37 protein-coding genes and 1 tRNA gene are annotated in these 41955 nt (G+C 59.6%); 30 read left to right on the forward strand and 8 right to left on the reverse strand.

The features are described from left to right. Positions 1 to 344 precede the first annotated feature (344 nt). From xerD to ACNA0J_RS26475, 4 genes are all read left to right on the forward strand, one after another. The gene (xerD, locus tag ACNA0J_RS26460; RefSeq protein ID WP_415821906.1) at positions 345 to 1277 is read left to right on the forward strand and encodes a site-specific tyrosine recombinase XerD; all 933 of its coding nucleotides are present in this window, start codon (positions 345 to 347) and stop codon (positions 1275 to 1277) included. Between the two features lie 76 nt (positions 1278 to 1353). Then, a complete protein-coding gene (ybaK, locus tag ACNA0J_RS26465) occupies positions 1354 to 1842 on the forward strand; it encodes a Cys-tRNA(Pro) deacylase (RefSeq protein ID WP_415821876.1) in 489 nt (162 codons plus the stop codon). Positions 1843 to 2072: 230 nt separating this feature from the next. Continuing rightward, complete coding sequence (locus ACNA0J_RS26470) at positions 2073 to 2651, forward strand: DJ-1/PfpI family protein (RefSeq protein ID WP_415821877.1); 579 nt, start codon at positions 2073 to 2075, stop codon at positions 2649 to 2651. A 280-nt stretch (positions 2652 to 2931) separates the two neighbouring features. Continuing rightward, complete coding sequence (locus ACNA0J_RS26475; protein WP_415821878.1) at positions 2932 to 3312, forward strand: ribbon-helix-helix domain-containing protein; 381 nt, start codon at positions 2932 to 2934, stop codon at positions 3310 to 3312. Positions 3313 to 3430: 118 nt separating this feature from the next. Here the strand turns inward: ACNA0J_RS26475 and pbpG are convergent, their stop codons facing one another. Then, positions 3431 to 4600 carry a D-alanyl-D-alanine endopeptidase gene (pbpG, locus tag ACNA0J_RS26480; RefSeq protein WP_415821879.1) on the reverse strand — a complete coding sequence of 390 codons (1170 nt, stop codon included), beginning with the start codon at positions 4598 to 4600 and terminating at the stop codon, positions 3431 to 3433. A gap of 194 nt (positions 4601 to 4794) precedes the next feature. Next, positions 4795 to 4869: transfer RNA gene (locus ACNA0J_RS26485), tRNA-Arg, on the reverse strand. 293 nt (positions 4870 to 5162) lie between these two features. Between ACNA0J_RS26485 and ACNA0J_RS26490 the strand changes: the two genes are divergently transcribed. The 3 genes from ACNA0J_RS26490 (at position 5163) to katG (ending at position 8781) form a co-directional block, all read left to right on the forward strand. Continuing rightward, positions 5163 to 6368, forward strand: coding sequence for an MFS transporter (locus ACNA0J_RS26490; RefSeq protein WP_415821880.1), 1206 nt, complete (start codon positions 5163 to 5165; stop codon positions 6366 to 6368). Between the two features lies 1 nt (position 6369). Further along, positions 6370 to 6504 (forward strand): hypothetical protein, encoded by a 135-nt coding sequence (locus ACNA0J_RS26495; RefSeq protein ID WP_415821881.1) that lies wholly within the window; start codon positions 6370 to 6372, stop codon positions 6502 to 6504. 138 nt (positions 6505 to 6642) lie between these two features. Further along, a complete protein-coding gene (katG, locus tag ACNA0J_RS26500) occupies positions 6643 to 8781 on the forward strand; it encodes a catalase/peroxidase HPI (protein ID WP_415821882.1) in 2139 nt (712 codons plus the stop codon). Between the two features lie 80 nt (positions 8782 to 8861). On the opposite strand, the gene ACNA0J_RS26505 is transcribed toward katG, so the two are convergent. Together ACNA0J_RS26505 and ACNA0J_RS26510 are read right to left on the reverse strand one after the other, a co-directional pair. Then, positions 8862 to 9425 carry an anti-virulence regulator CigR family protein gene (locus ACNA0J_RS26505; protein ID WP_415821883.1) on the reverse strand — a complete coding sequence of 188 codons (564 nt, stop codon included), beginning with the start codon at positions 9423 to 9425 and terminating at the stop codon, positions 8862 to 8864. A gap of 178 nt (positions 9426 to 9603) precedes the next feature. Continuing rightward, a complete protein-coding gene (locus ACNA0J_RS26510) occupies positions 9604 to 10998 on the reverse strand; it encodes an APC family permease (protein WP_415821884.1) in 1395 nt (464 codons plus the stop codon). 356 nt (positions 10999 to 11354) lie between these two features. Here ACNA0J_RS26510 and ACNA0J_RS26515 point away from each other — a divergent pair, with 356 nt between their 5' ends. Further along, complete coding sequence (locus ACNA0J_RS26515; RefSeq protein ID WP_415821885.1) at positions 11355 to 11696, forward strand: hypothetical protein; 342 nt, start codon at positions 11355 to 11357, stop codon at positions 11694 to 11696. 81 nt (positions 11697 to 11777) lie between these two features. On the opposite strand, the gene ACNA0J_RS26520 is transcribed toward ACNA0J_RS26515, so the two are convergent. Continuing rightward, on the reverse strand, positions 11778 to 12980 hold the full coding sequence (locus tag ACNA0J_RS26520; protein WP_415821886.1) for an MFS transporter: 1203 nt from the start codon (positions 12978 to 12980) through the stop codon (positions 11778 to 11780). A gap of 83 nt (positions 12981 to 13063) precedes the next feature. Between ACNA0J_RS26520 and ACNA0J_RS26525 the strand changes: the two genes are divergently transcribed. From ACNA0J_RS26525 to ACNA0J_RS26535, 3 genes are all read left to right on the forward strand, one after another. Further along, the gene (locus ACNA0J_RS26525) at positions 13064 to 14017 is read left to right on the forward strand and encodes a diacylglycerol/lipid kinase family protein (protein WP_415821887.1); all 954 of its coding nucleotides are present in this window, start codon (positions 13064 to 13066) and stop codon (positions 14015 to 14017) included. 17 nt (positions 14018 to 14034) lie between these two features. Continuing rightward, positions 14035 to 14991 (forward strand): metallophosphoesterase family protein, encoded by a 957-nt coding sequence (locus ACNA0J_RS26530; protein WP_415821907.1) that lies wholly within the window; start codon positions 14035 to 14037, stop codon positions 14989 to 14991. A 70-nt stretch (positions 14992 to 15061) separates the two neighbouring features. Next, positions 15062 to 15832, forward strand: coding sequence for a phosphatase PAP2 family protein (locus ACNA0J_RS26535; protein ID WP_415821888.1), 771 nt, complete (start codon positions 15062 to 15064; stop codon positions 15830 to 15832). On the opposite strand, the gene ACNA0J_RS26540 is transcribed toward ACNA0J_RS26535, so the two are convergent. Further along, positions 15764 to 16225, reverse strand: a complete 462-nt coding sequence (locus tag ACNA0J_RS26540) for a PaaI family thioesterase (protein WP_415821889.1) — start codon at positions 16223 to 16225, stop codon at positions 15764 to 15766. The two genes, ACNA0J_RS26535 and ACNA0J_RS26540, sit on opposite strands and share 69 nt — an antisense overlap. Before the next feature lie 358 nt (positions 16226 to 16583). Here ACNA0J_RS26540 and ACNA0J_RS26545 point away from each other — a divergent pair, with 358 nt between their 5' ends. From ACNA0J_RS26545 to ACNA0J_RS26625, 17 genes are all read left to right on the forward strand, one after another. Further along, on the forward strand, positions 16584 to 17687 hold the full coding sequence (locus ACNA0J_RS26545) for a porin (protein WP_415821890.1): 1104 nt from the start codon (positions 16584 to 16586) through the stop codon (positions 17685 to 17687). Between the two features lie 283 nt (positions 17688 to 17970). Beyond that, entirely contained in the window at positions 17971 to 18330 is a 360-nt protein-coding gene (locus tag ACNA0J_RS26550; protein WP_094821469.1) for an NADH-quinone oxidoreductase subunit A, read from the forward strand. A gap of 34 nt (positions 18331 to 18364) precedes the next feature. Next, entirely contained in the window at positions 18365 to 18841 is a 477-nt protein-coding gene (locus ACNA0J_RS26555; protein WP_006217960.1) for a NuoB/complex I 20 kDa subunit family protein, read from the forward strand. A gap of 65 nt (positions 18842 to 18906) precedes the next feature. Continuing rightward, on the forward strand, positions 18907 to 19539 hold the full coding sequence (locus tag ACNA0J_RS26560; RefSeq protein WP_415821891.1) for an NADH-quinone oxidoreductase subunit C: 633 nt from the start codon (positions 18907 to 18909) through the stop codon (positions 19537 to 19539). Between the two features lie 3 nt (positions 19540 to 19542). Continuing rightward, the gene (locus ACNA0J_RS26565) at positions 19543 to 20799 is read left to right on the forward strand and encodes an NADH-quinone oxidoreductase subunit D (protein WP_415821892.1); all 1257 of its coding nucleotides are present in this window, start codon (positions 19543 to 19545) and stop codon (positions 20797 to 20799) included. A 40-nt stretch (positions 20800 to 20839) separates the two neighbouring features. Beyond that, positions 20840 to 21334: an NADH-quinone oxidoreductase subunit NuoE gene (nuoE, locus tag ACNA0J_RS26570; protein WP_094821466.1), complete on the forward strand. Its 495-nt coding sequence runs from the start codon at positions 20840 to 20842 to the stop codon at positions 21332 to 21334. Next, on the forward strand, positions 21331 to 22698 hold the full coding sequence (gene nuoF, locus ACNA0J_RS26575; RefSeq protein ID WP_415821893.1) for an NADH-quinone oxidoreductase subunit NuoF: 1368 nt from the start codon (positions 21331 to 21333) through the stop codon (positions 22696 to 22698). The genes nuoE and nuoF overlap by 4 nt, the downstream gene beginning before the upstream one ends. 15 nt (positions 22699 to 22713) lie before the next feature. After that, on the forward strand, positions 22714 to 25041 hold the full coding sequence (gene nuoG, locus ACNA0J_RS26580; protein WP_415821894.1) for an NADH-quinone oxidoreductase subunit NuoG: 2328 nt from the start codon (positions 22714 to 22716) through the stop codon (positions 25039 to 25041). Position 25042: 1 nt separating this feature from the next. Next, positions 25043 to 26116 carry an NADH-quinone oxidoreductase subunit NuoH gene (gene nuoH, locus ACNA0J_RS26585; RefSeq protein WP_415821895.1) on the forward strand — a complete coding sequence of 358 codons (1074 nt, stop codon included), beginning with the start codon at positions 25043 to 25045 and terminating at the stop codon, positions 26114 to 26116. Positions 26117 to 26137: 21 nt separating this feature from the next. Further along, entirely contained in the window at positions 26138 to 26626 is a 489-nt protein-coding gene (nuoI, locus tag ACNA0J_RS26590) for an NADH-quinone oxidoreductase subunit NuoI (protein WP_094821462.1), read from the forward strand. A gap of 17 nt (positions 26627 to 26643) precedes the next feature. Next, positions 26644 to 27291 carry an NADH-quinone oxidoreductase subunit J gene (locus ACNA0J_RS26595; protein WP_415821896.1) on the forward strand — a complete coding sequence of 216 codons (648 nt, stop codon included), beginning with the start codon at positions 26644 to 26646 and terminating at the stop codon, positions 27289 to 27291. Next, on the forward strand, positions 27288 to 27596 hold the full coding sequence (nuoK, locus tag ACNA0J_RS26600) for an NADH-quinone oxidoreductase subunit NuoK (protein ID WP_094821460.1): 309 nt from the start codon (positions 27288 to 27290) through the stop codon (positions 27594 to 27596). Before ACNA0J_RS26595 ends, nuoK begins: the two co-directional genes overlap by 4 nt. A 17-nt stretch (positions 27597 to 27613) precedes the next feature. Further along, entirely contained in the window at positions 27614 to 29659 is a 2046-nt protein-coding gene (gene nuoL / locus ACNA0J_RS26605; protein WP_415821897.1) for an NADH-quinone oxidoreductase subunit L, read from the forward strand. Next, on the forward strand, positions 29656 to 31158 hold the full coding sequence (locus ACNA0J_RS26610; protein WP_415821898.1) for an NADH-quinone oxidoreductase subunit M: 1503 nt from the start codon (positions 29656 to 29658) through the stop codon (positions 31156 to 31158). The genes nuoL and ACNA0J_RS26610 overlap by 4 nt, the downstream gene beginning before the upstream one ends. Positions 31159 to 31167: 9 nt before the next feature. Further along, positions 31168 to 32652, forward strand: coding sequence for an NADH-quinone oxidoreductase subunit NuoN (nuoN, locus tag ACNA0J_RS26615; protein ID WP_415821899.1), 1485 nt, complete (start codon positions 31168 to 31170; stop codon positions 32650 to 32652). Between the two features lie 61 nt (positions 32653 to 32713). Beyond that, on the forward strand, positions 32714 to 33040 hold the full coding sequence (locus ACNA0J_RS26620) for a DUF2818 family protein (RefSeq protein WP_415821900.1): 327 nt from the start codon (positions 32714 to 32716) through the stop codon (positions 33038 to 33040). A gap of 154 nt (positions 33041 to 33194) precedes the next feature. Continuing rightward, on the forward strand, positions 33195 to 35645 hold the full coding sequence (locus ACNA0J_RS26625) for an ankyrin repeat domain-containing protein (RefSeq protein WP_415821901.1): 2451 nt from the start codon (positions 33195 to 33197) through the stop codon (positions 35643 to 35645). A gap of 117 nt (positions 35646 to 35762) precedes the next feature. Here ACNA0J_RS26625 and serB read toward each other — a convergent pair whose 3' ends face one another. Both serB and mfd read right to left on the reverse strand, forming a co-directional pair. Then, positions 35763 to 36632 carry a phosphoserine phosphatase SerB gene (gene serB / locus ACNA0J_RS26630; protein WP_415821902.1) on the reverse strand — a complete coding sequence of 290 codons (870 nt, stop codon included), beginning with the start codon at positions 36630 to 36632 and terminating at the stop codon, positions 35763 to 35765. Between the two features lie 139 nt (positions 36633 to 36771). Further along, entirely contained in the window at positions 36772 to 40233 is a 3462-nt protein-coding gene (mfd, locus tag ACNA0J_RS26635) for a transcription-repair coupling factor (RefSeq protein ID WP_415821903.1), read from the reverse strand. A gap of 29 nt (positions 40234 to 40262) precedes the next feature. On the opposite strand from mfd, the gene ACNA0J_RS26640 reads away from it, so the two are divergent. Beyond that, a complete protein-coding gene (locus tag ACNA0J_RS26640; protein WP_415821904.1) occupies positions 40263 to 41057 on the forward strand; it encodes an IspD/TarI family cytidylyltransferase in 795 nt (264 codons plus the stop codon). A gap of 229 nt (positions 41058 to 41286) precedes the next feature. Next, complete coding sequence (ispF, locus tag ACNA0J_RS26645; protein WP_415821905.1) at positions 41287 to 41775, forward strand: 2-C-methyl-D-erythritol 2,4-cyclodiphosphate synthase; 489 nt, start codon at positions 41287 to 41289, stop codon at positions 41773 to 41775. The last annotated feature ends 180 nt before the right edge of the window (positions 41776 to 41955 follow it).

Consider the following 41955-nt stretch of genomic DNA (forward strand, 5'->3'; position numbering starts at 1 on the left):
CTGCGCTCCACTCAGACATGCCCAGCCGACTTCCCCCCGCCTGACAAGGCAGGTTCGGCAGGCTCTACGGGCCAGCGCGCCCTTTACACGACGATCCCCGGCTCAGAGCGTCTCGTATTCATCGATGTGGGAAAGCGCGTGGGTATAGGGTGCAGGCATCGATGGCATGTCACCATTGTGAGTCCCTGTTGTGTGCCTGAGNGTGGCGCNGGGCCGTTGAGCACGGATTTAGNCTCGCGCAGCGAGNCCGAGNCCCCTGNTNATGGGNCGAGTCCGTGCGATAGGCCCGGCGCCACNCTCAGGCACACAACAGGGACGCCTTAATAGAGATGATCTCTCAGATACTGATGACTTCCACACCATTAACCTCACAGCCTGACATAGACGCCTTCATTGACGCGGTATGGCTGGAAGACGGTCTGGCCGCGAACACGCTGGCGGCCTATCGACGCGATCTGACTGCCTTTGCACAGTGGCTGGAGAATCCCGCTGAGCATGGCGGGGCTGCAATGTCGAGCCAGTTGCGAGAGGTCGTGGCCGGTGATATCGAGGCGTGGTTTGCCGCGCGCCACGCGGAGAGCCGCGCGACGACTGCGAATCGCCGGTTGGCAGCGTTGCGGCGGTTTTATGCGTGGGCGTTGCGGGAACACCGTGCGGAAAAAGATCCCTGTCTGACGCTCAGCGCCGCAAAGCAGCCGCCCCGTATGCCCAAGACGCTGTCCGAGGCGCAGGTCGAGGCATTGTTGGCAGCGCCCGATTTGAATACCGCGCGCGGTTTAAGGGATCGCGCTATGTTGGAAACGCTGTATGCCACCGGACTGCGCGTGTCTGAGCTGGTCAACGTCAAGGTGCTCGAAGTCAGTTTGAACGAAGGCGTGGTGCGCGTCGTGATGGGCAAGGGGGGCAAAGATCGCCTGGTGCCGTTGGGCGCTGAGGCCGCGCATTGGATCGAGCGTTATATGCAGGCTGCACGCCCCGAGCTTGCCGGCGCGCGCGTGAGCGACGCCTTGTTTTTGACGGGACGTGCGCAGCCGATGTCGCGTCAGGCGTTTTGGCAATTGATCAAGAAGTACGCCATCATTGCAGGGGTGCGGGCCCCGTTATCGCCGCACGTGTTGCGTCATGCTTTTGCCACCCATTTGCTGAATCACGGGGCTGACTTGCGTGTTGTGCAGATGCTGTTGGGACACGCAGATATTTCAACGACGCAGATTTACACGCATGTGGCACGCGAGCGGCTCAAGGCGCTGCATGCAGCGCATCATCCCCGCGCTTGAATGCAAGCACGCTCTGACTTGCCGTCCAGGTCTACACTAACGAGCTTCTGGATTATGCCTAACCCCTGCTTGCATCATGAGTAAAGCCCGTCACGTTTCCGAAACGCCCGCCACCCAGTTGTTGAAGAAAAACAAGGTGGATTACACCGAACATACTTACGACTATGTCGACCATGGCGGCGCAGGCGAGGCGGCCCGGCAGTTGGGGTTGGACCCTCATGCCGTGGTCAAGACCTTGATCATGGAAGACGAGGCGGCGCGGCCTTTGGTTGTGGTCATGCACGGCGATCGCGAGGTCTCGACGAAAAATCTGGCTCGCCAGGCAGGGCTGAAAAAGGTCGCGCCTTGTCATCCCGAGGTCGCGCAGCGGCATTCCGGGTATCAGGTGGGAGGGACCTCGCCATTCGGTACGCGCAAGCGCATGCCGGTGTGGGTCGAGGCGCAGGTGCTGGAATATCCGGTGGTCTATATCAATGGTGGACGTCGAGGGTATTTGATCGGCATCGATCCCAAGGTGCTGGTCAGCTTGTTGGGGGCCAAGTCCGTGTCGGTCGCGCTGGAATAGTTGTTGCCGCGTGTGGCCGCGACGGTTTGCCGTGTGGCTGCCATGCATGTTGCCATGCGGCTGTAGTGCGGGAATTTCGGTCCGGCCGGATTCCTGTCAAAGCGGTATTCGGTTACTACCTCTTGTGCCGGCTCATGCCGCACAATGACTGTTCTCAATCAGGCTGGATCCGAGGCGTCGAGCGCCATCAGCCTGATTGTCGCGTCGCAACCAGGAACAGGGAGACAACGATGGCCAAGAAACTATTGATGCTGGTCGGCGATTACGCCGAAGACTACGAAACCATGGTGCCGTTTCAGACGCTGCTGGCAGTGGGACATACGGTGCACGCCGTTTGCCCGGGCAAGAAGGCCGGTGACAGCGTGGCGACGGCGATTCACGATTTTGAGGGCGCGCAGACTTATAGTGAAAAGCGCGGGCACAATTTCGCGCTGAATCATGATTTTGAGCAGGTCGATGTGGCGTCGTATGACGGCCTGGTGATTCCCGGTGGGCGTGCACCGGAATATCTGCGCTTGAACGAGCGCGTGCTGGAGATCGTGCAGCAGTTCGATCAGGCGGGTAAGCCTATCGCGGCCGTCTGCCATGGCGCCCAGTTGTTGGCCGCAGCGGGTATTTTGCAGGGGCGTACGTGCTCGGCCTATCCGGCCTGTGCGCCGGAGGTCCGTCTGGCGGGCGGCACCTACGCCGAGATCGCGATCGATCAGGCGCACACAGACGGCAATTTGGTGACGGCGCCTGCCTGGCCGGCGCACCCGGCCTGGTTGGCGCAATTCTTGCAGGTCCTGGGCACCAAGATCACACATTGATTCATCTCCAGGCCGGCCCCTGCCTGCTCATCGAGCAGCTACGGGTATCGCCATCACGGCCTGTGTGATCGTTGTCAGTGCCTGCCCGCGCGAGGGCAATGGAGCTTGGCGGGAAATCGCCAGATTTCCCTTGCGCGCATGACGTGAATGACGCATATGACGCATATGACGTGTGTCGCGTGTCGTGTATGACGTGTATCGTGTCTGACGTCGTGCCGCCTGGCTTGCCGTGGGAGCGTCACAATCGTACAGTGACGTTGAGCTACCAGGAACTTGCGCCATGTGTGAAATCTTTATTCGTGCCCATCCCGATTCTTATGCGCCCGAAAGCCGCTCGCTGCGGCTGCACGGCGTGGCCACCAGTGTCCGGCTCGAACGTCTGTTCTGGTCGGTGCTCGAGGAAATCGCCGCTCGTGACGGCATGCGGGTGACGCAACTCATCGAACGGCTTTATGACGAGCTGATCGAGTATCGGGGCGAGGCGGCGAATTTCACCTCGTTCTTGCGCGTGTGTTGCCTGCGATATGAGGTGCTGCAGGTTGACGGCCGTATTCCGGCCGATATGGACGTCCCGCTTCGTTCGTTGGATGCCAGGGCCGTGCTGGCCGGCTTGCCCGGAACGCTGCACGATGGGGCGGTGTTGCAGCGCGCTGCGGCTTGATCATTGACGGTTCGAGCTGGTCCAGCGATATCACGCTATCAAGTGAACGGCGTCAGGCGTGGCGCGTATTCGTTATTCGCAGCGCTTTCGCGCCAGGTCGATGGCAGGCGCCCTCGGCCTAGCGCATCGACATGACTTTCGAGCCGGTTGCGGGGTCCAGTGAGGCGACGTCGCTTTGCAGGATGCGGCGCATGCGCACGGCATCACCGATGCGCGAGTACTTGCCTTGGGAGTCCAGCAGCACGATGGCAATATCGCGGCCGTTGATGCGGGTCATCATGACCAGGCACTCGCCGGCCTCGTTGATATAACCCGTTTTTGAAACCTTGATGTCCCAGTCCGCCTTGCGCACCAGCAGATTGGTGTTGCGGAATGTCTGGGTACGGTTGGCGACGTCGACTTCGTATTCGTCGTCGGTGGAATAGCGGTGGATGAGGGGACGCTGGGCCGCTGCGCGCAGCAGGCGCGCCAAATCATGGGGCGACGATACGTTTTGGCTGGACAGGCCGGTCGGCTCGATGAAGTAAGTGCTGGACATGCCTAGCGCGCGCGCCTTGTCGTTCATGGCTCGCACAAAGGCAGGGATACCGCCCGGATAGTTGCGTCCCAGCGCGTGGGCCGCCCGGTTTTCGGAAGACATCAATGCCAAATGCAGCATGTCGCCGCGGCTCAAACGCGTTCCGACCTGCAGGCGCGAAGTCGTGTGCTTGAGGACATCCACGTCTTCGGCAGTGATTTCCAGGGTCTGGTCCATGGGCTGGTTGGCGTCCACGACGACCAGCGCAGTCATCAGCTTGGAAATCGAGGCGATCGGCCGCACGACGTTTTCGTTTTTGGCGAACAGAACTGTCGAGGTTTCCAGGTCCTGGGCGTAGGCCGTGGTGGAACGCAAGGCCCGGATTTCCTCACGGATGGAGGCTTCGGCGGCGGGCAGGGCGGCGGCGCTGGCATGTGCGGCCGCGGTGCGCTGGCGTGCGATGATCGTGCTCTTGCGCGCGGCGGTTTTCTTGCTCGTGGCGCGGCTCGCGGACTTTTTAGCGCTGGTCTTGGCCGAGGTCTTTTTTGCCTGGGTACTGGACTTTGCCGTGGCCCTGGTGGATTTCTTGGCGGTGGACTTGCTGCTCGTCGCGGTCGTCTTGGATTTCGCCGCCTTGCAGGCTGCGGATTTTGCATTGGTCTTGCAGGGATCGGCCTTGGCCGCATATGCCGCGTCCGGCAGCACACTCGCCAGTGCCATGGTCAAAGGCACCAGAATGGTTACAACGGCGCGTTTCCAGAAAAACACCATAAGACTACCGAGACAAAAAAGGGTACGCGACCGGACTGGTCAGAGGGCGGCTTGAGCGGAGCCGGGAAAAAGTCAGATGAATTATAGACTTACGTGCAGAATTTAAACAGTTTTTTTAACTGTGGCGCAAGCGCGGGATTGCAACAGAGCCTAAGCGTGGCTTTTTTGCCCTGAGATAGAGGCCTCTGAACGGATGGCCTCGCCGGGTGGAATCGAACCACCAACTGACCCTTAGGAGGGGTCTGTTATATCCATTTAACTACGGCGAGGCGGGCTCGGAACGCGCAAGTTCCTGATAACAAAGCATATCGTTGGCATGGCCATTCGCTTTGCGAGAGCCGAATTCTAGCATCTGGCCGAAGGTGTTTTGATGCATTGCAAGAACCGTCCGTCTGGCTGCGTGCAAAGCCGGATTGATACCCCACTCCTGGACAGGGGCTAAACCGTTTTATTACGGCAGGTTGTATATGATGGGCAAAATTTCGTTATGTGCACAATATTGGTGCTCGAGCCTGCGCTTTGCACCATCTCGGCGCCCGCGCTAATCATCTAGGCAGATCAGATGTCTTCCTCGCAATCGGTTTCACTGCGTACCCTGTGGTTGGGCACGTTGATCGTGCTGCTCGCCATGGGCGTGCGCGCCACGTTTGGCCTGTTTATGCAGCCGATGGGCTTGGCGCACGGGTGGGGGCGCGATGTGTTCTCGATGGCGTTCGCCCTGCAAAACCTGGTGTGGGGCGTGTCCTGTATTTTCATGGGCATGCTGGCCGACCGATATGGTTCGGGACGCACGATTGCGCTGGGGGCGTTGCTCTACGTAGTGGGCATGATCGGGACGCGCCTGGCGACCGACGAATTCAGCCTGTACATGACTGCGGGTGTATTGGTGGGGTTGGGGCAGGCAGGTACGACTTTTCCTGTGATTCTGCCTGTGGTGGCGCGCTCGGTACCGCCTGAATTTCGCAGTACGGCCATGGGTATTGCCAGCGCGGGCGGCTCGATGGGGCAGTTTTTGGTGGTGCCCGCAGGGCAAATGCTGATTAGTGGGCTGGACTGGACCGGGGCACTGTGGGCGCTTTCCTTGCTGGCTGCGGCCGGTATTCCATTGGCCTACTACTTGCGAGGCAAGCCTGCGGCTCACGCCAGCGGCCAGTCGCTGTCTGCCGCCATCCGTCAGGCCTTGCAGCACCCGTCATTTCATTTTTTGGCGAGCAGTTATTTCGTTTGCGGATTCCACACGGCATTTATTACTTTGCATCTGCCCGCCTATGTGGCCGACGGCGGATTGAATGCCAGTCAGGGGGCCACGGCGATTGCGCTGATTGGCTTGTTCAATGTCTTGGGATCGTTTTACGCCGGCAAACTGGGAGGGCGCTATAGCAAGAAGAAGCTATTGGCAGGCGTCTACGGTTTGCGCGCCTTTGGCATGTTGTTACTGCTGGTGATGCCGCTTTCGCCTTGGGTACTGTATGCGTTTGCAGCCTGGATGGGATTGTTCTGGTTGGGTACGGTGCCGTTGACCCAGGGACTGATCGGTCAGATTTATGGGTTGCGATATGCCGCTACCCTGTCTGGCATTGCTTTTTTGGGCCATCAGGTAGGCAGTTTCATCGGCGTATGGCTGGGAGGCTATGTCTACTCCACAACCGGCAACTACGATCTGATGTGGTGGATCGGTATTGCGCTGGCCATCATTGCGGCGCTGTTGTGCCTGCCGGTGCGCGAGCAATCGCTGGAACCGCAGCCGCTACCGCAGGCGGCGGCCTGACATGAGGCGCCGCTCTTTCTGGCGGGCCTTGGGCGGGATCGCGCTGGTGGCCGTGCTCGCGCTGGGGTTCCTCGGGTACATGCGGCCGGATTTGCAATTGAACTGGGAAACGCTGGCGGCGATGTGCGGATTTTGAGCGCCTGACCATTGATTTTGTGAATTATTTATTTCTATAAATAGTTAAAAACTATTTATCCTTTTATTTAGTTCAATTTCATCTCCTAACAAAGCCTGAGTAAGATGTGGACACCAGTCACACCAGGGAGTCCTCATCGTGTCATCTGAAGCCAAGTGTCCTTTTCATCTCGTCGCAGGCAGCGGTACTACCAGTCAGGACTGGTGGCCGAATCAATTGCGTGTTGATCTCCTCAATCAACATTCCAACCGTTCCAATCCGTTGGGCGAGACGTTCAATTACGCAGAGGAATTCAAAAAGCTCGACTACCACGCACTGAAAAAAGACTTGCGTGCGTTGTTGACCGATTCACAGGACTGGTGGCCGGCAGATTGGGGCAGCTATGCCGGTTTGTTTATCCGCATGGCCTGGCACAGTGCCGGTACCTACCGCATGGTCGATGGCCGTGGCGGCGGTGGCCGTGGTCAGCAACGCTTTGCGCCCTTGAACTCCTGGCCGGACAACGTCAGCCTGGATAAGGCGCGCCGCCTGCTGTGGCCAATCAAACGCAAATACGGGCAGGCGATTTCCTGGGCCGATTTGATGCAATTAGCGGGCAACGTGGCGTTGGAAAACAGTGGTTTTCGCACCTTTGGTTTCGGTGCCGGCCGTGAGGATGTGTGGGAACCCGACCTGGATGTGAACTGGGGCAATGAAAAAGCCTGGCTGGCGCATCGCAAATCCGAGGCGTTGACGGGCAGTCCGCTCTCGGCCACGGAGATGGGCCTGATCTACGTCAATCCCGAGGGGCCAGAGGCCAGTGGCGACCCGGTCTCAGCGGCGCCGTTCATCCGTGCGACTTTTGGCAATATGGCGATGAACGACGAGGAAATCGTCGCGCTGATCGCGGGCGGTCACACGCTGGGCAAGACCCATGGCGCTTTCCCGGCCGACAAGATTGGCGAGGCGCCAGAGGTCGCTTCGATCGAGTCTCAGGGTTTGGGCTGGTCCTCCGGCTATGGCAGCGGAGTAGGCGCAGATACCGTGACGTCGGGACTCGAAGTCGTGTGGACCCAAACGCCGACCCAGTGGAGCAACCACTTTTTCGAGAATCTGTTCAAGTACGAATGGGTGCAGACACGCAGCCCGGCAGGCGCCATTCAGTGGGAAGCCAGCGACGCCGAGGCCATCATCCCTGACCCGTTTGATCCGTCGAAAAAGCGCAAACCGACGATGTTGACGACGGACCTGACGTTGCGCTTTGACCCCGAGTTCGAAAAAATCTCGCGTAAATTCCTCGAGGACCCGCAGGCATTCAACGAAGCCTTTGCCCGAGCCTGGTTCAAACTGACCCATCGCGACATGGGACCGAAGGCGCGTTACCTCGGACCTGAGATTCCGAAAGAAGATTTGATTTGGCAGGATCCGTTGCCCGCGCCGGTGCATGCGCCGACCCTTGCTGATATCGCCGATCTGAAAGCCCGCATCGCTGAATCCGGGTTGACCGTGGGTCAATTGGTCTCGGTGGCCTGGGCTTCGGCGGCAACGTTCCGCGGCGGCGATAAGCGAGGCGGGGCTAATGGCGCACGCCTGGCCTTGGCGCCGCAAAAGGATTGGGCGGTCAACCAGACGGCGGTCTGTGCATTGGACACTCTCAAGGCCATCCAGCAGGCCAGCGGCAAGGCTTCATTGGCCGACGTGATCGTGCTGGCGGGTGTGGCCGGCGTCGAGCAAGCCGCCAAGGCGGCCGGCGTGGCAATCGAGGTCCCATTCGTGCCGGGCCGTGTCGATGCGACGCAGGAACAGACCGATGTACCTACGTTCGACTTGATGGAACCAGTCGCTGACGGTTTTCGCAACTACGGCAAGGGCGGCAATGGCGTACGCACGGAGGAATGGCTGATTGATCGTGCACAGTTATTGACACTCTCCGCGCCTGAGTTGACCGCGCTGATCGGCGGCCTGCGTGTGTTGGGCGCCAATTACGATGGCGGTACGCATGGCGTGTTCACCGATCGTGTCGGGGTCCTGAGCAATGATTTCTTTATCAATCTGCTCGACATGAATACGGCATGGACGGCGACCGACGACAGCGCCGAAGTCTTTGCCGGGCGCGATCGCAAGACGGGTGAGGTGAAATACACCGCCACGCGCAATGATCTGGTGTTCGGCTCGAATTCGATCCTGCGTGCCTATGCAGAGGTCTACGCTGCCGAGGATGCGCGAGAACGGTTCGTACGCGACTTTGTCGCCGCCTGGGGCCGGGTGATGAATCTGGACCGTTTCGACGTGCAGTGATTCCCGTGTCGTAGGGAATAGCATGATGCACCGGTCGCCTGTTGGCGACCGGTTTTGCGTTGTGTTGAGCGTTTTTCCCGCTATTCGAATACGTCAAACAGCACATCGGCGATGATCGCGGTACCAATGGCCACCAGGATCAGATCCGTGCCGGCCACTTGCCATTCATAGCCTGGATGGACCGGTAAATGAGCCAGCATGGGGCCTGGTATCGTTTTTTTGGCTATCCCCGGAGGCAAGGGTTTGCCGCGCGCCAGATTTTTGCGGATCCCGGGAGGCAGTGCTGTGTATCGAGTGGCGCCATAGTCGACAGCATAACCGCGGGCAGTCGACAGCGTGATGCCTGCAGAGGTGAGCGAAATGTTGACGTCGCTGTCTCCGCCATGACCGCCTTTGCCGTTGTTGCCGCCTTTTGAGCCGGATGACTTATTGGAGTGGTTGTCGTTGCTTTGGCCTTTGCTTTTACCGCTGCTGTTGCCATTGCCCTGGTTCTTGCTCTTACCGTTTCCATTTCCATTTCCGCCGCCTTGGCTGGACTGCGACGGCTTGCCCTTGCCCTCGGGGGGCGCCGCCAGAGGCTGGCTGATGAGTGCGACCTGGCAGATCGCGGCCAGAATGACAGTAGCTAGTGAAGATGCGCGCATGGTAATGGACTCCTGCTTGTTTTGAGTATTCGACCAGCGAACCAAGTGTATGCCGCAGCCGTTCTGTCGGGGTGCCAAAACAAGCAGCCGAGGGTTGCTGGCATGACGAAATGCAACAAAAACGCCCCGCTCTCTGGGGGAGCGGGGCGTTTTTGGCGTATGGCGGCAGGTTAGTCTATCAATCCTCGGTCAAGTGTTCCGGATCCAGGTGACGGTGTTCTTTGCGATGCACCAGCACGGTGATGCCCCACATCACGACCCCCAGCGCGAGCAACCATCCCGCGACTTGATACTGAATCGGATCGCGGCCCGTCAGCGGGGTGACCAGAAATACGCAGGCGGCGGCGCCCACGCATGACAGCACCGTATTGGCGCGGAAATGCTCATGTTCGACTCGATCCTTGCGCAGCACCAGTACCGCGACGTTGACAAAGGCAAATACCGCCAGCAACAGCAGTGCCGTGGTCCCGCCCAGGGCGCTGATTGCCTTGGAGTTGCTGGACGACACCAGCACGATCAGTCCCAGACCCAGCGCAGTGGTAAAGAGAATCGCCGACCACGGGGTGTGGTTGCGGGCATGCACATACGACAGGAACTTCGGCAGCACGCCTTGGCGCGACATCCCATACAGCAGCCGGCTGGCCATCATCATGTTGATCAGGGCCGAGTTCGCCACCGCAAACATCGAAATGATCGGCATGATGGTTTCCATTGGCAGGCCGGGAGCGGCTCGTTGGACGACCAGCACGAGCGGGGTGGAGCTCGCGGCCAGTTCACCGACCGGAATCAAGGCGACGGCACAAATGGATACCAATACATAAATGACGGCGGTGATGCCCAAACCGGTCAACATGACTTTGGGAAAAATGCGATGCGGGGCATGGACCTCTTCGGCCATGTTGACCGAGTCCTCAAACCCGACCATGGCGAAAAATGCCAGCGCGGTCGCAGAAGTCACTGCCAGGAAGACGCTCTTGTTTTCCGGGGTTTCGAATGCCACGACGCGCGAGAAATCGGCTTGGCCGTTACTGATGGCATAAAAGCCCAGCAGGATCACCAGCAGGAGACCGCTCAACTCGACCAGCGTCAGGACGACGTTGGCTTTCACACTTTCTGACGCGCCACGGAAATTGACGATCATGATCAGCAGCATGAATCCCAGAGCACCCATCGTCACGGCCGTGGGGTCATTCTCGAGTCCCAGTGCGACAAACAGATTGGCAGAAAATGCCCTTGAGGCCGTAGCCGCAGAGGTCAGCCCGGAGCACATCACCGTAAAGCAGACGATGAACGTCAGAAAATGGATGCCGAAGGCTTTATGCACATAAAGTGCGGCGCCAGCGGCGCGCGGATATTTGGTGACCAGTTCCAGATAGGAAAATGCAGTCAGCAACGCCACAAAAAACGCTACTAAAAAGGGCGCCCATGCCGCCCCGCCGACTTCTGCCGCGACTTGTCCTGTCAGGGCATAGATTCCCGTGCCAAGAATGTCGCCAATAATGAACAACAGCAGCAGCTTTGGCCCCATTACCCGTTTCAATTGGGGGTGTTCTGCGCTATCTTGCGTAGACATACTTCTCTCCTCTCGTTATTTCCGCCGGGTGCCAGTATGTCTCTGGAGACTTCGGTGTCGTGATTGACTGTGTCACCGTTAATTACGAGAGGTTTCCATCGTGAGCCGATTTAAATGGGACTTTGAGGGGGAAATGGTGTGCGTCAATTGGTCGCATTGCCATTTATTGTGTTTTCTGTGCAAATTATCATTGCGGTCCGCGCCGGATAGGAGTATTTCTATACCTAACAGCAGTTCGTGACTAACACGCTGGTGTTTTGGTGGACCGGGGCAGCAGAAGTCCGGCCACGCTGAAGTGCCAGGCCAGTAGCTGTGCAGGCAATGTGTCTGCATAGGCGTAGAGCGAGGAGGCGCATATGGCAGTGGTATACGCGGATTTTGTACGTGAGCGCGGCAAAGGTGGCCGTACTGTCAAGACTTACCGTGCTAAATCACAGCGCGCAAAAGCATATCAGCGCGCAACCGCGGCAGCAGCACAACGGGTAGCAGCACCAGTTCATGCTCGCCAAGGTGGCGCGATTTTCTGGATGATCATGCTACTGGCGCCTTTGGCGGGTTTGGCAGCACCCTTGTTGGCAGTGCCTCTCATCGGTGAGCCACAAGGCTGGATCCTGGCTGGTGCTGGATTGTTGGCCTGTGTCTTGATGCTATTGCGCTTGGCGATGCACGAGGCAGACCACGCTCAGCATAGCAAGTAGTTTTAATCGAAACAGGGTTTAGATGCCGGTGCGGTCCGATAGGGGACCGCACCGGCATCTTCGTTTTGGGCGACGGTCGCTTTACCCGTTCTTCACCGAAGGGTTGCCCCGCGGCAGCCAGCGCCAGAACACCGCCGCCGCCCCCAGGCCGAATATCCCCATGGTGCCGACGGCCAGGGCCAGCGACGCAACGCCTGTCATGACCGACAGTACCACGGGCCCCAGGCTGCTGCCCATGTCGGCGACCAGGCGCCAGATTCCGAGAAATTCGGTACGCCCCTTCATGGGGGCCGCGTCTGCGCCCAGTGTCATGACGATGCCGGAGCTGATGCCATTGCCCAGGCCCAGCATCATCGACACCACGATAAAGCCGATGGCGCCCGTGCTGAACGAGGTGCCAATCAGGGCAAGGCCCATCAGCAACGTAGACGGCACCGCGACCCACAAACGTCCACGCCGGTCCATCAGCGTGCCGGCAGGGTAGAACACCGACATATCGATCGCCGCGACCAAGCCATAAATCAGAGACGTCGTGCTGGCACTCATGCCCAGATGGTCAGCCCAGAGCGGAATGACGACTTGCCGCGAGGCGCGCACGGCGCTGACCAGCAGGATGCCCAATCCCAGGGTCAAGAGCACCCGGCTGTGCGAGTGTGCAATATCCAGCAGGCGTGGCTTGGCGTGGGCTGCGCTGCCCCGTTGACGCTCAGGCGGCGCCATATCGGGTGCGTGATAGGCGATCAGGCCGGCGCCGATCATGGCGGCGATCGCCACCCAATAGGCCCCGTCCAGGCCGATGAAATGGATCAAGGCGGCGCCCGCAAACGGCCCGGCAAAGGCGCCGATCCGCATCGTGCCGGCCAGCGTCGACAGCGCCCGGGCCCGCATATAGGCCGGCACCGCATCGATCATGTAAGTCTGCCGGGCCAGCATGAAGATCGACGACGCCATGCCGATGAAGAACACGCCGACCGCAAGCATCCAGGCATGGCTGGCGAAGATGCACAGGAGCAGGGCCAGCACACTGAGCACCGCCGCGCCGACCATGGAGTGCCGCTCGCCATAGCGCGAGGTCACCAGCGCAGCGGGGATATTGCTGACGAGCGACCCGATGCCGATCAGCGCCACGATGAGCCCCGATGTGGCGACAGAGGCGTCCAATTCGCGGGCGCTCAGGGCCACCACAGGCAGGATGGCGCCGTTACTGACACCGTAGAGAACCGATGGGCCGAACGCCGGAACGGCTATTTTTTTTAAACTGAAAGGCGCGTCGGGGCTCTGCACGATGGGGCCAAAAAATGAGATCAGGCGCTATTCTAGTCCCTTGCTGCTTGCTTGCCGGGGGCGTGGCGCGCTATCTTTGCCGCATGAAGCCCCTTCATTTGACTGGCGACGAGCCATTTTTCATTGTGCTGAACACAGGCTCGGGCCGGGATGACGCCAGTGATGTCCAGGCGACCATTCAGCGCGTGTTGGACGAGGCGGGACGCCGCTATACCTTGATGCCGGTTCACGATGGCCGGCAGTTGCCCGCCATGGCGCAAGAGGCGGTCGCGCGTGCGCGCGAGCAGGGCGGTATCGTTGTGGCGGCGGGTGGTGATGGCACGTTGAGCGCAGTGGCTCAGACGGTATTGAGCAGCGGCTTGCCGTTCGGCATTTTGCCTCAGGGCACCTTCAACTATTTTGGGCGTACCTACGGCATTGCCCAAGACACCGAACTGGCGACCCGATGCTTGCTGGCAGCACAACCGCAGCCGGTGCAGGTGGGATTGGTCAACGACAGACTGTTTTTGATCAATGCCAGCCTGGGGTTGTATCCGCAATTGCTCGAGGACCGCGAGGCGTACAAGCAGCGGTATGGCCGCAGCCGGCTGGTCGCGGTCTGGTCTGCCTTAGTGACCTTGGCCCGGGCTCACCGGCAATTGACCGTGCAACTCGAACATGCAGGACAGGTGCGGACCTTGCGTACGCCAACCATCGTCGTGGGTAACAACGAGTTGCAGTTGGAGCAGATCGGGATTGCCGAATCGGCCGCGCTGCAGCAAGGGCAGCTCGTCGCGATGGGCGTTCGGCCGGTGGGTACATGGGCTCTATATGGATTGGTGCTGCGTGGCTGGCTCAGTCGTTTGGGCGACGCGGATCACGTGTTCAGTTTTGGGTTTGAACACCTGACAGTGCGTGTATCGCGGACAAAGCGGCGCATCAAGGTCGCCCTGGATGGAGAAATCCATTGGCTGGATGCGCCACTGGAATTTCGGGTGTCGGATCAACCGTTGCAATTATTGGTGCCTCCGCCATCTCTGCGTGCAGAGCGCGTTTGAGGATGGCAAAGACATCGATGACACGGATTCTGCATCTTTCAGACACGCATTTCGGTACCGAGCGCGAGCCTGTGCTGCAGGCGCTGTTGAGGCTGGCGGGTGAGTGGCAACCCGATCTGGTTCTGCTGAGCGGGGACATCACTCAGCGAGCGCGGCATGGTCAGTTCGCAGCGGCGCGGCGATTCGTGCAGGCATTACAGCGGCCGGTATTGGCCGTGCCAGGCAATCACGACATTCCATTATTCAATGTGCTGGCGCGTTGGTTGAATCCGTACGGGGGGTATCGCCGGGCAATGGGCCCTGTGCTGGAGCCGGCGGTCGAGATGCCGGGGCTTCTGGCGATCGGGGTGAATTCGACCCGGCCAGGCCGGCATAAAAACGGCCAAGTGGATCGCAGGCAGGTAGATAGAGTCGTGCAGCGGCTCAAGAAATCGAGTGCTGATTGTCTGAGGATTGTGGTGCTGCATCATCCTGTGCGGGCCGCAGTAGAAAGCGATCAGCGCAATTTACTGATCGGCCGCGAGTGGGCGGTGCCCGCCTGGATCGAGGCCGGTGTGGATCTCATATTGGGTGGGCATATTCATTTGCCGTATGTGCTGCCCGCGTCAGAACTCTCTGTCGCAGCACCTGGCCTGGCCGCGGATTCGATACCTGCGAATGCCTTGGACGCAATGAACACGCCTGCACAATGGGAAGCCGCGGAGGCTGCCAGTGCCGCGCGCGCAAATGCATCGAGTAGCGCAGAGGTTTCAGGCGCTGCCGACGCCGGACGCCGGGCCTGGGTGGTGCAGGCGGGGACAGCAGTGTCACGGCGCGTGCGGGGCGGCATTTCAAACTCGATCAATCTGATCGAACACGAGGTCAGGCAAGGGCAGCACCAGTGCGTCATCCAGCGCTGGGACTATATGGCTGATCTCCAGGCGTTCGCGTGCGCCACTAGCCAGACGTTGGGTTGGCGCCGTGGCACGCAATAGCATCTGGCTGCGGGTTAGCGACGGCCCTGGATCGCCGTCGTTCTTATTTTTTGTTTTTCGTTGACCTTGTATGGACACCGCCGCGCACTGGGCCGCTGCCTATCCCTTGTTAATCTTATTGGCGGTGCCGGCGCTGGCAGGGGGAGTGGTCGGCTGGTTGAGCCGACGCTGGGACGCCCGGTCGCCATTGGCCGGAGAGGCGCCATATTGGCTGGTGGCCGTGGGGGCGGGCGGCGTTTTTCTCATGGTCGCGGTGGCGATGAGTCTGGGCAGCCCCTTGGTGCGGTTCGACAATCTGCTGGCTGCGGCGCTCGGGCAATCCATGTCATCGTCGTTGTTGTGGGTGCTGTCTTGGTTCACCTATCTGGGGAATCGCAATCTACTGGCATTGATCGCCATCACGTTGACGCTATGGCTGTTGTGGCGGCGAGAATACGCGATGGCACTGCTCTGTGCGGTGGTGACGGGCGGTGGCGGCCTCCTGAATACGGCAATGAAATTCACGTTTCAGCGTATTCGCCCGGAACATGTGCATGGCTACGTCCAGGAAGTCGGCTGGAGCTTTCCCAGTGGGCACGCGTCGGCGTCGATGGCGGTGTACGGATTCGCCTGTTATCTTGCCGTGCGCATGATGCCCGCACGTTGGCATCGTGTTTGCCTGGTGAGCGGTGCGATGCTGATCGCTGCGATCGGCGCCAGCCGCGTACTGCTGCAAGTGCACTATTTGAGCGATGTGATGGCCGGTTTTGCCTTGAGCCTGGCCTGGCTGTCGCTATGTCTTGGGGTGATGAGACGCAGGCACCGACCAGGTGCTGACGATGTGGGCCACAGGCTCGGATGAGCGCTCCCCGTGCAGCAATACTTCGCCTGCCGTCATTCTGCCGACCTTGAGTAATCGGGCGTCCGCAATAATGGCGCCGGCGGGGCTTTTGCGCAAAAAGTTGATGGTCAGGCTGGCCGTTACGGCGTTCGCCTGGCCGGTGGCACCGACCACGGCCGCGTAGAGCACCAGATCGGCGAGCCCCATCAGCATAGGTCCCGCGACAATGCCGCCCAGACGTTGATGGCTGTCCCGCGCGGGTAGTACTGCGCGGGCGGTGCCATAGCCAATGTCGGTAATTTCTATGCCCAACACCTCGGCGAATGGATGCTGTTCCGCCAGCAGGCGTTGAAAGTCAGTCACGCTGATGCGTGCGGGCTGGGGAGCGGACGTCGGGTCCGTGCAAGAGCTCATGGTGTTCCCTGGCGAGTTGTTTCCAGTCTGTGCAGACCTGTATCCAGTATTGTTTCGAGTTACTAAAGAAAGAGCGTAGCAGACCGGCAGGCAAATCATCAGCTGGACGTCAGGTCGCGCCAATGCTGGTTCTCACAGGGGTTTAGGGTAAACACTTAGAGGAATTAGGCCGATATCGTTGAGTGTTGCAGTATCCCAACATCTCGGGCATCGATCACCCCCTTTTATGGGGGGAACCGTAGCCAGTACGAGGGTTTTTTGATGCAATAGCGTCAACTTCCCTTCGCGGAGTTAGGGGGGCGCAGGTTCTTCGCAAAACCAGGCGCCCTTGTCACTCAAATCAACGGAGATTTCTTAAATGAAAAAGACTCTGCTCGCTGCCGCCCTGCTCGCTGGCTTTGCCGGCGTGGCCCAGGCAGAAACCTCGGTGACGCTGTACGGCATCATCGATACCGGTATCGGCTACAACAAGGTGAAGGGCGACGGCTGGGACAGCGGTAGCCGTGTCGGCATGATCAATGGCGTGCAGAACGGTTCGCGTTGGGGCCTGCGTGGCACCGAAGATCTGGGTGATGGCCTGCAAGCCGTCTTCCAACTGGAAAGCGGTTTCAACTCCAGCAACGGTAATTCCGCCCAAGGCGGCCGTCTGTTCGGTCGTCAAGCCACCATCGGTCTGCAAAGCGACAGCTGGGGCCGTCTGGATCTGGGCCGTCAAACCAACATCTCGTCCAAGTACTTCGGTTCGATCGATCCGTTCGGCGCTGGTTTCAACCAAGCCAACATCGGTGTCGGCCTGAGCGCTGCCAACACGGTTCGCTACGACAACCTGGTTCTGTACCAAACCCCGTCGTTCAGCGGCTTCCAATTGGGCGTCGGCTACTCGTTCAACGCTGACGACAACAGCGACAGCTCGTTCAAGACCAACGACAACACCCGTGCTATCACGGCTGGTCTGCGTTACCAGAACGGTCCTTTGAACGTTGCGTTCTCGTTTGACCAACTGAGCGCTCCGCACAACCTGGACGAAGATGCCACGCCGCGCATGTACGCCATCGGCGGTTCGTACGACTTCGAAGTCGTGAAACTGGCGCTGGCCTACGGCCGTACCACCGACGGCTGGTTCGCTGGCCAAGGCATCAACGGCACGTCGTTCCTGCCGGGCCAAAACGGTCTGGGCAGCAACATGTTTGCTGACGGCTTCAAGTCGAACACCTACATGGTCGGTTTGACCGCCCCCATCGGTGGCGCTTCGAAGATCTTCGGTTCGTGGCAAATGGTTGACCCCAGCAACGACAAGTTGACTGGCGGCGACGAAACCATGAACGTCTGGAGCCTGGGCTACACCTACGACCTGTCCAAGCGTACCAACCTGTACGCCTACGGTTCGTACATCCAGGACTACGCGTTCATCGACGGTGTGAAGAGCACCGCTGTTGGTCTGGGTATCCGTCACCGCTTCTAATCGACTGCGAGGCGCAAGCCTCGCTTCGATGGATTGCGCATAAGCAGGCCTTTGGTCTGCTTGTGAAAAAAGCCGCCTCTCGGGGCGGCTTTTTTCATGGGCTTTTCTTGTCGTTGCGGTGTCTTAAAATGAGGGGACGTCCTCTCTGCGAGGGCTGTAAACCGCAGGGGTGGCGCGAAGGCATTTTTGTTCGCGCTTCCTTGTTTTTGGGCGGCTGGGTTCAGCGCATCGTCACTTTGCAAATGCTACAATCTGAAGGTTTGCGCATTTGACGGACGCCAAAATGAACTTGCAACAGTATTTTCCCGTCCTGCTGTTTATCGCAGTGGCTACCCTGATCGGGTTTGCGCTGCTGACGGCAGGTTCGCTCTTGGGGCCTCGCCGCCCCTACGCTGAAAAGCTTTCAGCGTATGAGTGCGGTTTTGAGGCCTTCGAAGACGCTCGTATGAAGTTCGATGTGCGCTACTACCTGGTAGCCATCCTCTTCATCCTGTTCGATCTCGAAATCGCCTTTTTGTTCCCGTGGGCGATTGCTCATGGCACGGTTGGTCTCGTCGGTTTCTGGACTGTCATGGTCTTTCTGGCGATTCTGACGGTCGGCTTCATCTACGAATGGAAAAAGGGCGCGCTGGATTGGGAATAACCCAAGGCTCTCCTGCACGCTATCAGAGACAACTATGGCTATAGACGGCATCCTTAAGCAAGGCTTTATCACCACCAGTGCCGACAAGTTCCTCAACTGGGCAAAAACGGGCTCCATGTGGCCCATGACCTTCGGTCTGGCCTGTTGTGCGGTGGAAATGATGCACGCCGGTGCGGCGCGCTACGACCTGGATCAATTCGGCATCATTTTCCGCCCCAGCCCCCGTCAGTCCGATCTGATGATCGTGGCCGGCACGCTGTGTAACAAAATGGCGCCCGCGCTGCGCAAGGTCTACGACCAAATGCCCGAGCCGCGCTGGGTGGTTTCTATGGGATCGTGTGCGAACGGCGGTGGTTATTACCACTATTCGTACTCGGTGGTGCGTGGTTGTGATCGTATTGTGCCGGTCGATGTTTACGTGCCGGGCTGTCCGCCTACGGCCGAAGCATTGGTCTATGGTTTGCTGCAAATGCAGAACAAGATCCGACTGACCAACACTATTGCCCGCTGACCGCATTCCGCCGCGCGATGTAGTGCGCCGGCGGTGCCGTCAGCATATCGGTTTACCTAAGCGACATGACGATGACCAGGCTCGAAACCCTGAAACATAACCTGCAGGCTGCGTTGGGGGCGGATATCGCCCTGACCGAGGCATACGGCGAGCTCACGCTCGAGGTGCCGGCCGATCAATGGATCACGGTCTGCAACAAGCTGCGTACGGATGCCAGCCTGCACTTCGAAACCTGTATCGATCTGTGCGGCGTTGATTACCTGACCTGGGGTAACGGCAGCCGTCAGCTCGAGGCGGATAGTGCGGTTGGCGGCGCGCCGAGCCTGCGCTATGCGGTGGTGGTGCATTTGCTGTCCGTCACGCACAACTGGCGCCTGCGTGTGCGTACGTTTGCGCCCGATGACGAATTCCCCATCGTGGCCTCGCTGCTAGGGTGCTGGCCCGGGGTCAACTGGTTCGAACGAGAGGCTTTTGATTTGTATGGCATCGTTTTCGAAGGCCATCCCGATCTGCGCCGCATCCTGACCGACTATGGCTTCATCGGTCATCCTTTCCGCAAAGACTTCCCCCTGTCGGGCAATGTCGAAATGCGCTACGACCCGGAACAGCGCCGCGTGGTGTACCAGCCGGTCACCATCGATCCGCGCGAAATTACCCCGCGTGTCGTACGCGAAGACTCCTACGGCCTGGGGCGTTAAATCATGGCAGAAATCAAGAACTACACTCTGAACTTCGGTCCTCAACACCCGGCCGCGCACGGTGTGCTGCGTCTGGTGTTGGAGCTCGATGGCGAGGTGATTCAGCGCGCCGATCCTCATATTGGCCTGTTGCATCGCGCCACGGAAAAGCTCGCTGAACACAAGACTTTCATCCAGGCGTTGCCCTATATGGATCGCCTGGACTACGTGTCCATGATGTGCAACGAGCACGCCTATGTCATGGCCATCGAAAAGCTCCTCGGTGTCGAAGCACCCCTGCGCGCGCAGTACATCCGCGTCATGTTCGATGAGATCACGCGTCTGCTCAATCACCTGATGTCCCTGGGCTCGCACGCCCTGGACGTGGGCGCCATGGCGGTGTTCCTGTATGCCTTCCGCGAGCGCGAAGACCTGATGGACTGCTACGAAGCGGTCTCGGGTGCACGCATGCACGCGGCCTATTACCGGCCGGGTGGCGTGTATCGCGATTTGCCTGACACCATGCCGCAATACGGTGACAGCAGCAAATACCGCGGTGACAAGGAAATGCGCATCATGAACGATGCGCGCTCGGGTTCGCTGCTGGATTTCATCGAGGACTTTACCAACCGGTTTCCGGCTTGCGTCGATGAATACGAAACGCTGTTGACCGACAACCGTATCTGGAAACAGCGTCTGGTAGGCATTGGCGTGGTCGATCCCGATCGTGCCAAAGCCCTGGGCTTTACCGGCCCGATGTTGCGGGGTTCGGGCATAGCCTGGGACTTGCGCAAGATGCAGCCGTACGAGGTTTACGATCTGCTCGAGTTCGACATCCCGGTGGGGGTGAATGGCGACTGCTATGACCGTTATCTGGTTCGCGTGGCGGAAATGCGTGAAAGCAACCGCATCATCCGCCAGTGCGTGGAGTGGCTGCGCAACAACCCCGGTCCGGTCATGATCGAGAACCACAAGGTCGCGCCGCCCAGCCGTACCAACATGAAAACCAACATGGAAGAGCTGATTCACCACTTCAAGCTCTTCACCGAAGGTTTCCACGTTCCTCCTGGCGAAGCTTACGCCTCGGTGGAGCACCCCAAAGGCGAATTCGGCATTTATCTCGTGTCCGACGGCGCCAACAAGCCTTACCGCCTGAAAATTCGGGCGCCAGGATTTGCCCATTTGCAATCGCTCGATGAGATGGCCCGCGGTCACATGATCGCCGACGCCGTCACCATCATCGGCACGCAGGATATCGTTTTCGGCGAAATCGACCGCTGAACCCTCAGCCCGACCGCCCCGCATAACCCGGATTCAAACTATGCTGCTTTCCGCACAGGCCTATCAGAAAATCGATCGGGAACTTGCCAAGTTCCCGGGCGACCAGCGCCAGTCGGCCATCATGGCTTCGCTTGCCATCGCGCAAGAAGAAAAAGGCTGGCTCCCTCCCGAGGTGCTCGAAGATGTGGCCAATTACATTGGCGTGCCTCCTATCGCAGTGCAGGAAGTCGCCACGTTCTACAACATGTTCGACACCCGGCCCGTAGGCAAGCACAAGATCTCCGTGTGCACGAATTTGCCCTGTGCCTTGCGCGATGGCGAAAAGGCGGGCGATTTCCTCAAGCGCAAGCTGGGTATCGAGTTCCGTGAGACCACCCCCGACGGCCTGTTCACGCTGGTCGAAGGCGAATGCATGGGGGCTTGCGGTGATTCGCCCGTGCTGCTGGTCAACAACAAACATATGTGTGTGCGTATGACCGAAGAAAAACTCGACGCGCTGGTCCAAGGCCTGAAAGCGCAAGGAGAATCGGCATGAACGCGCCCGATCTGTACACAAAACTGGCTCAGGGGCTGGATCCCAACCCGCTGAACGATCTGTCGAGCTCCATGTGTTTGCATGGCCGTCACCTCTCGCCGCAAATCATGGCGGACGTCGACGGCAGCAACTGGCACTTGCAAGACTACGTCAAGCGCGGCGGCTACGAGGCATTGCGCAAGATCCTGACCACGGGCATGAAGCCCGAGGACGTGATCGCCGAGGTCAAGGCCTCTGGCCTGCGCGGCCGTGGCGGTGCGGGCTTTCCGACGGGTCTGAAATGGAGCTTCATGCCGCGTGCATTCCCAGGCCAAAAATACCTGGTGTGCAACTCCGACGAAGGCGAGCCTGGTACGTTCAAGGATCGCGACATTCTGCGCTTTAACCCGCATATCGTGATCGAAGGCATGGCGATTGCCGCGTATGCCATGGGCATCAGCGTGGGTTACAACTACATCCACGGTGAAATTTTCGAGGTGTATCAGCGCTTCGAAGAGGCCCTCGAAGAAGCCCGCGCGGGCGGCTTTCTGGGTGACAAGATTTTCGGCTCCGACTTCAGCTTCCAGCTGCACGCTTTCCACGGCTACGGCGCCTACATCTGCGGCGAAGAAACCGCGTTGCTCGAGTCCCTCGAAGGCAAAAAGGGCCAGCCGCGTTTCAAGCCGCCGTTCCCAGCCAGCTTTGGTTTGTACGGCAAGCCCACCACCATCAACAACACCGAGACTTTCGCGGCGGTGCCCTGGATCATCCGCAATAGTGGCCAGGCCTACCTCGAGGTTGGCAAGCCCAACAACGGCGGCACCAAATTGTTCTCGATCTCGGGCGACGTCGAGCGTCCGGGCAACTACGAGATCCCGATGGGCACCCCGTTCCCCAAGCTCTTGGAACTGGCCGGCGGCATGCGCGGTGGCAAAAAACTCAAGGCAGTGATCCCCGGTGGTTCGAGCGCGCCCGTGTTGCCCGCCGACATCATGATGGACACGACCATGGACTACGACTCGATCTCCAAGGCCGGGTCCATGCTGGGTTCGGGGGCGGTCATCGTCATGGACGAAACCCGCTGCATGGTGAAATCGCTGCTGCGGCTGTCGTATTTCTACTTTGAAGAAAGCTGCGGTCAATGCACGCCCTGCCGCGAAGGCACGGGTTGGCTCTACCGCATGGTGCATCGCATCGAGCACGGCCAAGGTCGCAAAGAAGACCTCGATCTGCTCGATAACGTGGCCGGCAACATCATGGGTCGCACCATCTGCGCACTGGGTGACGCTGCCGCTATGCCGGTACGCGGTTTTCTCAAGCATTATCGCGACGAATTCGCGCACCACATCGAGCACAAATCGTGTGTGGTTCCGCATTATCTGTAGGTCTCAGGAACAGCAATGGTTGAATTAACCGTCGACGGCAATCAGGTCGAAGTCCCCGAGGGCAGCATGGTGATGCATGCGGCCCAGAAGATCGGCTTGTATGTGCCCCATTTCTGCTACCACAAGAAACTGTCCATCGCGGCCAACTGCCGCATGTGCCTGGTTGAAGTGGAAAAAGCGCCCAAGGCGCTGCCCGCCTGCGCTACGCCGGCCACGAATGGCATGGTGGTGCACACCTGCTCAGAAAAAGCCAAGGCCGCGCAGAAATCGGTCATGGAATTTCTGCTGATCAATCACCCGCTCGATTGCCCGATCTGCGATCAGGGCGGCGAGTGCCAGTTGCAGGATCTGGCTGTGGGCTACGGCGGCTCTGCTTCGCGTTATCGCGAAGAAAAGCGCGTGGTCTTTCACAAGGATCTCGGCCCGCTGGTGTCGGCCGAGGAAATGTCACGTTGTATCCACTGCACCCGTTGCGTGCGCTTTGGCCAGGAAATCGCCGGCGTCATGGAACTGGGCATGCTGGGCCGTGGCGAGCATTCCGAGATCACGACGTTCGTGGGCCGTTCGGTCGAGTCGGAGCTCTCCGGCAACATGATCGACCTCTGTCCCGTCGGTGCGTTGACCTCCAAACCGTTCCGCTACACCGCCCGGACCTGGGAATTGGCGCGCCGCCGTACGGTCAGCCCGCACGACAGCCTGGGCGCCAATCTGGTGGTACAGGTCAAAGGCGAGCGCGCCATGCGCGTCGTGCCTTTCGAGGATGAGGCCATCAACGAATGCTGGATCAGCGACCGCGATCGTTTTTCCTACGAGGGTCTGAACAGCGGTGATCGTCTGACCGTACCCATGATCAAAGGCACCGACGGCAAATGGCAAGAGGCCTCCTGGGCCGATGCGCTGCAAGCCGTCGCCCAAGGCCTGTCGCGCGTGCGGGATAGCCATGGCGCGGGCCAGATCGGCGCCTTGGCTGCCGAGTACGCCACGACCGAAGAATTCGCCTTGCTGGGCCGCCTCGTGCGCGCCCTGGGTTCGGAAAACATCGATTTCCGTCTGCGTCAGACGGACGCGAGCTTCGACGCTGCCTTGTCGGGTGCGCCGTGGCTGGGCATGCCGATTGCCGATCTGGACTCGCTGGATCGTGTGCTGGTGGTCGGTTCGTTCCTGCGCAAAGATCACCCGCTGATGGCGCAGCGTCTGCGCCAGGCCGCCAAACGCGGCACGCAAGTATTGCTGGTCGACAGCGCTGCGGACGATCCGTTGCTGCCGGTGGCTGGTCGTATCACGGTTGCGCCGTCCGGCCTGCCGTTGGCTTTGGCCCAAGTCGCGGTGGCGCTGGCCCAGGCTAAAGAGCAAGCCGTGCCTGCCGAGTTCGCCTCGGTGACGCCGGACGAAAACGCCAAGCGTATCGCCGCCAGCCTGGCTTCGGGCAGCAATGTCGGCGTATTGATGGGCAACATGGCCGTCGCATCGCCGCAGGCTTCGCTCTTGGCCGCCAATGCGCGCAGCATCGCCGATATCGCCGGTGCGCGTTTCGGTTTCCTGACCGCCGGTGGCAACACGGTGGGCGGTTATCTGGCCGGTGCGGTGCCGGGGCAGGGCGGCAAGACCGCCGCTGCCATGCTGGCCGAGCCGCTCAAGGCCTACATCGTGCTGCATGCCGAGCCTTCCCTGGATACCGACAACGGTCCTCAGTCCGTGGCTGCGTTGCGTGCTGCTGAGTTCGCCGTGGCGCTCACACCGTATGCGTCGTCTGCCGAGGATTGGGCCGACGTCATGCTGCCCGTGTCGCCGTTTACCGAGACCTCGGGTACGTTTGTCAACGCCCAAGGCTTGCCGCAGAGTTTCAAGGGCACCGTTACCCCATTGGGTCAGACGCGTCCGGGCTGGAAAGTCCTGCGCGTGCTGGGCAATGTGCTGCAATTGCCGGGCTTTGACGACGAGACCTCCGAATCCGTGCGAGACACCGCGCTGGCTGGTGGCATCGAGGGCCGTCTGTCCAACGAGATCAAGGCCCAGCGTGGCCTGGGTCAGGTGGCCACATCGCTCGAGCGTGTGACCGATGTGCCGATCTATCGTACCGATGCCATCGTGCGTCGTTCGTGGCCTCTGCAAGACGCACCCGCGTCGCAGGCGCCCACGGCACGCATGAACGGCGCCACGTTGGCTGGGCTGGGCCTGGCTGCCGGCGTCAAGGTTCGCGTAGCCGGTGCGGCCGGTTCGGTCGAGCTTGAAACCGTCCAGGATGATGCCGTGGCCGATCGTTCGGTGCGTATTGCGGCGGCCTTCGAACAAACCGCCGCCCTGGGTGGCGCATTCGGTGAAATCAGCGTGGAGCGTGCCTGACATGGAATGGCTCAATACTCTTGAAAGCCACGGTCAGGCCTTGCTGGGCCCGACGGCCTGGCTGGTGATCTGGACGATCGTCAAGATCGTCGTCATCGCGGTTCCCATTATTTTGTGCGTGGCTTACCTCACGTACTGGGAACGCAAGATGATTGGCTGGATGCACGTGCGTCTGGGGCCGACCCGTGTCGGTTTCCGGGGCTTGCTGCAGCCGTTTGCCGACGTGTTCAAACTGCTCACTAAAGAAGTCGTTGTTCCCACGCAGGCCAACAAGATCCTGTTCATCGTGGCGCCGGTCGTGACGCTGATGCCGGCCTTGGCCGCCTGGGCGGTGGTGCCGTTTGGCCCCGAGATCGTGTTGGCCAACGTCAACGCGGGTCTGCTCTACGTGATGGCGATTACCTCCATCGGTGTGTATGGCGTGATCGTGGCAGGCTGGGCATCGAACTCCAAGTACGCCTTCCTGGGCGCGCTGCGGGCTTCGGCACAGATGGTGTCCTATGAATTGGCCATCGGTTTCGTGCTGGTGACGGTGTTGCTGGTTTCCGGCAGCCTGAACATGTCCGAGATCGTGATGGGGCAGGGCCGCGGCTGGTTTGCCGAACGTGGCCTGACGTTCCTGTCATGGAACTGGCTGCCGCTGTTGCCGCTGTTCGTGATCTATGTGATTTCGGCCGTGGCCGAAACCAACCGTCACCCGTTTGACGTGGTCGAAGGCGAATCCGAAATCGTGGCCGGCCACATGGTCGAGTACTCGGGTATGGCATTTGCACTGTTCTTCCTGGGCGAATACGCCAACATGATTCTCTTGTCAGCCATGGCAGCGATCATGTTCCTGGGAGGTTGGATGCCGCCGATCGATATCGCGCCGTTGACCTGGATTCCGGGCTGGTTGTGGCTGGGTCTGAAAACATTCTGCGTGGTGTCGTTGTTCGTGTGGTTCCGCGCGTCGTTCCCGCGTTACCGCTATGACCAGATCATGCGGTTGGGTTGGAAAATTTTCATCCCGCTGACCGGCGTGTGGCTGGTCGTGGTGGCGATCTGGATGCAGACGCCCTGGAACATTTGGCGTTAACGCGTCAAGCTGAGGCAGGATATGGAAGCGATCAAAGATTTCTTCGGCAGCCTGATGCTGGCCGAGTTGCTCAAGGGCATGCGCCTGACGGGCAAGTACTTTTTCAAGCGCAAGGTCACCTTGCGTTATCCGATGGAAAAAACGCCGACGTCGGCGCGTTTTCGTGGGCTGCACGCGTTGCGCCGCTATCCCAACGGGGAAGAGCGCTGCATTGCGTGCAAGCTATGCGAAGCCGTATGTCCGGCCCTGGCCATCACGATCGAATCGGACGTGCGTGACGACGGTACCCGCCGCACCACGCGTTACGACATCGATCTGACCAAGTGCATTTTCTGCGGTTTCTGTGAGGAAAGCTGCCCCGTGGATTCGATTGTGGAGACCCACATTCACGAATACCACGGTGAAAAGCGCGGCGACCTTTATTTCACCAAAGACATGCTGCTCGCCGTCGGCGACCGCTACGAAGCCGAAATCGCCCGCCGCCGGGCCGAAGACGCGCCATACCGTTGACGCCCAAGGTCTGACTCATGACTTTTACCACTGTCCTGTTCTACATACTGTCTGCGGTCCTGGTGATCGCCGCGTTCCGCGTCATCACGGCGCGCAGCCCGGTGACTGCCGTACTGCATTTGATCCTGGCGTTCGCCAACGCGGCCATGCTGTGGATGCTGCTGGGGGCCGAGTTCCTGGCGCTGCTGCTGGTGCTGGTGTACGTCGGCGCCGTGATGGTCCTGTTCTTGTTTGTGGTCATGATGCTCGATATCCGTATCGACACCTTGCGCGGCGGACTCAAGACCTATCTGCCGCTGGGGCTGATCATCGGTGTCGTGCTGGTGCTTGAAATGTCGTTCGTGCTGGCCAGCACCTGGTACGGCGCGGGCCCGCAGGCGGTGACTGCCGGCGACTACAACAACAGCCGTGCCCTGGGCGAGGCGATGTACACGCAGTACGTGTACGCCGTCGAAGTCGGCGCCGCGTTGCTGCTGGTCGGTATGGTTGCCGCCATCTCGCTGACCCTGCGCCGCCGTCGCGACGCCAAGTACAACGACCCCGCCGCCGCCGTGCGCGTGCGTGCCAAAGACCGTTTCCGTCTGGTCAGCATGCCTGCACAGAGCGATCGTGCCCAGGGCCGCGCTGCCAAGCCGGCCGACGGTGCCCAAGGAGAAAAACAATGACGTTGACGCTGGCTCATTATTTGGTGCTGGGGGCGATCATGTTCGCCATCGGCATCTTCGGCATCTTCCTGAACCGCCGCAATCTGATCATCCTGCTGATGTCCATCGAGCTGGTGCTTTTGGCCGTCAACATGAACTTCGTGGCGTTTTCCAGCTGGTTTGGCGATACCGCCGGCCAGGTGTTCGTGTTCTTCATCCTGACGGTGGCCGCTGCTGAAGCCGCCATCGGTCTGGCGATCTTGGTGCTGCTGTTCCGTAACCTGAACACGATCAACGTTGACGAACTCGATCGCCTGAAGGGCTGACGGGGTATTGGAAGAAAATGTCTAGTTCACCCAATCTGTACTTGCTGATCGCGCTGGCCCCTTTGGCCGGTGCGATCCTCGCCGGGCTGTTCGGCACCGGGTTCCTGGGCCGGCCCATTGGCCGCCGCGGGTCGCACGTCATCACCATCCTGGGGGTGTTGATCTCCGCGATCGGCTCGGTGATCGTGTTGCGCGATGTGCTCAACGGCCACACCTTTGACGGCGCCGTCTACACCTGGAGCCTGATCGGCCAGACCAAGCTCGAGATCGGTTTCCTGATCGATCCGCTGTCGGCCATGATGATGGTGGTGGTCACCTCGGTGTCGTTGATGGTGCACATCTACACCATCGGCTACATGGCGGATGACCCCGGCTATCAACGCTTTTTCGCCTACATCTCGCTGTTCACGTTCTCGATGCTGATGCTGGTCATGTCCAACAACATGGTTCAGCTGTTCTTCGGTTGGGAAGCCGTGGGCCTGGTGTCGTATCTGCTGATCGGTTTCTGGTACACCCGTCCGACGGCGATTTTCGCCAACATGAAGGCGTTCCTGATCAACCGCGTCGGTGACTTCGGTTTCGTACTGGGGATTGGCCTGCTGTTCGCCTACACCGGTACCATGCATTACGGTGAGGTGTTCGCCCAAGCCGATACGCTGGCCGCTCAAACGCTGCCCGGTTCGGATTGGATGCTGTTGACCGTGGCATGTATCTGCCTGTTCATCGGCGCGATGGGTAAATCGGCCCAGGTGCCGTTGCATGCCTGGCTGCCCGACTCGATGGAAGGCCCGACCCCGATCTCGGCGCTGATCCACGCGGCCACCATGGTGACCGCCGGTATCTTCATGGTGGCGCGTTTCTCGCCCCTGTTCGAACTGTCGGATACGGCACTGTCGTTCATCATCGTGATCGGCGCGATCGGCGCGCTGTTCCTGGGTATCCTGGGCATCATCCAGAACGACATCAAGCGCGTGGTGGCGTATTCGACACTGTCGCAGCTCGGTTACATGACGGTGGCGCTGGGCGCCTCGGCCTACTCGGTCGCGATCTTCCACTTGATGACGCACGCGTTCTTCAAGGCGCTGTTGTTCCTGGGGGCAGGCTCGGTCATCATCGGCATGCACCACGATCAGGACATCCGCAACATGGGTGGCTTGCGCAAGTACATGCCGATTACCTGGATCACGTTCCTCTTGGGCACGTTGGCCTTGGTGGGCACGCCGTTCTTCTCGGGTTTCTATTCCAAGGAACACATCATCGAGGCAGCGGGTGCCGCCAACGTGTGGGGCGCGACTTTTGCTTATTACTCGACCCTGATTGGCGTGTTCGTGACCTCGCTGTACTCGTTCCGCGTGTATTTCCTGGTTTTCCATGGCAAAGAACGCTTTGATACCAGCGGCGGCCACGCTCACGGTCATGGTCATGACGACCATGGTCACGACGATCACAGCCACGGTCATGACGATCATGGCCATCATGGCGGTACGCCGCACGAGTCCCCGTGGGTCGTGACGCTGCCTCTGGTGTTGCTGGCGATCCCGTCGGTGCTGATCGGCGCCTGGGTGGTCGACCCGATGCTGTTCGGCGGTTTCTTCGACGGCGTGATCAAGGTGCTGCCGCAGCATCCCGCCATGCACGAACTGCACGAAGAATGGCACGGCTGGGTGGCCTTCGGCATGCATGCGTTCCAGACCTTGCCGTTCTGGCTGGTGGTCGCAGGCGCAGTGGTCTCCTGGTACTGCTACCTGATCAACCCCAAGGTCCCGGCTGCGATCAAGTCCAGCTTGTCGGGCGTGAACAAAGTGCTTGAGAACAAGTACTTCGTCGACTGGGTCAACGAACAGATCATCGCGCGCGGCGCGCGCTGCCTGGGCTACAGCCTGTGGCAACGCGGTGACCGTGGCTTGATCGATGGCTTGCTGGTCAATGGCAGCGCTCGTGTGGTGGGCTGGGTGGCCGCGATCAGCCGTCATCTGCAGTCCGGTTATATCTATCACTACGCGTTCGCGATGATCATCGGCATCATGGCTCTGATTACTTTCTTTGTGCTGATTCCCCAATGACGGCAAGCGACATGGCATCCAACACTTTTCCCTGGCTAACGCTTGCGATCTTCGTTCCGATCGCATTCGGCCTGCTGGTGCTGGCCCTGGGCCGCGACGACCGGCCTGGGCTGACACGTGGCTTGTCTTTGATTGGCGCGATTGCGGGCTTTCTGGTCACGATTCCGCTGTACACCGGTTTTGATTCCTCGACGGCTGCCATGCAGTTCGTCGAAAAGACTTCCTGGATCGAAGCCTTCAACGTCAACTATCACCTCGGTATCGACGGTATCTCGTTGTGGTTCGTGCTGCTGACCGCCTTCATCACCATCATCGTGGTGCTGGCTGGCTGGGAGGTCATCACCAGCCGCGTGTCGCAGTACATGGCCGCCTTCCTGATCCTTTCGGGTCTGATGGTGGGCGTGTTCGTGGCGCTGGACGGCATGCTGTTCTACGTGTTCTTCGAGGCGACGCTGATCCCGATGTACATCATCGTCGGGGTGTGGGGCGGTCCCAACCGTGTCTATGCCGCGTTCAAGTTCTTCTTGTACACGCTGATGGGCTCGTTGCTGACACTGGTTGCATTCGTCTACCTGTGGAACGTCTCGGGCGGCTCGTTCGATATCCTGACCTGGCACCAAGTCAAACTGGGCCATACGCCGCAGATCCTGATCTTTGTGGCCTTGCTCGCGGCTTTCGCGGTCAAGGTGCCGATGTGGCCGGTGCACACCTGGTTGCCGGATGCTCACGTCGAGGCGCCCACCGGCGGCTCGATCGTGCTGGCAGCCATCATGCTCAAGCTCGGCGCCTACGGCTTCCTGCGTTTTTCGTTACCGATCGCTCCGGACGCCTCGCATAGCCTGGCTGGCCTGATGATCACGCTGTCGCTGATCGCCGTGATCTACATCGGCCTCGTCGCCATCGTGCAAGACGACATGAAAAAGCTGGTCGCATATTCGTCCGTGGCGCACATGGGCTTTGTGACCCTGGGCTTTTTCATCTTCAACACCGCTGGTGTCGAGGGTGCGATCGTGCAGATGATCTCGCACGGTTTCGTGTCGGGTGCGATGTTTATGTGTATCGGGGTGCTGTATGACCGCATGCACTCGCGGCGCATTGCTGATTACGGAGGCGTGATCAACGTCATGCCGCGTTTTGTGACGTTCTTTGTGCTGTTCTCCATGGCCAATAGCGGCTTGCCCGCCACGAGCGGTTTCGTGGGCGAGTTCATGGTCATCATGGGTGCGGTCGAGCACAATTTCTGGATCGGTCTGCTGGCTGCGACGGCGCTGATTTTGGGTGCGTCGTACTCGCTGTGGATGGTCAAGCGCGTGGCCTTTGGCGATATCGCCAACGACCATGTGCGTGAACTCACCGATATCAACAGCCGCGAATTCCTGATTCTTGGCGTGATGGCTATCGCTGTGTTGTACATGGGTATCTATCCCAAGCCCTTTACCGACGTCATGCATGCTTCGGTCGAGGCCCTGCTGCAACACGTTGCCATCTCGAAACTGTAAGACTGACTCATGATGCAATCTCACATTGATTTCGCCCTGGCTACGCCCGAGATTCTGTTACTGATTTTCGGTCTGGCGATTCTGCTGATCGATGCGATCAGTACTCATCCCGAGCGCAAGCCGACTTTTGTGCTGACGCTGCTGGCCTTGGGCGTGGTGACCGTCGTCTCGTTGTTGCAATGGAAAAACGGCACGGTGGGTCGTACGTTTAATGGCCTGTATGTGGCCGACAATCTGTCGCACCTGCTCAAGGTCGCGTCGTACATTGCCGTTGCGGTGACGCTGATTTATGGCCGTGCCTACGCGCAAGTCCGCGACATGCTGCGCGGCGGTGAGCTGTATGTGTTGTCGCTGATGGCTCTGTTGGGTCAGATGGTGATGATCTCGGCGGGCAACCTGATCAGCGTGTATCTGGGCCTGGAGCTGATGTCTCTGGCGCTGTATGCCCTGATCGCACTGCGTCGCGACGATGTGGTCGCCACCGAAGCCGCCATGAAATACTTCGTGCTGGGCGCGTTGGCCTCGGGTTTCCTGCTGTACGGCATGTCCATGGTGTACGGGGCGACCGGCCATCTGGATATCGTCGAGATTTCCAATGTCATCGCGGCGGGCAAACAGGAAAATATGGCGCTGGTGTTCGGCGTGGTGTTCCTGGTCGCAGGTCTGGCGTTCAAGCTGGGTGCAGTGCCGTTCCATATGTGGGTGCCTGACGTTTACCAAGGTTCCCCGACTGCTGTGACGCTGATCCTGGGTGCTGCACCGAAGCTGGCTGCGTTTGCGATTACGCTGCGTTTGCTGGTCGAAGGCCTGCATGGTCTGGCTGCCGATTGGCAACCGATGCTGATGATCCTGGCGATTCTGTCGTTGGCCATTGGTAACCTGACTGCGATCGCGCAGACGAACTTCAAGCGCATGCTGGCGTATTCCACGATTTCGCATGTTGGCTTCGTTCTGTTGGGGTTGATGTCGGGTGTCGTGGCAGGCAAGCCCGATGCATCGGCGAATGCCTACGGTGCGTCGTTGTTTTACATGCTGATCTATGTGCTGACCACGCTGGGCACTTTTGGCATGGTTCTGCTGTTGTCGCGTCAGGGTTTTGAGTGCGAGCAGATCGATGACCTCAAAGGCCTGAACCGTCGCAGCCCGTGGCATGCCGCGTTGCTGCTGCTGTTGATGTTTTCGCTGACGGGTATTCCCCCGATGGTGGGCTTCTACGCGAAGCTGGCTGTTCTGCAAGTGCTGGTGGACGCCGGCTACGTGTGGTTGGCTGTGGTGGCGGTGGTGTTCTCGCTGATCGGCGCGTTCTACTACCTGCGCGTGGTCAAGGTGGTGTACTTTGACGAGCCAGCGGCTGATGCGGGCAAGATCGCGGCACCTTGCAGCCATTGCGGTATCTTGTCGGTCAATAGCGCATTGATCCTGGTGCTGGGCATTCTGCCGGGCGGCTTGATGGCGCTGTGTGTGCACGCGATTCAGACCTCTCTGGGTCTGTGAGGTAGGCGATACCTGTGCGTAATAGGGCGATGATGCGGTCGAACACGATAGGGGGATGGTCATGAACCAGACCCTGGCTGTTTGGCTGCTCATCGCTCTTGCTTTAGTCAGCGCGAATTTGCCGTTTTTGACTGAGCGAGTGTTGACGGTGCTGCCGTGGAAACGGGGCGCCGTGGTCAAGCCGTTCTGGCTGCGTATGGTTGAGCTTTTGCTGTATTACGCAATTGTGATGGGCCTGGGGTTTGCTTTTGAAGCGGCCTTGGGGAATCCGTTTGCGCAGGGGTGGGAGTTTTACGCGATTACCTTGAGTTTATATCTGGTGCTGGGATATCCGGGCTTTGTGTTTCGGTATCTGTTCAAGCGACATCCTGTGGCGCGCGCGGATTAATTAATAAATATAGGTCGTCCGCTAATCAACCTACCGGTATGTCCACCGGAATCAGGCCACCACAAGTCCGTACAGCAGTTCGATGGAACCGTTGCTGTGCTGCGGTCACTTAAGCGGGAAATGGGCCGAGTAGTTGTCGCACGTGCCAACGGATATGTTGGAGAAGCGCAACGGCCTCCTTTTTCATCCCCTGCTCGAAGGCCGCTCGACAATGAATATCAATCCGGACTCAGTCGCTAACATTCCCTCCTACACGCCTTCTGACGGTTTAATCGCCACGCAGCACCTCGCGAGTTTATTTGCAGCTATTAAAGGCGCTGACGTGCGTACCGCCGTTGAGATTCTCAATCAGTATGAGCCAGACTTGTCGTCCATCGATGATGAGGGGCAGACTCCAATTCACCTGGCTATTTCATTGCGCAGACACGAGATTGCTGCGCAGATGCTTGCCAAGTTGCCAGCGGGTCATCAGGCGTTGAATGCACGGAATCGAGAGGGTTACACGCCGCTAATGCTTGCTGTGGAGAGAGGCAATATCTCGCTGAGCAAATCCTTGATTGAGAACGGATCGACCGTCCACGTCGGCGACGACGTGAATTGCTCGGAAAGCCGGCTAAAGGACAAATCACACACAATCGCCGCCGCGCAGCTCTTGCTGGAAACCGCAGGGGATATGTCCGCGGCCTTTACGTTGGCGATCCAGCGTGACATTCGAAGTTTGGACTTCCGATTCCGTGACGCAAGGCAACAGCTGCGCGAGGCTTGTGAGCAAGGCGACATAGATAGTGCAAAAACCTTCATTGCTGCAGGCATGGACCCGTCATATACCTTGATGAGAGTGGTATCGACGATGTGGAACCAGGTCGGCGTTGCCTCTGCGATGGCGGTACGGACTTTGATAGCGGCCGGAGCAGATCCGACCGAAGCGCTGAAGCAGGCGCTCGCGGAAAGGATCATCAACAAAGACGCTGTCCAAAAGTTATTGATGCTGGGAGCATCGGGTGAGCAGGCGCTGATCCACCATGCCAAGAACGCCAACGTCGACGCGGTGAGATTCCTGCTTGGTAACGCGCCGAATAACGCACTGGATAAAACCCGGGTATTGGTGGAGTTGGCGGAGAGCGGCTATCAGCATGCTGTCGAACTATTGCTCGCTGAGGGGCTAGACTTTGCTGCGGCGTTGGCGCACGTGTTAGAGGCCGGTAATAAGAGAGCGGTCAAGGTATTGGTCGACGCAGACGCGGACTCCTCGGAGAAATTGACCGCGTTGGCCCTGGGCGGCCACGAATATCCGGCAGGCGTGATTGAGCGACTGGCAGTTTTGATCAGTGCCGGGGTGGACCCGTCACGAACCTTGTATGAGATCGCCAAGGATGCGAAGGATCCGACGGCGATTAAAGTTCTGATTGCTGCCGGTGCGAAGGTTCCTGCCGCACTGCATCACGCCTCGTCTGCCGAACGGTCTACGATTGAGCAGACGCTACAGAATGCGGCCCGCGACGTGGCGGAGGTACGGGCGGCAATGCAGCAGACCGGCGACGACGACATTACGCTGCTAGCAAACATCCTTTACGCGCGCGACGATATTGCTGATCCTGCGAGGACCGACACTCGGGCGCAGTTAATGGTGTTGGCCGACGCATATGAGGCCTCGGCCAATCAGAAATGTGCTGATCTGCTGCGTGCCGTTGTGCTGGGCGACTGGGCGGCAATCAAGGAGCTCTTTGAGGGTGAGATTGAGGATGGGAAGGAGGATGCTGCCGCTCGAGTAATGTTGGACCTCTCTCGCGGCGGCAACGTACCGTTGGGCCGTGTACTGGCCGCTGCGGGCGCGAGTCCGCTCGTGGTCTTGGCGTTCGCCTCACGGTATGAGTGGCAACGGCAACGGGATGCTGGCACGGAGCTGTTGTCTTTTATGCTTGATGTGGGCTATGAGCCGTATGAGATGGTGGCCGAGCTACTCGAGGTAGGGCAAGAGGAGCTAGCAAAGGCCTTCATTGAGAAGAAGGATATCGACGTGTTCGACATGCTCGATGTGGCAGCACAGAGGAATGACGTATCGGCGCTAAAGCAGTTTATCCCTCGACTGATTAAGGGGACGCATGCATTGGAGCGCGCGATTACCGAAGGCAATACAAATCTGGCACGGACGTTGGTGGCCGCGGGCGTAGAGTTTAATCAACGCAGTGAACGGGCGTTAAGCCACGCCGTTGAGCAGGGCAATACAGAATTATTGAAAGTGGGCATCGCCGCTGGCATTGACGTCGGCCCAGAGGCTAGCATCGCCCTGGTTCGCGCAACTGGGCAGGGCAATATCGAGTTGGTAAACGCACTGAGAGACTTAGGTGCGGTAGCGCCAAAGACCGATCTCCATAACGACTTGTACTATGCGGTTAATGACGGCGACATTGACCTTGCAAAAGGGCTCATCGCTTTTGGGGCGGATGTCTCGCAGGCGTTGGTGGCCGCATTTACGGACCATGAGCGTGACTCCGCACAAACGTTACTTAACTTGGGTGGTGATATCTCTCGGGTACGCGAGTATGTGCGGAACAATCCAGACGATGAGTCAACTCGGTCTCTATTAAGGGATGCAGAGGGGTAATAGGCGCCACGGCAGCCGCATGCAGATCTCGATCGCTGTAACTGGCGCGCCCCTAGGCGCCCAGTTATGGCAATCCTGCAACATCCTTCTCGCGGCAAACGTCACTGCCTACGAAGGCTAAGCACCCAGACCGCCTTCGAACCAATTCAGCACGCCATCCAACCCCGCTACATTCAACGCATAAGGCGTCTGCTGTCTCACAATCGGCTTGGCCCGATAAGCCACCGCATAGCGGGCAAACCCCAACATCTTGAGATCATTAGCCCCATCACCCAGAGCAATGATCTGGTCTGGACGTGCGTCATATGTTTGCGCGAACGCGCGCAGATGCATCAGTTTGGCGTCTGCATCCAAAATATCGCCGAGCACTTTGCCAGTCAGCACGCCATCTTTGATTTCCAAGGTGTTGGCATACGCGCTATCGAGATTCAGGCGTTGGCGCAGGCGTTCTGTAAAGAACGTGAATCCCCCTGACACTAATAGCACCTTGATCCCGGCCGCCTGTGCCGTTGATATCAATTGCTCCGCACCCGGATTCAGGCGCAGTTTGTCTGCATATACCTGTTCCAGTGCCGATGCCGGGGTGCCCTCCAGCAAGGCCACCCGACGGCGCAGGCTTTCCGAGAAGTCCTTGATCTCGCCTCGCATCGCCGCCTCGGTGATCTCGGCGACTTTGGGTTTGACCCCGGCGACGCCGGCGATTTCGTCGATGCACTCGATGTTGATCAGCGTGGAATCCATGTCCATCGCCAATACTTTACATTGCGACAGACGAACGCCGGCAGGTACGAATGCCGTGTCGATGCCGTGCTGTTCTCCCCAGGCCGTGACCTGTGTGCGCACGTCGGCGTCTTGCGATACGTCCAATAGACGAGAGGCTGTGGCGCTGAGATGGACGACGCCTTGAGCTTGCGCCAGGGCCGCTAATTGTTCGACCTGCGCAGCGCCGAGTGCTGGGGATTGAATGACGAGATGAGTGGTAGACATGGCAGAAAGTGTGTCGGTGAAGGGCCGGTGCGTGCGAATGCAGCTCAAAGCATAACGCGGACCTGAAAGAGACTATTTTGCAGGCGCATTTTCAGCGCCATGCAAAGGGTGTTTGATCGAGTTCGTCGGCACGCATGGGCTATTTCAATGAGCGCAGTACCGCGCGTACGGCATCGGCACGCGTGGAGACTTTGACGACGGTGAACTCGATGCGTAACTTGTCCGGGCCGGCCAATTTGATATGGCGCTGTTTTTGTATCAGCTCGATGATCCGAGCGGGATCGACCGTGGTTTTGGGGCCGAACTGGATCAGTGCCTGGTTTTCGCTGGCATCGATCTTGATGATGCCCAGCGGTTGCGCCGCCAGTCTCAGGCGGTGCGTCGTCAGCAGTACTTGTGCGGCCTCGGGCAGTTTGCCAAAGCGATCGATGAGTTCTTCCTGGATGCGGATCAGATCGTCTTCGTCTTCGGCGTGCGATAGGCGTTTGTAGATAGCCAGACGTGCATGCACATCCGCACAATAGTCGGAGGGGAGCAGCGCCGGAGCATGCAGATTGACCTCGCATGCCAGGTTGAACGGCGCATCCAGATCGGGTTCTTCGCCTGCCTTGAGCGCGCGCACGGCCTCGTTGAGCATCTCGTTGTACATCGAGAAGCCGATTTCGTGGATGTTGCCGGATTGCGATTCGCCCAGGACTTCGCCCGTGCCGCGGATTTCCAGATCGTGCATGGCGAGATAAAAACCAGAGCCCAGCTCTTCCATCGCCTGAATCGCTTCCAAACGTTTTTTGGCGTTGGAGGTAATCGCGTCTTCGCCAGGCGTCATCAGGTAAGCATAAGCCTGGTGGTGAGAGCGCCCGACCCGGCCGCGCAGCTGGTGCAATTGCGCCAGGCCGAAGCGATCGGCGCGATGGATGACGATGGTGTTGGCGCTGGGCACGTCGATGCCCGTTTCGATGATGGTGGTACATAGCAACACGTTAAAGCGCTGCTGATAAAAGCCCTTCATCACTTGTTCCAGCTCGCGCTCGGGCATTTGGCCGTGCGCGACGGCGATGCGGGCTTCGGGTACGAGTTCTTCGAGGCGCGCGCGACGGTTGTGGATGGTCTCGACTTCGTTGTGCAGGAAATAGGCCTGGCCGCCACGCTTGAGTTCGCGCAGCAGGGCCTCACGTATGGTGCTGCCGTCTTCGCGACGGACAAAGGTCTTGATCGCCAAACGCTTTTGCGGTGCGGTGGCAATGACGGAGAAATCGCGTATGCCTTCGAGCGACATGCCCAGGGTGCGCGGGATGGGCGTGGCGGTCAGCGTCAAGACATCGACTTCGGCGCGCAGGGCCTTCAGCGCCTCTTTCTGGCGTACGCCAAAACGGTGTTCCTCGTCGATGATGACCAGGCCCAGGCGCTTGAAACGTACGTCTTTAGACAGGATCTTGTGCGTGCCGATCACGATGTCGACACGGCCATCGTTGATGCCTGTGATGGCATCGGCGACTTCTTTTGAGGAACGGAAACGCGAGAGCTCGACCACGCGCACAGGCCAATCGGCAAAGCGGTCGGCAAAGGTCTGGGCATGCTGTTCGGCCAACAGTGTCGTGGGGCAGAGCAAAGCCACCTGTTTGCCATTGGCGACGGCCAGAAAGGCGGCGCGCAGCGCGACTTCGGTTTTGCCAAAGCCGACGTCGCCGCACACCAGGCGATCCATCGGGCGGCCCGAGGTCATGTCGCTAATGACGGCTTGAATCGCGGCAGCCTGGTCGGGCGTTTCTTCGAAGCCAAAGCCTTCGGCAAAGGCTTCATAGTCGTTGATGGGCAGGTTAAAGGTATAGCCTTCGCGTGCCGCGCGTTGTGCGTACAGCGCCAACAGTTCGGCGGCCGTGTCGCGCACCTGGCGGGCGGCTTTGCGGCGAGCCTTGTCCCATTGGCCCGATCCCAGTTGATGCAGCGGTGCGGCATCGGGGTCTGCGCCGCTATAGCGGGCAATGACATGCAGCTGCGAAACGGGCACGTATAACGTGCTGCCGTTGGCGTATTCGAGATGCAGGAATTCCATCTCGCCGTCGCCCATGTCCATGTTGATCAGGCCATGGTATCGCCCGATGCCGTGCTGCGCGTGGACGACTGGGTCGCCGGCGCGCAACTCGGACAAGTCCCGCACCATGGCTTCGACGTTGCTGGTGCGTTCCTGATCGCGCCGGCCACGCCGCGTTCCACCGGCATTGCCCGGATACAGGTCGTTTTCGGTGAGAAACAGCAGTTCGGCCGAAGGGATGCCAAAGCCCGCCGACAACGGCGCCGCGAGCAGGGCAAAAGAGGACTGAGAAACGAGAAATTCCTGCAGCGTTTCCGGCTGCGCATCCGGTGGCAGCTCGAACTCGGTCAGCATTTGCGCCAGCGTTTCGCGCCGGCCTGCCGAATCTGCGCACAGCAAGACGCGCGATTCGCCGCGCGCCAACAAGGCGCGCAGGCGAGCGATGGGGTCTTCGGCGCGGCGGCTGATGCTGACGTTGGGCGCCGTGGAGAAATCCGGATGCGGTGCTCCCTCGGTCAATGCCAGGCGCGGAAACGCCTTGAATCGGCCATGCAGCCCTTCGCTGTCCAGAAACAGGGCCGAGGGCGGCAGTACAGGGCGCTCGCGGTCGCTTTTCAGGAACGTATAACGAGTGCTGGTGTCCTGGCTGAAGCGTTGGATCGCGTCTTCGATATCGCCCAATGTGACGGTAATCGCATCGGCCGGCAGATAGTCGAATAGCGTTGCGGTCTCGTCAAAGAACAGCGGCAGGTAATACTCGACACCGGCAAAAGCGATGCCGTTGCCGATATCTTTGTAGGGCAAGGCGCGTGACGGGTCGCCTTCGAATTCCTCGCGAAAACGTGCCCTGAATCGATTGCGCGATTCTTCGTCCATCGGAAACTCGCGGCCCGGCAGCAACTGTACGTCGCGCACCGGGTACAGACTGCGTTGCGTGTCGACGTCAAAGCTGCGTATGGACTCGATTTCGTCGTCAAACAGGTCCAGCCGGTAGGGCACCGCCGACCCCATGGGGAACAGATCGATCAATCCCCCGCGCAGACAGAACTCCCCGGGCGCCGTGACCTGGGTGACGTGGGCGTAGTTTGCCAATGTCAGTTGGGCGCGCAGCGCGGCCTCGTCCAGCTTGTCTTTCTGCTTGAACGAGAACGTATAGGCAGCCAGAAACGAGGGCGGGGCCAGACGATACAGGGCCGTCGTGACCGGCACGAGCAGCACATCGACCGTATGCTGCATGAGGGCATGCAGGGTATGCAGGCGTTCCGACACCAAATCCTGATGGGGCGAGAACGCGTCGTACGGCAGCGTTTCCCAGTCGGGCAATTGCCGTACCCGCAGGTCGGGCGCGAACTGGGGGATCTCGTCGGCGAGCCGCTGTGCCTCCAGGGGAGCCGCCGTCAGAACGACAAGCGGCCGGCCGCTTTGCCGGGCGAGGTCGGCCAATAGCCATGCGTCGGCCGAGCCTGGTGGACGCGGCTGCGCGTAGCGTGCGCCGGGTTTCAGGGCGGACAGTGTGGCGGCAGTGGCGGGGATCCGCGAGGCCGCATTCAGGAGTGAGGAATCAGACATCAGGCGGAAGATTATAAAATCTCTCGGCCATGACTGACTCTCTAATTGCAATTGTTCCTGCCGCCGGCGTCGGCCAGCGTGCTACACGGGCCGGTGAATCGGGCCCGCCCAAGCAATATCGCCTGATTGCGGGGCAGCCTATGCTGCGCCACGCGGTGCAGGCGTTGCTGGCGGACGCCCGTATTGCCCAGGTGCGGGTGGCAGTGTCTGCCGATGACGGCTGGGCCGCTGAGGCCCTGGCTGGCTTGCCCCGCACCGTCTGCAGGCCGTGTGGAGGCCCCACACGGGCTGAGACGGTGGCAGCGGCGTTGGCCGACAGTGGGGCGGCAGATGATGACTGGGTGCTGGTCCACGATGCAGCGCGTCCTGGTTTGCCGGCGGGGGCTTTGGCTCGTCTGATCGATGCTTGCCTTTTTGACGCTGTGGGCGGACTGCTGGCATTGCCGGTGGCGGATACGGTGAAATCGCAGCGCAGGCTCGATACCGGGACTTCGCGCGGCCAGTCTGCTGCCCAGGCATTGATGCCGGTTGGTGACGGGACTAGTGACAATGGTGTCCCAAGTGACTCGTCAACTCATGCTGAGCCCCGGGTGCGTGCAACGCTGGATCGCGAGGGGTTATGGCTGGCACAGACTCCTCAGATGTTCCGGGCTGGCCTGCTGCGCACGGCATTGGCGAGCGCGCAATCTGCGGGGGTGGCGGTTACTGATGAGGCGTCGGCGATTGAGGCGGCTGGCTATACGCCTTTGCTGGTACCCGGGTCGTTACGCAATTTCAAGGTGACGTGGCCGGATGATTTTGAATTGATGGGGACATGGCTTTGACGCTGCTTTTTGCCGCCGGGCCGCCCCAAGGCAAAAAAATGCCCCCCTGGGGGGCAGCAAGCCAAAGGCGCGGCGTGGGGGGGTTCTCGCCGCCGGGCCGCCACAAGGCGAAAATGCCTCCTGGGGGGGCAGCAAGCCAAAGGCGCGACGTGGGGTTTTTTCTCGCCGCCGGGCCGCCACAAGGCGAAAATGCCTCCTTGGGGGCAGCAAGTTTTTTCTGGAGTATTGAATGAGTTTTCCTTTCCGAGTCGGTCAGGGCTTTGACGTGCATGCCTTGGTGATGGGCCGTCCGTTGATTATCGGCGGCGTCACGATTCCGCATACGCATGGCTTACAGGGGCATTCGGATGCGGATGTGTTGCTGCATGCGGTGACGGATGCGTTGCTTGGGGCGGCTGGATTGGGCGACATCGGGCGGCATTTCCCGGACACGGATCCTGCCTATAAGGGCGCCGACAGTCGTGTGCTATTGCGAGATGCTGTTGCCAAAATTCGCGCGGCCGGGTGGGTGCCGGTGAATATCGACGCTACCGTTCATGCCCAAGCGCCGAAAATCGGTCCTCATGCAGCCGCGATGGTGGCGAATATCGCTGCTGATGTTGGCGTTGAGGTGGACGTGATCAACATCAAGGCCAAGACTAACGAGGGGCTGGGGTATCTGGGGCGTAAAGAAGGAATTGCCGCTACCGTGGTTGCCTTGCTGGCTAGAATGGAGTGAAGGGCTTTTTTTGCGGTTTGGTGCTTAGGGCGAGCTAGGAGTTCTATTGGTCGTCGAGCCGCGCTATAACGAGCGCCATGAGTGGCATTACGTCAATGTGACTCGAGAGATCTTTTGTCATGCAACGGTGCCACAGCCTGTGCATGCCGATCCCGAACGCGATTTTCGGGGGTGCAGGGC

This window comes from Bordetella tumbae (assembly GCF_965139195.1).
In the GTDB taxonomy this organism is placed as follows: domain Bacteria; phylum Pseudomonadota; class Gammaproteobacteria; order Burkholderiales; family Burkholderiaceae_B; genus Bordetella_A; species Bordetella_A tumbae.

Coding starts and splice junctions, on each gene's coding strand:
- ybaK (WP_415821876.1), top strand. CDS start 1,354: ATGAGTAAAGCCCGTCACGTTTCCGAAACGCCCGCCACCCAGTTGTTG.
- ACNA0J_RS26470 (WP_415821877.1), top strand. CDS start 2,073: ATGGCCAAGAAACTATTGATGCTGGTCGGCGATTACGCCGAAGACTAC.
- ACNA0J_RS26475 (WP_415821878.1), top strand. CDS start 2,932: ATGTGTGAAATCTTTATTCGTGCCCATCCCGATTCTTATGCGCCCGAA.
- pbpG (WP_415821879.1), bottom strand. CDS start 4,600: ATGGTGTTTTTCTGGAAACGCGCCGTTGTAACCATTCTGGTGCCTTTG.
- ACNA0J_RS26490 (WP_415821880.1), top strand. CDS start 5,163: ATGTCTTCCTCGCAATCGGTTTCACTGCGTACCCTGTGGTTGGGCACG.
- ACNA0J_RS26495 (WP_415821881.1), top strand. CDS start 6,370: ATGAGGCGCCGCTCTTTCTGGCGGGCCTTGGGCGGGATCGCGCTGGTG.
- ACNA0J_RS26505 (WP_415821883.1), bottom strand. CDS start 9,425: ATGCGCGCATCTTCACTAGCTACTGTCATTCTGGCCGCGATCTGCCAG.
- ACNA0J_RS26510 (WP_415821884.1), bottom strand. CDS start 10,998: ATGTCTACGCAAGATAGCGCAGAACACCCCCAATTGAAACGGGTAATG.
- ACNA0J_RS26515 (WP_415821885.1), top strand. CDS start 11,355: ATGGCAGTGGTATACGCGGATTTTGTACGTGAGCGCGGCAAAGGTGGC.
- ACNA0J_RS26525 (WP_415821887.1), top strand. CDS start 13,064: ATGAAGCCCCTTCATTTGACTGGCGACGAGCCATTTTTCATTGTGCTG.
- ACNA0J_RS26530 (WP_415821907.1), top strand. CDS start 14,035: ATGACACGGATTCTGCATCTTTCAGACACGCATTTCGGTACCGAGCGC.
- ACNA0J_RS26535 (WP_415821888.1), top strand. CDS start 15,062: ATGGACACCGCCGCGCACTGGGCCGCTGCCTATCCCTTGTTAATCTTA.
- ACNA0J_RS26540 (WP_415821889.1), bottom strand. CDS start 16,225: ATGAGCTCTTGCACGGACCCGACGTCCGCTCCCCAGCCCGCACGCATC.
- ACNA0J_RS26545 (WP_415821890.1), top strand. CDS start 16,584: ATGAAAAAGACTCTGCTCGCTGCCGCCCTGCTCGCTGGCTTTGCCGGC.
- ACNA0J_RS26550 (WP_094821469.1), top strand. CDS start 17,971: ATGAACTTGCAACAGTATTTTCCCGTCCTGCTGTTTATCGCAGTGGCT.
- ACNA0J_RS26555 (WP_006217960.1), top strand. CDS start 18,365: ATGGCTATAGACGGCATCCTTAAGCAAGGCTTTATCACCACCAGTGCC.
- ACNA0J_RS26560 (WP_415821891.1), top strand. CDS start 18,907: ATGACGATGACCAGGCTCGAAACCCTGAAACATAACCTGCAGGCTGCG.
- ACNA0J_RS26565 (WP_415821892.1), top strand. CDS start 19,543: ATGGCAGAAATCAAGAACTACACTCTGAACTTCGGTCCTCAACACCCG.
- nuoE (WP_094821466.1), top strand. CDS start 20,840: ATGCTGCTTTCCGCACAGGCCTATCAGAAAATCGATCGGGAACTTGCC.
- nuoF (WP_415821893.1), top strand. CDS start 21,331: ATGAACGCGCCCGATCTGTACACAAAACTGGCTCAGGGGCTGGATCCC.
- nuoG (WP_415821894.1), top strand. CDS start 22,714: ATGGTTGAATTAACCGTCGACGGCAATCAGGTCGAAGTCCCCGAGGGC.
- nuoH (WP_415821895.1), top strand. CDS start 25,043: ATGGAATGGCTCAATACTCTTGAAAGCCACGGTCAGGCCTTGCTGGGC.
- nuoI (WP_094821462.1), top strand. CDS start 26,138: ATGGAAGCGATCAAAGATTTCTTCGGCAGCCTGATGCTGGCCGAGTTG.
- ACNA0J_RS26595 (WP_415821896.1), top strand. CDS start 26,644: ATGACTTTTACCACTGTCCTGTTCTACATACTGTCTGCGGTCCTGGTG.
- nuoK (WP_094821460.1), top strand. CDS start 27,288: ATGACGTTGACGCTGGCTCATTATTTGGTGCTGGGGGCGATCATGTTC.
- nuoL (WP_415821897.1), top strand. CDS start 27,614: ATGTCTAGTTCACCCAATCTGTACTTGCTGATCGCGCTGGCCCCTTTG.
- ACNA0J_RS26610 (WP_415821898.1), top strand. CDS start 29,656: ATGACGGCAAGCGACATGGCATCCAACACTTTTCCCTGGCTAACGCTT.
- nuoN (WP_415821899.1), top strand. CDS start 31,168: ATGATGCAATCTCACATTGATTTCGCCCTGGCTACGCCCGAGATTCTG.
- ACNA0J_RS26620 (WP_415821900.1), top strand. CDS start 32,714: ATGAACCAGACCCTGGCTGTTTGGCTGCTCATCGCTCTTGCTTTAGTC.
- ACNA0J_RS26625 (WP_415821901.1), top strand. CDS start 33,195: ATGTTGGAGAAGCGCAACGGCCTCCTTTTTCATCCCCTGCTCGAAGGC.
- serB (WP_415821902.1), bottom strand. CDS start 36,632: ATGTCTACCACTCATCTCGTCATTCAATCCCCAGCACTCGGCGCTGCG.
- mfd (WP_415821903.1), bottom strand. CDS start 40,233: ATGTCTGATTCCTCACTCCTGAATGCGGCCTCGCGGATCCCCGCCACT.
- ACNA0J_RS26640 (WP_415821904.1), top strand. CDS start 40,263: ATGACTGACTCTCTAATTGCAATTGTTCCTGCCGCCGGCGTCGGCCAG.
- ispF (WP_415821905.1), top strand. CDS start 41,287: ATGAGTTTTCCTTTCCGAGTCGGTCAGGGCTTTGACGTGCATGCCTTG.